This is a genomic window from Methylobacterium sp. E-065, from assembly GCF_022829605.1.
Taxonomy (GTDB): Bacteria; Pseudomonadota; Alphaproteobacteria; order Rhizobiales; family Beijerinckiaceae; genus Methylobacterium.
In genome coordinates this window covers 1-49,377 of the sequence record NZ_JAKSYD010000238.1, presented here as the reverse complement: position 1 = coordinate 49,377, position 49,377 = coordinate 1, and the positions used below count along the sequence as shown (strand labels likewise).

At 67.5% G+C, this 49,377-nt stretch carries 53 protein-coding genes, 1 tRNA gene and 1 pseudogene; 22 read left to right on the top strand and 33 right to left on the bottom strand.

What is annotated here, in order from left to right; genetic code table 11:
• Nucleotides 1-137: 137 nt before the first annotated feature.
• Nucleotides 138-1,121 carry a GlxA family transcriptional regulator gene (locus tag MKK84_RS28085; RefSeq protein ID WP_243925323.1) on the bottom strand — a complete coding sequence of 328 codons (984 nt, stop codon included), beginning with the start codon at nt 1,119-1,121 and terminating at the stop codon, nt 138-140.
• Nucleotides 1,122-1,174: 53 nt separating this feature from the next.
• On the opposite strand from MKK84_RS28085, the gene MKK84_RS28080 reads away from it, so the two are divergent.
• From MKK84_RS28080 to MKK84_RS28070, 3 genes are all read left to right on the top strand, one after another.
• Entirely contained in the window at nt 1,175-1,924 is a 750-nt protein-coding gene (locus tag MKK84_RS28080; protein WP_243925322.1) for a DJ-1/PfpI family protein, read from the top strand.
• Nucleotides 1,925-1,972: 48 nt separating this feature from the next.
• Nucleotides 1,973-2,311, top strand: a complete 339-nt coding sequence (gene hspQ, locus MKK84_RS28075; RefSeq protein WP_243925321.1) for a heat shock protein HspQ — start codon at nt 1,973-1,975, stop codon at nt 2,309-2,311.
• Nucleotides 2,312-2,395: 84 nt separating this feature from the next.
• Nucleotides 2,396-3,385 (top strand): DUF4424 domain-containing protein, encoded by a 990-nt coding sequence (locus MKK84_RS28070; RefSeq protein WP_243925320.1) that lies wholly within the window; start codon nt 2,396-2,398, stop codon nt 3,383-3,385.
• Nucleotides 3,386-3,560: 175 nt separating this feature from the next.
• Here the strand turns inward: MKK84_RS28070 and MKK84_RS28065 are convergent, their stop codons facing one another.
• Nucleotides 3,561-4,346, bottom strand: a complete 786-nt coding sequence (locus MKK84_RS28065; RefSeq protein WP_243925319.1) for an invasion associated locus B family protein — start codon at nt 4,344-4,346, stop codon at nt 3,561-3,563.
• A gap of 464 nt (nt 4,347-4,810) precedes the next feature.
• Between MKK84_RS28065 and MKK84_RS28060 the strand changes: the two genes are divergently transcribed.
• Both MKK84_RS28060 and MKK84_RS28055 read left to right on the top strand, forming a co-directional pair.
• Nucleotides 4,811-6,097 (top strand): AMP-binding protein, encoded by a 1,287-nt coding sequence (locus tag MKK84_RS28060; protein ID WP_243925318.1) that lies wholly within the window; start codon nt 4,811-4,813, stop codon nt 6,095-6,097.
• A gap of 171 nt (nt 6,098-6,268) precedes the next feature.
• Nucleotides 6,269-6,613 carry a hypothetical protein gene (locus MKK84_RS28055; protein ID WP_243925317.1) on the top strand — a complete coding sequence of 115 codons (345 nt, stop codon included), beginning with the start codon at nt 6,269-6,271 and terminating at the stop codon, nt 6,611-6,613.
• A gap of 66 nt (nt 6,614-6,679) precedes the next feature.
• Here MKK84_RS28055 and MKK84_RS28050 read toward each other — a convergent pair whose 3' ends face one another.
• From MKK84_RS28050 to MKK84_RS28035, 4 genes are all read right to left on the bottom strand, one after another.
• Nucleotides 6,680-7,039: a hypothetical protein gene (locus MKK84_RS28050; RefSeq protein WP_243925316.1), complete on the bottom strand. Its 360-nt coding sequence runs from the start codon at nt 7,037-7,039 to the stop codon at nt 6,680-6,682.
• Entirely contained in the window at nt 7,026-7,322 is a 297-nt protein-coding gene (locus MKK84_RS28045; protein WP_243925315.1) for a DUF6516 family protein, read from the bottom strand. Before MKK84_RS28045 ends, MKK84_RS28050 begins: the two co-directional genes overlap by 14 nt.
• 99 nt (nt 7,323-7,421) lie before the next feature.
• Nucleotides 7,422-8,636, bottom strand: a complete 1,215-nt coding sequence (locus tag MKK84_RS28040; RefSeq protein WP_243925314.1) for a UbiH/UbiF family hydroxylase — start codon at nt 8,634-8,636, stop codon at nt 7,422-7,424.
• A gap of 131 nt (nt 8,637-8,767) precedes the next feature.
• On the bottom strand, nt 8,768-9,706 hold the full coding sequence (locus MKK84_RS28035) for an alpha/beta fold hydrolase (protein ID WP_243925313.1): 939 nt from the start codon (nt 9,704-9,706) through the stop codon (nt 8,768-8,770).
• Between the two features lie 86 nt (nt 9,707-9,792).
• Between MKK84_RS28035 and recG the strand changes: the two genes are divergently transcribed.
• The 3 genes from recG (at nt 9,793) to MKK84_RS28020 (ending at nt 13,682) form a co-directional block, all read left to right on the top strand.
• A complete protein-coding gene (gene recG, locus MKK84_RS28030) occupies nt 9,793-12,009 on the top strand; it encodes an ATP-dependent DNA helicase RecG (RefSeq protein WP_243925312.1) in 2,217 nt (738 codons plus the stop codon).
• 274 nt (nt 12,010-12,283) lie between these two features.
• The gene (locus tag MKK84_RS28025; protein WP_243925311.1) at nt 12,284-12,607 is read left to right on the top strand and encodes a hypothetical protein; all 324 of its coding nucleotides are present in this window, start codon (nt 12,284-12,286) and stop codon (nt 12,605-12,607) included.
• Between the two features lie 160 nt (nt 12,608-12,767).
• Nucleotides 12,768-13,682: an NAD(P)-dependent oxidoreductase gene (locus tag MKK84_RS28020; protein ID WP_243925310.1), complete on the top strand. Its 915-nt coding sequence runs from the start codon at nt 12,768-12,770 to the stop codon at nt 13,680-13,682.
• A 148-nt stretch (nt 13,683-13,830) separates the two neighbouring features.
• Here the strand turns inward: MKK84_RS28020 and MKK84_RS28015 are convergent, their stop codons facing one another.
• The 5 genes from MKK84_RS28015 to cobU form a co-directional block, all read right to left on the bottom strand.
• Complete coding sequence (locus tag MKK84_RS28015) at nt 13,831-14,007, bottom strand: hypothetical protein (RefSeq protein ID WP_243925309.1); 177 nt, start codon at nt 14,005-14,007, stop codon at nt 13,831-13,833.
• Nucleotides 14,008-14,108: 101 nt separating this feature from the next.
• A complete protein-coding gene (locus MKK84_RS28010; RefSeq protein WP_243925308.1) occupies nt 14,109-15,455 on the bottom strand; it encodes an MFS transporter in 1,347 nt (448 codons plus the stop codon).
• 79 nt (nt 15,456-15,534) lie between these two features.
• Complete coding sequence (locus MKK84_RS28005; protein WP_243925307.1) at nt 15,535-16,977, bottom strand: cobyric acid synthase; 1,443 nt, start codon at nt 16,975-16,977, stop codon at nt 15,535-15,537.
• Between the two features lie 23 nt (nt 16,978-17,000).
• On the bottom strand, nt 17,001-17,603 hold the full coding sequence (cobO, locus tag MKK84_RS28000; RefSeq protein ID WP_243925306.1) for a cob(I)yrinic acid a,c-diamide adenosyltransferase: 603 nt from the start codon (nt 17,601-17,603) through the stop codon (nt 17,001-17,003).
• On the bottom strand, nt 17,600-18,127 hold the full coding sequence (gene cobU / locus MKK84_RS27995; RefSeq protein WP_243925305.1) for a bifunctional adenosylcobinamide kinase/adenosylcobinamide-phosphate guanylyltransferase: 528 nt from the start codon (nt 18,125-18,127) through the stop codon (nt 17,600-17,602). The genes cobO and cobU overlap by 4 nt, the downstream gene beginning before the upstream one ends.
• 106 nt (nt 18,128-18,233) lie before the next feature.
• On the opposite strand from cobU, the gene MKK84_RS27990 reads away from it, so the two are divergent.
• From MKK84_RS27990 to MKK84_RS27970, 5 genes are all read left to right on the top strand, one after another.
• Nucleotides 18,234-18,309: transfer RNA gene (locus MKK84_RS27990), tRNA-Glu, on the top strand.
• A gap of 229 nt (nt 18,310-18,538) precedes the next feature.
• Entirely contained in the window at nt 18,539-18,751 is a 213-nt protein-coding gene (locus tag MKK84_RS27985; RefSeq protein ID WP_243925304.1) for a hypothetical protein, read from the top strand.
• Nucleotides 18,752-19,158: 407 nt separating this feature from the next.
• Nucleotides 19,159-20,004: a hypothetical protein gene (locus MKK84_RS27980; protein ID WP_243925303.1), complete on the top strand. Its 846-nt coding sequence runs from the start codon at nt 19,159-19,161 to the stop codon at nt 20,002-20,004.
• A gap of 10 nt (nt 20,005-20,014) precedes the next feature.
• Nucleotides 20,015-20,500 carry a hypothetical protein gene (locus MKK84_RS27975; protein ID WP_243925302.1) on the top strand — a complete coding sequence of 162 codons (486 nt, stop codon included), beginning with the start codon at nt 20,015-20,017 and terminating at the stop codon, nt 20,498-20,500.
• Between the two features lie 257 nt (nt 20,501-20,757).
• Complete coding sequence (locus tag MKK84_RS27970) at nt 20,758-21,177, top strand: hypothetical protein (RefSeq protein WP_243925301.1); 420 nt, start codon at nt 20,758-20,760, stop codon at nt 21,175-21,177.
• Between the two features lie 204 nt (nt 21,178-21,381).
• On the opposite strand, the gene MKK84_RS27965 is transcribed toward MKK84_RS27970, so the two are convergent.
• From MKK84_RS27965 to MKK84_RS27950, 4 genes are all read right to left on the bottom strand, one after another.
• Nucleotides 21,382-21,639, bottom strand: a complete 258-nt coding sequence (locus tag MKK84_RS27965; protein ID WP_243925300.1) for a hypothetical protein — start codon at nt 21,637-21,639, stop codon at nt 21,382-21,384.
• 140 nt (nt 21,640-21,779) lie between these two features.
• A complete protein-coding gene (locus tag MKK84_RS27960) occupies nt 21,780-22,154 on the bottom strand; it encodes a hypothetical protein (RefSeq protein ID WP_243925299.1) in 375 nt (124 codons plus the stop codon).
• Nucleotides 22,155-22,201: 47 nt separating this feature from the next.
• A complete protein-coding gene (locus MKK84_RS27955; RefSeq protein ID WP_243925298.1) occupies nt 22,202-22,420 on the bottom strand; it encodes a hypothetical protein in 219 nt (72 codons plus the stop codon).
• A gap of 85 nt (nt 22,421-22,505) precedes the next feature.
• Nucleotides 22,506-22,802, bottom strand: coding sequence for a hypothetical protein (locus tag MKK84_RS27950; RefSeq protein WP_243925297.1), 297 nt, complete (start codon nt 22,800-22,802; stop codon nt 22,506-22,508).
• 102 nt (nt 22,803-22,904) lie between these two features.
• Here MKK84_RS27950 and MKK84_RS27945 point away from each other — a divergent pair, with 102 nt between their 5' ends.
• From MKK84_RS27945 to MKK84_RS27935, 3 genes are all read left to right on the top strand, one after another.
• The gene (locus tag MKK84_RS27945) at nt 22,905-23,144 is read left to right on the top strand and encodes a multiprotein-bridging factor 1 family protein (RefSeq protein WP_243925296.1); all 240 of its coding nucleotides are present in this window, start codon (nt 22,905-22,907) and stop codon (nt 23,142-23,144) included.
• A gap of 14 nt (nt 23,145-23,158) precedes the next feature.
• Entirely contained in the window at nt 23,159-23,398 is a 240-nt protein-coding gene (locus MKK84_RS27940; protein WP_243925295.1) for a hypothetical protein, read from the top strand.
• Between the two features lie 222 nt (nt 23,399-23,620).
• The gene (locus tag MKK84_RS27935) at nt 23,621-24,925 is read left to right on the top strand and encodes a hypothetical protein (protein ID WP_243925294.1); all 1,305 of its coding nucleotides are present in this window, start codon (nt 23,621-23,623) and stop codon (nt 24,923-24,925) included.
• A 90-nt stretch (nt 24,926-25,015) separates the two neighbouring features.
• On the opposite strand, the gene MKK84_RS27930 is transcribed toward MKK84_RS27935, so the two are convergent.
• The 12 genes from MKK84_RS27930 to MKK84_RS27875 form a co-directional block, all read right to left on the bottom strand.
• Complete coding sequence (locus MKK84_RS27930; protein WP_243925293.1) at nt 25,016-27,301, bottom strand: phage tail tip lysozyme; 2,286 nt, start codon at nt 27,299-27,301, stop codon at nt 25,016-25,018.
• A gap of 6 nt (nt 27,302-27,307) precedes the next feature.
• Entirely contained in the window at nt 27,308-27,769 is a 462-nt protein-coding gene (locus tag MKK84_RS27925) for a phage tail assembly chaperone (RefSeq protein WP_243925292.1), read from the bottom strand.
• Nucleotides 27,770-27,774: 5 nt separating this feature from the next.
• Nucleotides 27,775-28,074, bottom strand: a complete 300-nt coding sequence (locus MKK84_RS27920) for a hypothetical protein (RefSeq protein ID WP_243925291.1) — start codon at nt 28,072-28,074, stop codon at nt 27,775-27,777.
• Entirely contained in the window at nt 28,071-28,388 is a 318-nt protein-coding gene (locus tag MKK84_RS27915; protein WP_243925290.1) for a hypothetical protein, read from the bottom strand. Before MKK84_RS27915 ends, MKK84_RS27920 begins: the two co-directional genes overlap by 4 nt.
• 131 nt (nt 28,389-28,519) lie before the next feature.
• The gene (locus MKK84_RS27910) at nt 28,520-28,951 is read right to left on the bottom strand and encodes a hypothetical protein (protein ID WP_243925289.1); all 432 of its coding nucleotides are present in this window, start codon (nt 28,949-28,951) and stop codon (nt 28,520-28,522) included.
• A complete protein-coding gene (locus MKK84_RS27905; RefSeq protein ID WP_243925288.1) occupies nt 28,948-29,382 on the bottom strand; it encodes a DUF5681 domain-containing protein in 435 nt (144 codons plus the stop codon). Before MKK84_RS27905 ends, MKK84_RS27910 begins: the two co-directional genes overlap by 4 nt.
• Before the next feature lie 235 nt (nt 29,383-29,617).
• Nucleotides 29,618-29,920 (bottom strand): recombinase family protein, encoded by a 303-nt coding sequence (locus tag MKK84_RS27900; RefSeq protein WP_243925287.1) that lies wholly within the window; start codon nt 29,918-29,920, stop codon nt 29,618-29,620.
• Between the two features lie 338 nt (nt 29,921-30,258).
• Nucleotides 30,259-30,519: a hypothetical protein gene (locus MKK84_RS27895; protein WP_243925286.1), complete on the bottom strand. Its 261-nt coding sequence runs from the start codon at nt 30,517-30,519 to the stop codon at nt 30,259-30,261.
• Entirely contained in the window at nt 30,516-30,881 is a 366-nt protein-coding gene (locus tag MKK84_RS27890; RefSeq protein WP_243925285.1) for a hypothetical protein, read from the bottom strand. Before MKK84_RS27890 ends, MKK84_RS27895 begins: the two co-directional genes overlap by 4 nt.
• Nucleotides 30,882-30,907: 26 nt before the next feature.
• Nucleotides 30,908-31,297, bottom strand: a complete 390-nt coding sequence (locus MKK84_RS27885; RefSeq protein ID WP_243925284.1) for a phage replisome organizer N-terminal domain-containing protein — start codon at nt 31,295-31,297, stop codon at nt 30,908-30,910.
• A gap of 408 nt (nt 31,298-31,705) precedes the next feature.
• Nucleotides 31,706-31,903: a helix-turn-helix transcriptional regulator gene (locus MKK84_RS27880; protein ID WP_243925283.1), complete on the bottom strand. Its 198-nt coding sequence runs from the start codon at nt 31,901-31,903 to the stop codon at nt 31,706-31,708.
• Nucleotides 31,904-32,223: 320 nt separating this feature from the next.
• Nucleotides 32,224-33,489 (bottom strand): tyrosine-type recombinase/integrase, encoded by a 1,266-nt coding sequence (locus tag MKK84_RS27875; protein ID WP_243925282.1) that lies wholly within the window; start codon nt 33,487-33,489, stop codon nt 32,224-32,226.
• A gap of 551 nt (nt 33,490-34,040) precedes the next feature.
• Between MKK84_RS27875 and MKK84_RS35750 the strand changes: the two genes are divergently transcribed.
• Nucleotides 34,041-36,083, top strand: a complete 2,043-nt coding sequence (locus tag MKK84_RS35750) for a hydantoinase/carbamoylase family amidase (RefSeq protein WP_243925281.1) — start codon at nt 34,041-34,043, stop codon at nt 36,081-36,083.
• Between the two features lie 13 nt (nt 36,084-36,096).
• Here MKK84_RS35750 and MKK84_RS27865 read toward each other — a convergent pair whose 3' ends face one another.
• Together MKK84_RS27865 and MKK84_RS27860 are read right to left on the bottom strand one after the other, a co-directional pair.
• Nucleotides 36,097-37,416 carry a dihydroorotase gene (locus MKK84_RS27865; protein ID WP_243925280.1) on the bottom strand — a complete coding sequence of 440 codons (1,320 nt, stop codon included), beginning with the start codon at nt 37,414-37,416 and terminating at the stop codon, nt 36,097-36,099.
• Between the two features lie 13 nt (nt 37,417-37,429).
• Nucleotides 37,430-38,110, bottom strand: coding sequence for an aspartate/glutamate racemase family protein (locus MKK84_RS27860; RefSeq protein ID WP_243925279.1), 681 nt, complete (start codon nt 38,108-38,110; stop codon nt 37,430-37,432).
• 142 nt (nt 38,111-38,252) lie between these two features.
• Here MKK84_RS27860 and MKK84_RS27855 point away from each other — a divergent pair, with 142 nt between their 5' ends.
• Nucleotides 38,253-39,719 (top strand): amidohydrolase family protein, encoded by a 1,467-nt coding sequence (locus MKK84_RS27855; protein ID WP_243925278.1) that lies wholly within the window; start codon nt 38,253-38,255, stop codon nt 39,717-39,719.
• A 19-nt stretch (nt 39,720-39,738) separates the two neighbouring features.
• Here MKK84_RS27855 and MKK84_RS27850 read toward each other — a convergent pair whose 3' ends face one another.
• From MKK84_RS27850 to MKK84_RS27840, 3 genes and pseudogenes are all read right to left on the bottom strand, one after another.
• Nucleotides 39,739-41,331 carry an ABC transporter substrate-binding protein gene (locus MKK84_RS27850; RefSeq protein ID WP_243925277.1) on the bottom strand — a complete coding sequence of 531 codons (1,593 nt, stop codon included), beginning with the start codon at nt 41,329-41,331 and terminating at the stop codon, nt 39,739-39,741.
• A 54-nt stretch (nt 41,332-41,385) separates the two neighbouring features.
• Nucleotides 41,386-41,771 (bottom strand): annotated as a pseudogene (locus tag MKK84_RS27845) (transposase); the annotation flags it as partial.
• Nucleotides 41,772-42,113: 342 nt separating this feature from the next.
• Entirely contained in the window at nt 42,114-42,821 is a 708-nt protein-coding gene (locus MKK84_RS27840) for a metal-dependent phosphohydrolase (protein WP_243925276.1), read from the bottom strand.
• Nucleotides 42,822-42,976: 155 nt separating this feature from the next.
• Here MKK84_RS27840 and MKK84_RS27835 point away from each other — a divergent pair, with 155 nt between their 5' ends.
• Nucleotides 42,977-45,181: an ATP-dependent RecD-like DNA helicase gene (locus MKK84_RS27835; RefSeq protein WP_243925275.1), complete on the top strand. Its 2,205-nt coding sequence runs from the start codon at nt 42,977-42,979 to the stop codon at nt 45,179-45,181.
• A gap of 362 nt (nt 45,182-45,543) precedes the next feature.
• Nucleotides 45,544-45,993: a hypothetical protein gene (locus MKK84_RS27830; RefSeq protein WP_243925274.1), complete on the top strand. Its 450-nt coding sequence runs from the start codon at nt 45,544-45,546 to the stop codon at nt 45,991-45,993.
• A gap of 741 nt (nt 45,994-46,734) precedes the next feature.
• Here the strand turns inward: MKK84_RS27830 and MKK84_RS27825 are convergent.
• Nucleotides 46,735-47,439 carry an IclR family transcriptional regulator gene (locus tag MKK84_RS27825; RefSeq protein ID WP_243925273.1) on the bottom strand — a complete coding sequence of 235 codons (705 nt, stop codon included), beginning with the start codon at nt 47,437-47,439 and terminating at the stop codon, nt 46,735-46,737.
• Nucleotides 47,440-47,613: 174 nt separating this feature from the next.
• On the opposite strand from MKK84_RS27825, the gene MKK84_RS27820 reads away from it, so the two are divergent.
• Together MKK84_RS27820 and MKK84_RS27815 are read left to right on the top strand one after the other, a co-directional pair.
• On the top strand, nt 47,614-48,939 hold the full coding sequence (locus MKK84_RS27820; protein ID WP_243925272.1) for an MFS transporter: 1,326 nt from the start codon (nt 47,614-47,616) through the stop codon (nt 48,937-48,939).
• A gap of 5 nt (nt 48,940-48,944) precedes the next feature.
• A partial coding sequence (locus MKK84_RS27815; RefSeq protein ID WP_243925271.1) for an FAD-binding oxidoreductase occupies nt 48,945-49,377 on the top strand: 433 nt, incomplete at its 3' end.

Here is a 49,377-nt window from a genome sequence, read left to right as displayed (position 1 = left end):
GGCAGGTGCGGCTCGATCCGCGCCCAGGCTTCATCCGAGAGCCAGAACAACCGTGCCATCGCGATCCTCCTGCGCTGGAAACCTCAAACTCAGGAAGAAAACGCAAGCGAGCGCAAATGGTTGTATGAGTTCTCTACCTAGCCCCCAAACCGCGCCCGATAATCCTGCGGCGTCGCCGCGACGTGACGTAAAAAACTGCGCCGCATCGTCTCCTCGGAGCCGAAGCCGCAAGCCCAGGCGATGCGCTTGACCGGCTGCGCGGTCTCGGCCAGCGCCCGGCGGGCCGCCTCCACCCGCAGGCGCTCCACGGCTTTGGCCGGGGTGAGGCCGGTCGCCGCCTGGTAGTGCCGGCTGAGGCTGCGCGCGCTCATCCCCGCCGCCGCGGCGAGTGCCGGCAGCGCCAGATCCCCCGACAGGTTCTTCACGATGTAGGCGTGGAGCGCCCCGAACCGTTCCTCGCCCGCCTGGAGGGCCAGCGCCGCGCTGAACTGCGCTTGGCCCCCCGGGCGCTTGAGGAACATCACGAGTTGGCGCGCCACCGCCAGCGCGAGGGGGCGTCCGAGATCCGCCTCGACCAACGCGAGCGCCAGATCAATTCCCGCCGTGACCCCCGCCGAGGACCAGACCGGGCCGTCGCGCACGAAGATCGGGTCCGACTCGACCCGGATTCGGGGGTAGCGTTTGGCGAGCGCTCCGCAATGCTTCCAGTGGGTCACGGCCCGCCGCCCGTCGAGGAGCCCGGTCGCGCCGAGCAGGAACGCCCCGGTGCAGACCGAGGCGACCCGGCGCGCCCGTCCGGCCCGCGCCCGCACCCAGGCCACCAGCGCCGGGTCGTCGCAAGCCGCCAGGACACCGGGGCCGCCTGCGATCACCAGCGTGTCCACCGGCGTGTCGAGATCCGGCAGCGGCTCGGCCACCAGCCGCAGGCCGGCCGAAGCGGTCAGATGCGGCTCGCCCGCCGCGATCACCCGCGGCGCGTAAGGTTGGCCCACGCCGCCATGCTCGTTGGCGGTCGCGAAAACCTGGAGCGGGCCCGCCACGTCGAGGAGCTGCACCGCCGGGAAGGCCAGCACCTCCACGACCCGCGGAACATCTGGCGGAAAACGAGGGCTCTTTGTCATTCGCGCCAGAGCGTGACGCGGTAGGGTCGCCCTGTCCACCCCGGAGGTCTCCGATGATTCCCCCCGATACCCACCTGCAGATCGGCTCGCTCCTGTTCGAAGGGCTCGACCAGATCGACCTCACCGGCCCGTTCGAGATTTTGGCCCGGATCCCGAACAGCACCTACCGGATCTACGCGGCCACCCCGGATCCGGTGCGCGACGTCCGCGGCCTGCGGATCCTGCCGGACGCGACCCTGGACGCGGCGCCCCGGCTCGACGTGCTCCACGTGCCGGGCGGCCAGGGCCAGGAGGCGCTGATGCGCGATCCGGCCGTGCTCGGCTGGATCCGGCAGCAGGCCGGGGGCGCCTCACACGTCCTGTCGGTCTGCACCGGCGCGCTCCTCCTCGGAGCGGCCGGCCTTCTGGTGGGGCGCCGGGCCACGACCTACTGGAACGCGGTCCATCTCCTGCCCTTCTTCGGGGCCGAGCCGGTGGATGCGCGGGTGGTGATCGACCGCGACGGGGAGGACCGCACCTGGGTGTTCGCGGCCGGCGTCACCGCCGGGATCGATGGGGCCTTGCGCCTCGCCGCCGAATTGCGGGGCACCGAGGCCGCGAAAGGCATCCAGCTCGGAATGCAATACGCCCCCGAGCCGCCCTTCGACAGCGGCACCCCCGGGACCGCCCCGCCCGCCATCGTGGCGGCGGCCCGGGCACGCGCCGCCGACCTCACCGCCCGGCGCGAGGCCACCGCGCGAGCGATCGCGGCCGAGCTCGGCGTCCGCCTCCCCGAATCCGCGGCCGCGGCCCGGGACGGATGACAGGTCCCGTCATCATGCCTATCTGTCCCGGTCTGGACGGACTGAACCATGACGGACGTAACCCTGAGAACCGCGAAATTCGCCATCGGCGCCGTGGTGCGCCACCGGATCTACCCCTTTCGGGGCGTCGTGTTCGACGTCGACCCGGTCTTCGACAACACCGAGGAATGGTGGCTGTCGATCCCCGAGGAGGTGCGGCCGCGCAAGGACCAGCCGTTCTACCACCTGCTGGCCGAGAACGCCGAGACCGAGTACGTCGCCTACGTGTCGGAGCAGAACCTCCTGCCCGATACGTCGGGCGAGGCCCTGCGCCACGCCGGCATCGCCGAGATGTTCGTGCGCGACGATGCCGGCGCCTACCGGATGCGCGCTCGGGCCACGAACTGAGCGGCGCGGGGACCGTCAAGCTTTCGACAAGGGCCCCGCGGTAGCCTCGGGCGACGGCCGCTGCCGTCGGACGAGCCCGACGCCATGGTCGCCCGATCCCGATTCGCCGCTCTGGTCCTCGTCGCCGGCCTGCTCTGCGCCCCGGCGCGGGCCAACGACAGCGCCGCGGAACTCGATGCCGGCGGGCTGATCCTCGTGCCGGAGCCGGGCATCGCGCTGGCGAGCGAGGATCTCTCGATCAGCCGTGCGCGGATCGACGTGACCTACGTGTTCCGCAGCCAAGTGGACACGTCCCGCACGGTGCGGATCGCGTTCCCGCTGCCGCCGATCGACGGCCGCGTGCTCAGCTTCTCGGCCCTCACGCTGCCGCAGCCCGAGCGTGCGAACTTCGTCGGGTTCACCGTCACGGTGGACGGCCGTCCGGTCGAGCCGGAGCTGGAGGAGCGCGCCTTCGTGGGCGAGCGCGAGGTCACCGACCTGCTGCGCCGCCACGGCCTGCCGCTCAACCCGCTGCGCGTCTCCCAGCTGGAGGCGGCCCGAAAGCGGCTCGACACGGCCACCTGGGCGAAACTGGTCAAGGCCGGCCTGTTCCCGGACGCCGAGGGGATGACCGAGGGGCTCTGGCGCAGCGAGGCAAAGTTCCACTGGCTGCAGACCTTCCCCCCGGGGAAGGACGTCCGGATCGCGCACAGCTACGCCCCGGTGAGCGGGTTCCATGTCCTCGATCCGAAGGAAGCGTCCCGCGACGGCTACCGGGCGACCTACTGCCTGGACGATCCGGGGCTCGCGGCGATCCGACGTCTGCACGCCAGGGCGCCGAACGCGAGCGCTTACCTGCGGGCCTTCGTGGTGCCCTACATCGTGACCACGGCGCGCAACTGGGCTTCGCCGATCGGTCGCTTTACCCTGACGGTGGACAAGGGGATTCCGGAGGCGATCGTGAGCTTCTGCCGCACCGGTATCCGGAAAATCGGGCCGACCACGGTTCGCTGGGAGGCCCGGGACTATGTGCCGGATCAGGACCTGCGGATCCTGTTCGTCCTGCCGGGGCCGGGCCCGATCGGGATCCGTTAGGGTGTCCACCCTCCGCCGCAGAGGGGTGAGGGTGAGAAACGGGGCCGCGTGCACTTGATCAGCACCGGCGAGGTCGGAATTTCCAAGCGCACAGGGAGAAAGCCGCGGCTGGCCATACGCGAAGGGCCGGACCTCGCGGCCCGGCCCTCCGGAAAACCCCGACCCTGCGGTCGGCTTACTTCGCGGCCGGAGCGGCGCCGGCGGCCGGGGCAGCGCCAGCGGCGGCGCCGCCCTGCTGCTCGAGCTTCTTGCGCATGTCCTCGGAGCGCTTCTCCAGCTCCGCCTGGAGCTTCTTCTGCTGCTCCTCAAGCACCTTCGGGTCGATCGCCGGGCCGTCGAAGGCCTTGCCGAAGCCGGTCAGCGGCACCGCGAAGGTGACCTCGCGCTGGGTCTGATTCTGGACCGAGACGTTGAGGGTCGTGCCCTTCTTCATCGCGGCGATCACGCCGGCATCGACGCCCCCGGCCTCGGCGAAGCAGCCGTTCGGGAAGCAAACCGCGAAGCGGCCGGCGGTCGCCGCCTGGCCGTCGATGCTGAAGCGGATGCCCGGCTGCAGCAGCAGGCCGAGCGGCAGCAGGTAGCGCACCACGCGCACCTCCTGCTTCTGGGCGGGGTTCTTCATCTCATAGACCGCCACCGCCAGCACCGGCTGACCCTGGTCGGACACGAAATCGCGGGTCGTGTAGCAGATGTCGGTGCCCGAGGCCTGGTCCTTGCCGCAGACCTTGGTCCAGTCGGCCTGGCCCGGCTCGGACTTCACCGCGACGATCTGCGGGCCGGTCTGGGCCGCCGGCGTATTGGCCGCGGGGGTGCCCGGAGCGGTCGGCGCCGGCGCGGCCGGAGCAGGCGCGGCGGCCGCAGGCTTCTTGGGCTGTGCCAGGGCCGGGGCGACCGTGAGGCCGAGGCCCGCAAGACCGAGGAGGGCGGCGCGCGCGAGCGTCGCAGGGCGGGTGAAGGACATCGGCTCTGACCCCTTGGAAAGCGATACGGTGTAGCGGGTTGATGCGGAGCCGGCCTCGCGGCCGATCCGCCGGACCGTCCGGACGGGCGCCGCCGTGGCGCGCCGACCGGAGCTCCGGATGAAACGGTCCGGCCATCGGAGGGGACGGGCGCCTGACTGCGCGCATCTCCCGCCCCGGCGGCCGGGCGGCCTGCCTTTCCCCTGGAATAAGGCGAAGGCATGACACCGCGGCTTGACACCGCGGCCCGGCGGGCCGGTGATCACCCCCCGGGCCGTGGCCGGCCCCCGATAGGCCCCCGCCCGCCCGGCCGCAAGCGCGACGTCGCACGAGGACGTGATCGGCGTGCGGAGCCTGTCTCCGGTGGGGCAATCGGGGTTGGCCGTCACCCGGCGGTCTTAGCGGTCGGTTAACCGTAATCGGCCGACCATGCTGGCGGGTTTTCAGTATCAGTGGGGGCGGCGGGTTGAGCGCGTTCGCGGTGGCCGAGAGGGCGGTCGAGGCCGTACCGGACGCGTTCGCGCGATCCGGCAGCCTGTCCGGCTGCCTGTTCGCGGCAGCGCGCGCCGCGCCGCAGCGCACGGCCCTGCGTGATTCGGGCGACCGGACCGCGTGGTGCGGGCGCCCGGCGATCACGTGGACGTACGCGGCCGCCGCCGAGATCGTCGGCCGGCTCGCCCGGGGGATCGGCGCGTGGCGCCTCCCGGCCGGCAGCCGGATCGGATTGTGGTTCTCGGGCGGCGCGGAGGCGGCTCTGGCCCATCTCGCCGTCGAGGCGGCGGGGCACCTGCCCTGCGCGATGCCGGCCGCCTGGGATCCGGAGCAGCTCGCCGCCGGGATCGAGGCCGCCAACCTCGTCGGCGTGCTCACCGAGGGCCGCCGCGGCACACGCCGGCCCGCGGAGGAGCTGACCCACGTGGCGATGCGGCAGTTCGGCCTGCGCTATCTCGCCGCCTTCGGGCCCGGCGTGCCGGACGGCGTGATCAGCCTCGACGCGATGGCGCTGGAGCGCGGCGTGGCTGAGCCGGTCGCCAGCCGCGGCCTCGTGACCTTCGAAGGCAGCGATCCGGAACGGCCGGTCTATCGCGGCGCGGAAGCGCTCGCCGCCGCCATCGCGGCGCATTGCGACGCCCTGCCGCTCTCCGCGGACGAGCGGATCCTGACGCTGCTGCCCGCCCACGACCTGCGCGGGCTCGTGACCGGCCTCGGCGCCGCGCTCGCGGCCGGGGCCGGCCTGGAGACGGTGATTCCCTTCGAGGAGACCGGTTTCCGGACCGCCCTGCTGCGGCCCGTGCCGACCCGGCTGGTCGTCCCCGCCCTGATCGAGCCGGCGCTCGCCGCCCTGACCCTGCCCTGGACGGTGCGGAGCCTCAACGTGGTGCATCGGGCACCCGCGCCCCTGATCCGCCGCGCCGCGCCGGACGGCGGCAAACGACGCTCGGATTCACCACGCTCTGACTCGCCGCCGGCCGGTGCGCTGCGCCTCGACACGCTGGTCCTCGGGGAGACGGCTCTGGTCACGCGCCCCGATCTCGCCGCGGCCCTGGCCCACCCGGACCGTGTGTCCCTGCCGCCGGACCTCCTGGCCCTCGCGCCAGCCCGCGACGGCGGCCTCGCCTGCCGCGGCCCGGCCTGCGCGGCGGCACCCCTGCCCCGCGGCGCGACGCCGGAGACGGACGCCGGTGCATGGCGCGATTCGGGCTACCGGCTCATCCTGTCGGGCGGGGCCGTGATTGGCGTCGCGGCCGTCTGAGCGGCCCTGAACGGCGGCGTCGTGGCGGTTCATCTGGCGCTCAGGTACCGCGACTAATCTCGCATCTGCACACGGACCAACGGATCCGAACGGCCCCTTCGTGGGTTCTGCAAAGGATTGTGGTCACGGCTATCTTTTCAAGCTGTGCCGGATGGAGTACCGCCTAATCTCATGGGTGCGCTGCAACAAGTGCTCGTGGTCGATGACGGTGTCCGGGCCGTCGACCGGTCCCTTTCGGGCGAGCTCGCCAGTCTCGGCTACGCAAGCGTGACCGCCTCCATGGAGGCGGCCGACGACGTCTTGGCCGTGATCGCGCGGCCGGCCGCCGTGCTGCTCCAGGCTCCGACCCGCCGGGACCCCGCCTATGCCCGCTGCGCCGCCAAGCTGCGCAGCCAACTGCGTGACCGTGGCATCCCGGTGATCCTGATCGGCGATTCGGCCGAGCCACGGGCCGGCGGCCCGGTCGATCTCGCCACCCGCCTCGGCGCTTATGTGGCGGCGCAACCGGAATTCTGAAGGTTGCCTTTCCGACGCGATTTTGTCGTTTCAGGCCCTATGACGGACTGAATACGGAGCGCGGAGTCACGCCGCGATGCAGATCGTGGAGATGATCGCGTCGATCTCGCTCGACAGGCTCCCGTCTTCGCCCCGTGCTACAAGTCCCAGTTCAGACAGGGCGACCACGTCGTCATGGACCCGCTTGACGTCGCGGCCGAGAGCGCGGGCGAGAGGCCGAATGCCGGTCTCGGGCGCCCGCCGAAGATGGCGCAGGAGCTCGTAGCGCTTCGGCGTCAACACCGCGCACAGGGCACTCCAGTCCCGGAACAGGATGCGATCACTCCCGGCGACCGCATGTCCGGCTTCGGCGATCTTCCAGGCTTCAGCCACATCCGCCGCGGCCGCGCGCAGATCCCGGCCGACCTCGACCTCAATCTTCGCCATGCGACTTCCTCCAGATTTCGACAGCTTCGACGAAAGCAGACAGCAAACGGTCGATTCCGTCGAAGTGGTACGGTACTTCGCCGTTCTGATCGTGCCGGTGAGCGCCTTTGCCACGCTCATTGTCGAAGCCGATCACGCGCACGCCGTTCACGACATAGACGAGGCGGTACTTGAAACCGTGCTTGGTCGGCGGAATCGGTTCCGGAACCCGCCAGACGACCAGCTCAGCGAAATCTCGATTGCCGAAAGCCACGCGGCGACGGATGAGAAGTTCCGCCTTCATGAGCGCATGATACGCCGGTGCCTGTTGGCGTCAAGTGACAACAGGGCGGACCATATGCGGGCCATTCTGCTGTCCGCAAAGCGCTGATCGAAGCTGGCCTCACCGCGCCCCGCGCATCAATTCCGGCGCGCCGAGCCGGGGCAGCACGCCCTCCCGCATCACCAGCCGCCGCAGGGGCCCGAGCTGGCCCATCACCAGCAGGCCGAGGCCGCGCAGGGCATCCACCGGCAGCAGGTCGGTGAGCAGGCTGCGGTTGAGGAGGTCCACCGCAGCTGTGCGCGCCGCGGTGTCGACCCGCCGGGCGCTGGCGTAGCCGTCGAGCACCGGGCGTGAGCCGGGATCCCGCCCATCCCGGGCGGCGCGCAGCACCCCATCGCGCAGGGTGGCGGCGTCGCGCAGGCCAAGATTCAGCCCCTGCGCGCCGATCGGCGGGAAGACGTGGGCCGCTTCACCGATCAGTGCCAGCCGGCGCGCCACCGGCGTTGCAACCGCCAGACCGCGCATCGGCACGAGGCCGCGCGGGCCGTCGATCCGCATGGCGCCGAGCATCGCCTGGGCCTGCCGCTCGACCGCCTGCCCCAGGGCCGCGTCGTCCAGCGCGGCGAGCCGCCGGGCCGCGCCCTCCCCGGTCACCCAGACGAGGCTGGAGCGATGGCCGCCCGGTAACGGCACCAGGGTGAAGGGCCCCGAGCGGGTGTGAAATTCGGTCGACACGTCCCGGTGCGGGCGCTCATGCGCCAGGATCGTGGTGATGGCGCTCTGCGGATAGGTCCAGTCGCGCACGCGGATTCCGCTCGCAGCCCGCAGCGGCGAGCGCCCTCCGTCTGCTCCCACCACCAGCCGGGCCTCGACCGTCCCGCCCTCCGCCAGGGTGACACGAGAGGCCGTTTCACCCGCCGCCGCGCCGACGCAATCCGCCTCGACCAGGGTCAGGTTCGGCTGGGCCCGGGCGCAGGCGCGCAGGCTCTCGACGAGCCGCGCGCTCTCGACGTTCCACCCGAAGGCGTCGAGGCCGATCTCGGCGGCCTGGAAGCGCACGGGCGGCGGCCGGAACAGGCTGCCGGTGTCGTCGATGATCTGGAGGGTGCAGAGCGGGCTCGCCTGCGGCGCCACCGCCGCCCAGGCGCCGAGCGCCTCCAGGAAGCGCACCGACCCGTCGAGCAGCGCCACGGTCCGCCCGTCCGCCACGGGGGCGTGGCGGCCGACGAGGGCCGTGGGGATCCCTTCCCGGGCGATGGCGAGCGCCGCCGCGAGGCCCGCGGCTCCGGCGCCGACCACGGCGACGTCGAATCGGCCCTCTCGCGCTTCGGACATGATTCCCCGTACGGTTTGCTGGCTCGCCGATCCCCACGGCGCAGTGTGCGGCTTCTATCTGCGCCTTCCCGCAATCCTGCCAAGGGCGCCATGCCTCGGCCCGGGCGGGCCACGGCGCCGCAGCCGCCCGGTCACCCCAGAAACGCCGAGAGTTCGGAAAAAACCTCGTCCGGCCGCTCCTCCTGGAGGGTGTGACCGCAATCGAGCGCCCGCCCCGAAACATCGGTGGCCTTCTCGCGCCACGTCTCCAGCACGTCGTAGGTCTGGCCGACGACGCCCTTCGCCCCCCAGAGCGCCAGGAGCGGCGCCGTGACGCGCGCGTCGGCATCGGCAGCGTCGTGGTCCAGATCGATGCCGGCCGCCGCCCGGTAATCCTCGCAGATCGCGTGGCGGCAGGCGGGGTCCGCGTAGCAGCGCAAATACTCGGCGAAGAGGTCGGGCGGGGTCGAGCCGGGGGTCTTCGACTGGCCCTCGACGTGGTGGCGCAGGAAATATTCCGGATCGGCCCCGATCAGCGTCTCCGGCAGGGGATGGGGTTGGATGAAGAAGAACCACCAGAAGTACCGGGTGGCGAAGGCCTTGTCGGTGCGCGCGTACATGGTCGCGGTCGGCGCGATATCGAACAGGGCGACCCGCTCCACGGCTTCGGCATGATCCAGGGCGAGGCGATGGGCGACGCGCCCGCCCCGGTCGTGGCCGACCACCGCGAAGCGCTCATGGCCGAGCCGCCGCATCACCGCCACGGCGTCGGCCGCCATGGCGCGCTTGGAATAGGCGGCGTGGCGCTCGCCGCCCGGGGGCTTTGACGAATCGCCGTAGCCGCGCAGATCCATGGCGACGACGGTGCGGGTCTCGGCCAGGCGCGGGGCGACGTGGAGCCACGTCGACAGGGTCTGCGGGTGGCCGTGCAGCAGCAGCACCGGCGGCCCGGAGCCGGCCGAGCGGGCGTGGCCCGCCGAGCGGGTGCTGCCCGCCAAGCGGGTGCTGCCCGCCAAGCGGGCGTTGATCGTCACGCCAGGGGCGGTCTCGATCCGGTGCCGGTCGAAGCCCGGCAGGAAGTCGCTGGCCATGGGTGTCGGTCTCCATCCTGACGCACTGGCGCGCTGGGATGCACCGGATGATAAGGCGCCTCCGGCACCATGTCCGCCGAACCACCATGACAGATGCACGCGCGACTCAGGATCCGGCCGTGACAGACCACGACGCCACGGCGGCGCCGGAGGAGGCGGCCGCGCGCCCCGAAGCCCCCACGCTCCGTCCGAGCATCCTCGATCCGCTGTTCGCCCCGGCCCGCGCCCTGCCGGGGATCGGCCCCAAGATGGCGCCGCTCATCGAGAAGCTGCTCGGCACCCCGGAGCGCGAGGCCCGGGTGGTGGATCTCCTGTTCCACCTGCCTCAGGGCGGTGTGGCGCGGAAGCTCATGGGCTCCGTCGGCGAGGCGCCGACAGGTGAGCCGGTGACGATCGGCGTCACCGTGGTGGAGCATCGCCCGGCCCAGATCGGATCGGGCAAGCGCCCGCACCGGGTTGTGGTGGAGGATGCCTCCGGCCACGACATCACGCTGGTTTTCTTCGGCATGCCCCGCCCCCGGGTGGAGAAGATGCTGCCGCTCGGGGCGCATCGCTACATCACCGGCCGGATCGACCTCTGGGACGGCACCCGCCAGATGGTCCACCCGTCCCGGATCGTGGACGAGGCGGGCTTGGCCGAACTGCCCGCGGTCGAGCCGGTCTACGGCGCCACCGAGGGGCTGACCTCCCGGGCGATCAACAAGCTCGCCGTCTCGGCCCTCGACCGGTTGCCGGTCCTGCCGGAATGGCAGGATGCAGCCTGGCTGGAGAAGAACCGCCTGCCCGCCTTCGCGGATGCGCTGCGCCTGGAGCACCGCCCCGAGGAAGCGCCCCCGAAGGCCGAGGATCCGCTCCAGCCGCCGCCCGCGACGCCGTCCCGGAAGCGGCTCGCCTACGACGAACTCCTCGCCTCGCAATTGGCGCTGGCCCTGCTGCGCGCCCGCCAGCGGCGCAAGGCCGGCCGGGTCAATGCCGGGGATGGGGCCCTGAGCGCCCGGATCGAGGCCGCCCTCCCCTTCGCGCTCACCGGCGCCCAGACCCGGGCGGTGACCGAGATCCGCGCCGACCTCGCGGAGCCCCGGCGGATGCTGCGCCTGCTCCAGGGCGATGTCGGCTCGGGCAAGACCGCGGTGGCGCTGCTCGCCATGGCGTCGGCGGTCGAGGCCGGGCGTCAGGCGGCGCTGATGGCCCCCACCGAGATCCTGGCCCGGCAGCATTTCGAGCGGCTCAAGCCGCTGGCTGGCGGCTTGCGCCTGCGCCTGATGACCGGCCGGGACCGGGCCTCGGAGCGCAAGTCCACCCTGGCTGACCTTGCGGCCGGTGAGATCGACATCTTGGTCGGCACCCATGCCCTGTTCCAGGAGGCCGTGACGTTTCGCGATCTCGGCCTCGCGGTCGTCGACGAGCAGCACCGGTTCGGCGTGCATCAGCGGCTGGCGCTCGGCGCCAAGGGCGAGGCGGTCGACTTCCTGGTCATGACCGCGACGCCGATCCCCCGCACCCTGGCGCTGACCTTCTTCGGCGACATGGACGTCTCGATCCTCGACGAGAAGCCCGCGGGCCGGCAGCCGATCCGCACGATCACGCTGTCGACCGAGCGGATCGACGAGGTGGTGGCCGGCCTCGCCCGGGCGATCGCCGGGGGCGAGCGGGTCTACTGGATCTGCCCCCTGGTGGAGGAATCCGAGTTCATCGACCTCGCGGCAGCCGCCGAACGCTTCGACGACCTGAAACAGCATTTCGGCGACACGGTCGGGCTGATCCACGGCAAGATGCCGGGGCCCGAGAAGGATTCCGCCATGGCGCGGTTCGCCGCGGGCGACACCAGGCTCCTGGTCTCGACCACGGTGGTGGAGGTGGGCGTCGACGTGCCCGAGGCGACCATCATGGTGATCGAGCATGCCGAGCGGTTCGGGCTGGCGCAGCTGCACCAGCTCCGCGGCCGGGTCGGGCGCGGCTCCCGGGCCTCGTCCTGCCTGCTGCTCTACCGCGGGCCCCTCGGGCAGGTCTCGCGGGCCCGGCTGGAGATGATGCGCGCCAGCGAGGACGGCTTCCGCATCGCCGAGGCCGACCTGAGGCTGCGCGGCGAGGGCGAGGTGCTGGGCACCCGGCAATCCGGGCTCGCGGCATTCCGGCTCGCCCGGATGGAGAGCGACGGCGCCCTGTTGGAGGCGGCCCGCGACGATGCCCGGATGATCGTCGAGCGCGACCCCGGCCTGAAGAGCCCCCGGGGGCAGGCGCTGCGGGTGCTGCTCTACCTGTTCGAGCGGGAGGCGGCGATCCGGCTGATCGGCGCTGGCTGAACCAATCCGTTCAGGAATAGCCGGCGTTCAGGAACGGCCCGGTGCCGGAGGTGCGGATCCGCACTTTGAAGCGGCAATGTCACAGCTGTTCCGGAAAATCTATTCCATTCAGAAGTTTAGCTGCATGATCCGGAAGCGTGGCCGGACCCGCCATGGCGTCCGGCGGACCTTGGACAAGGGCCGTGACCTTGCATCAGCCACAATCGTCCCTTAACTGCAGATGAACGAATGGCCCGGTAAGCCGGGACATCACGGACGAATCTGGAGGATGAACATGTCGAACGGACTGTTCCAGAACCTGCCGGGCTCCAACGAGATGGCCGGTCTCTATGCCCTGCCGACCGAGCCTTGGTTGCTGCCGATCTCGGATCGTGCTGCCGAGTCGGCGAGCAAGACGGCCGAGGAGCTTCAGGCTGCCGTACGACGGGCTGCACGCCCGTTCTGGGTGGCGGCCAACGGTCTGTGCGTCGCCCTGGGCCTCGCTTTGGTGATGCAGTGCGCCACCGGCTGGATGCCGACGGCGCCCCGCAGCGCCGTGACGGTGGCGCAGGCGACCCCGCCGACCATCGCTCCGCAGACGGCGTCGCTGCAGCGCTGATCCGTTCCGCCGGAACGAAAACCAGGGCCGGTCCGCAGGGGCCGGCTTTTTTTGTCCTGAGTTGCCGTGCCCGCCGCCCGTGGAGGTCCGTGTTGCTTCCAGGGCCTGGCACGCTCCGCGCGTCCGACGCATCGTGACGGGGCAGGACAGGGAGAAGCCGATGCGCGCGGTGTTCGTGGATGCCAACGCGACGCTGGCGGCAGTGGCGCGGCGGCTGCTGCGGCCGGACGACCCGCCCTTCGCGATCCACGCGGAGCCCGCCATCACCCCGCAGGATCTGCCCGGCCTCCTGGCCGGGGCCGAGATCGCGGTGATCGATCACACCGCCCTCCCCCTCGATGTCGCCCGCGCCTGCGCCGGGCTGAAGCACGTGGTGTTCCTCGGCACCGGCGCGCGCAGCTACATGGACCCGGAGGCGCTCCAGGCGGAGCTCGGCGTCACGGTCCACACGATCAAGGGCTACGGCGACACGGCGGTCGCCGAGTGCGCCTTCGCGCTGATGTGGGCGGCGGCCCGCGGCCTCGCCCCGATGGACCGGGCGATGCGCGCCGGATCCTGGCTGCGTACAGAGGGCCAGCAGCTCACCGGCAAGCGTATCGGCCTCGTCGGCTTCGGCGGGATCGCGGCCGAGATGGCGCGGCTCTGCCGGGGCGTCGGCATGCATGTGCTCGCCTGGAACCGCACGCCCAAGGCGCATCCCGATGTCGCCTTCGTGCCCCTGGAGCAGTTGCTCGCCGAGAGCGACGTGGTCTCGCTCCACCTGCTCCTGACCGACGAGACCCGGGGCTTCCTCTCGGCCGACCGCATCGCTGCGATGAAGCCCGGCGCCATGCTGATCAACACCGCCCGGGGCGCGGTCATCGACGAACCCGCCCTGATCGAGGCGCTCCGGACCGGCCACATCGCGCAGGCCGGACTCGACGTGTTCACGGTTGAGCCGCTGCCCGCGGGTCATCCGCTGGCCGGACTGCCGAATGTCACGCTCTCGGCGCATTCCGCCTTCCGGACGCCCGAGGCCAGCGACAACCTGATCGGCGCCGCCCTCGACCATTGCCGCCGGATCGCCGCCGGCTGAGGACGGTCACGCGTCCTGGTTCCGAAAGATCGAGACCTTTCGCGGGTCCAGGGCAGAGCCCTGGTGCCGGACGTTGTCCGATCTGAGGGCCCTGCCCCGACACCCCGCCAAAAGGCTGAAGCCCTTTGGAAACCCGAAGTTCAGGCGCTCAGTGCTCGGTGCCCGGCATGTTCGGCCGCGGCTCGCCGCCATGGTGGTGAATCACGCTGGAGCGTTCCGGGCTGCCCTTGGCGTCGGCGACCTGCTTCCGGGCCGCGGCGGCTAGGAACCAGATCCCGCCGAGCGTCCCGAAGGCGAGGATCATGAGCGGAAATCCCTGACTCATTGCGGTGCCCTCCTCGACGATGGCCCGCAGCCGTGCGGGTTTGCATCATCGTGCCGGTCGGTCCGGCACGATGAACGATAACGCGCGAAACCGTACGGTGTTCAGGCGGCCCGCGTTGTCGTTGCCGCAACCCGTCGTTCCGCATCCCGGCGCAGGGCAGAGAGCACCACGAACATCAGGCCGGCCCCCACCGCGAGGCAGACCGACAGGAACAGCATCGGCACGAGGTTGCTCTGGGTCTGATCGCGGATGAACGGCACCACGTTCTGCGCGACGAGGCCGCCGAGGTTGCCCACCGAGTTGATCGCCGCGATCCCGGCCGCCGCCGTGGCGCCGCGCAGGAAGGTCCCGGGCATCGACCAGAAGACCGGCTGTGCCGAGAAGGTCCCGGCCGCCGCCACGCACAGGCAGGCGAACTTCACGGCGTTGCCCGGCAGGACGACGGAGAGCGCCAGCCCGGCCGCCCCGACCAGAGCCGGCCCGACCACGTGCCAGGTCAGCGCGTTGCCCTGCGCGTTGGTGCGGGCGGCATGGCGCGGCACCCACCACAGGGCCACCGCCGTAGCCGTCCAGGGGATGATGTTGAGGAGGCCGTTGGTTAGGTTCGAGACGCCGAATCCCTTGACCACGGTGGGCAGCCAGTAGCCGAGGCCGTAGGCCGCAAGCGGCAGGAAGACGTAGATGCCGGCCAGCATCAGCACGCGCCGGTCGAGGAGCGCCGCGAACGGATTGCCATGGTCGACATGGCCCCCCGCCTCGCTCTCGGCCTTGAGCGTCCGGCTGAGCCAGTCGCGCTGGGCCTGCGACAGCCAGGGGGCGGTCTCGGGGCCGTCCGGCAGGACGGCCAGCACCACGACGGCCATCAGGATCGCCGGCGCGCCGGTGGCCAGGAACACCCATTGCCAGCCCGCGAGGCCCCAGACCCCGCCGAGGCCGAGCAGCGCCCCGCCGACCGCCGCGCCGACCGCGTTGGCGATGGCGCTGGCGATCATGAACCAGCCGATCATCCGCGCCCGGTGGGCGTGCGGGAACCACAGCGTGAGGGCGAACAGCACGCCGGGGAAGAACCCGGCCTCCGCGGCGCCGAGCAGGAAGCGCAGCACGTAGAACATCGTGGCGCTCTGTGTGAAGCCCAGCAGCACGGTGACGAGGCCCCAGGTGATCATGATCCGCGCGAACCAGATCCGCGCGCCGACCCGCTCCAGGAAGACGTTGGCCGGCACCTCGAACAGGAAGTAGCCGAGGAAGAACAGGGAAGCGCCGAGCCCGTAGGCGGTCTCGCTGAGCCCGAGGCTGCCGACCATCTCCAGTTTGGCGTAGGAGACGTTCTGCCGGTCGATATAGGCGATCAGGTAGAGCAGCCCGAGGAGCGGCATCAACCGCAGGGTCACCGTGCGGACGGTGCTCGCGGCGAGATCCTCCCCGGGCGGGGCTTGCGTGGACGGCATCGGCGTTCCTCTGGGCGGTCGCGGCCCCTCGTGGCGAGGGCCTGCCATTACGCAGAGTAATCGCTGACGCGCCCCGCGGCTACCGGGCGAGTGTCAGGAGGCGGTCGCAATCGACATGGGCCGCGATGTGGCGCGCGAGCCCGTCGAGGGCCGCCTCGACCCCGGCCTCGTAGCCCGCGCCTGCCGAGGCGGTCCCGAGGCGCACGAGCCACGCGGCCCGCTGGGCGTCGTCGGCGAACAGGCCATGCACGTAGGTCCCGGCCACAAGGCCATCCGCCGAGACCGCCCCGTCCAGGCGCCCATCCGCGAGGCGCAGGAGCGGCCGTGCCGCGTCGGGGCCCTCGGTGGCGCCGATATGCATCTCGTAGCCGGAGAACGGCACGCCGTCGGGCAGGCTCGTGCCGGTGACGGCGGCGAGGCGCTTCTCCGGCGTCATGATGGTCTGGACGTCGAGGAGGCCGAGGCCCGGCACTGTCCGCGGCGCCCCCTCGATCCCGTGCGGGTCGGCGAGGCTGTGGCCGAGCATCTGGTAGCCGCCGCACAGCCCGAGCACCCGGCCGCCCCGGCGGACATGGGCGCGCAGGTCGATGTCCCAGCCCTCTTGGCGAAACGCCTCCAGGTCGTCGATCGTGGTCTTGGAGCCCGGCAGCAGCACGAGGGCAGCCTCGGCGGGGATCGGCGTGCCGGGCCGGACCAGCACCACCGACACGCCGGGCTCCGCCCGCAGGGGATCGAGGTCGTCGAAATTGGCGATCCGCGGCAGCACCGGCACCGCCACCGTGACGGCTCCGGGCCCGCGGGATTCCGAGCCCGCAAGGCCCAGCACGTCCTCGGCCGGCAGGCGGGCGGCGTCGGGGAAGTGCGGCACGAGTCCGAGGGACGCCCAGCCGGTGCGCTCGGCGATCAGCTGCATGCCATCGGCGAACAGGCTCGGATCGCCCCGGAACCGGTTGACGATGAAGCCCACGATCATCGCGGCATCCGCGGGGTCGATCACGGCCTTCGTGCCGACGAGGCTGGCGATCACCCCGCCCCGGTCGATGTCCCCGAGCAGCACGACCGGCGTATCGGTGGCCCGGGCGAAGCCCATATTGGCGATGTCGCCCGCGCGCAGGTTGACCTCGGAGGCCGAGCCCGCACCCTCCACGAGGACGAGATCGGCCTCGTGCGCCAATCGCGAGAAACTGTCGCGGACGGCCGACATCAGCCGGGGCTTCCAGGCCTGGTAGTCGCGGGCCTTCACGGTGGCGATCATCCGGCCCTGTACCACCACCTGGGAGCCGACCTCGCTCTGCGGTTTCAGCAGCACGGGGTTCATGTGCACGGAGGGCGCCACCCGGGCGGCCCGGGCCTGGAGCGCCTGCGCCCGGCCGATCTCGCCGCCATCGGCGGTCACGGCGGCGTTGTTCGACATGTTCTGCGGCTTGAACGGCCGGACCGCCAAGCCCCTGTTGGTGAAGACGCGCGCCAGCCCCGCCACGATCAGCGACTTGCCGACATCCGAGCCGGTGCCCTGGATCATCAGGGCCTTTGCGCGCGGCGGGCTCAGAACTCGATTCCTTCCTGCGCCTTCACGCCGGCGGCGAAATGGTGCTTCACGCTGCCCATCTCGGTGACGCAATCGGCGGCCTCGATCAGGGCGGGCTTGGCGTTGCGGCCGGTGACCACGACGTGCAGGTCCGGCCGGCGGTCCCGGAGCGCAGCCAGCACCGCGTCGAGGTCGAGGTAATCGTAGCGCAGCGCGATGTTGAGCTCGTCGAGGACGAGCAGGCGGATTGTCGGATCGGCCATCAGGCCCTCGGCGACCGCCCAGGCGTGGCGGCAGGCGGCGATGTCCCGGGCCTTGTCCTGGGTCTCCCAGGTGAACCCCTCCCCGAGGGTGTGCCACACGACCCGGTCGCCGAAGGCCGCCACCGCGTGGCGCTCGCCCGTGTCCCAGCCGCCCTTGATGAACTGCACCATGCCGACCCGCCAGGACCGGCCGAGCGCGCGCAGCATCAACCCGAGCGCCGCCGTGCTCTTGCCCTTGCCGGGGCCGGTATGGACCATGAGCAGGCCCTTCTCGAGGGTCTTCTCCGCCACCTCGGCGTCCTGCACGGCCTTGCGCTTCTCCATCTTGGCGCGGTGGCGGGCTTCGTCCTCGTTCATGCGGGGGCTCCAGGTTTGATGATGAGCGGTAGCCCCGCCACGGTGAGAACGACCCGGTCGGCCGCGGCGGCGAGCCGCTGGTGCAGGCGCCCGGCCGCGTCGCGGAAGCGGCGGGCGAGGGCATTGTCGGGCACGATCCCGAGCCCGACCTCGTTGCCGACCAGCACCAGCGGGCCCGGCGCACGCGCGCAGGCGGCGATGAGCCGCACGGTCGCCGCTTCCAGATCGGCCTCCGCCAGAATGAGGTTGGTGAGCCACAGGGTGAGGCAATCGACCAGAACAGGCCCCTCCGCCTCGGCCACCGCCTCCGGCAGGGCGAGCGGCACGTCGCGGGTGCGCCATGCTCCGGCGCGCCGGGCGCGATGCTGGGCGATGCGGTCGACCATCTCGTCATCGAAGGCCTGGGCGGTGGCGAGGTAGAGCCACGGCCCGGGACAGGCCTCGATCAACCCCTCCGCGTAGGCGCTCTTGCCGGACCGCGCCCCGCCGAGGACGAGGGTCATGCGGGGAGTGGGTTCAGGCATGCCCCTCCATCGCCCCAAGCCGTCCTCCGGTCAAACCGGAGCGATATGGCGCTTCGGCGGTTGCCGGGCGCCCCGGGTCCGACTATAGAACCCCGGCCTAGCCAATGCGCCCTTCGTCTAGCGGTCCAGGACGTCGCCCTTTCACGGCGAAAACACGGGTTCGATTCCCGTAGGGCGCGCCAACAAAATCAGGCACTTAGCTTGTGTTGGCCGCGGGCATGTCCAACATATGTCCCATATATACAACTAGACAAATGTGGACTCTGTTGCCGGCACCGGATGCGCGAGCGGCATTCGTTAAGCTTGTCTCGAAGCCTGACCGTTTCGTGATCACGGCTTCGAAACCGTCGATCGGAAACGCGGCTTCCTGAAGCACCACCGTTACGGGTGGTCGCACGAGAGGAACATCCCTTGCACACATCAGTGATCACCGCGGCACTGTTGGCCGCCTTCAGCGTCGCCGCTCTCGCGAAGCCGGCCTCGGCCGCCCCGCTCAGCCCAGTTCCAGCCGCGACTGTCGCTGGCGCCCAGGACGGCATCACCGAAGTGCGCTGGCATCCGATCCGCCGCATGCACAACGCGGAACGTCGCTTCATGCATCGGCACTTCCGCCATCGTCGGTAACAGGCTGGCGGTCGCTACCAGCGAGCGCGTTTGAGGCTCGGCCGCGGGTGACACCGCAGCCGGGCCTTTCTTTTGTGGGCTGACGCGCATCGTCACCGCATCGCTGCCAGCGACGGGAGATCCGCCCGAACTGCCAGAGCATCGAACAACCACATCCGCTACCGCGACTGGGCGAAGGCCTTATCGCCGGCGAAATCGGATGCTCGCCAGCCCCATGAGCAAATCGGGGCGGGCCCAGCGGGTGCTTAGCGCGGAAGCAACTGGCGACAGCTCGACCAGAAGTTAGGGCAGCAAGGACCGGGCGCATGCATGCCCGACGCGACTTGCGACGCGCTGTTAACCACACACCGGATAACCTAGTAGAAGCCGAAAAGACCAGTTCGAGCCGCGGGACAGCAGGTTGCACAATGCCTGAGCCGACGTTGGGGGGCTTCACCCCATTTAATGAAGCGCATGCGATCGTTTCCGTTCAGGCCACAATACAATTTGCTCATCCCGTATCTGAAGCACAATGGGCCGCAATGCGCTCAGTGATCTGGCAAACTGGCCGAGATCTTGGCGTCGGTCATCCGACGCCAGCCTTCGGATTATCTGTCAATTTTGATGGATCGAGGCTCGGTGTGGCTCTGAATTCCCCATCCGTTACTTCTCAGCAAGCGATGGGATTAAATTTCAGCACATTTGACACAAATGAAATGCTTGTTGAGAGACTTTCGGCCAACAAAGACGCCATCCAAGTGCAAACAAATCAGTATATAAGATGGAAGCCATTTTCTGGTCGGATAGAACAGTTCGCAAAAAACCTATATAAGTTTTATAACTACGAAGTTCCAATTGCATTGGTCCAGTTGGAATACTGGGATCGATTTGATCTTGTGGAAGCTCAAAACCAAGATTCTTCTGCGCTGATCGCTTCTGATTCGCCATTCGTGTCCAGAGCTGGCATCGAACATGCCGAGCCGTGGCATTCACATAGCGGGCGCTTTGAGAGACTATCTGATAGGGAGCGGAGACTTATCCAAACTAAGGTTGATTATGGTGATTACCCAGGCAAGACTGGGGCGCCGACCCGTTCAATCATCATATATACTATGATGCAGGATGCGCTAAACGCGCCCGGATATCGGCGAACCGTTGGTATGGGATGGGGCTTCAACGAGGCGATGGCCGTGCTCGATCGTCAGCATACCGCATTGAAGGGCGACCTGCGGCGCATTATTACACTCGAAGCAGCTGAGCGAATCGGCTTGTAGGACGCCTTGAATGTATGCGCTGGCGAAAGAGTCGTTCAACCCAGGCGGAAATTTTGGCGCGACCTTTCCGACTGTAGCGTCCTCGCCTCGGTCCGATATGTCTCAGCAGAGCCATGAGAGCAGTTCAACTTCCGACATTGGCCCGCCTCCGGCGTCTGCGGCTTCGAACGTTCATTCTACGCTTGTGTTGTTGAGGCGCCTGAAGAAGTACACGCACAACGCTAATATCGCTAGCTTCAAGTTGGCGGAAGAATTTCTTGGACTCGCATCGAATGTACGTCGTGGATTGAAGTATTCTGCGCAAGTTTTTGCAGATGGCAATGCGGTAATTGTGGTGCGCGGCGCTAGCGTCGATGCTCAATTTGAATTTATGCCCGACGGTGTGATTGCCGCCAACATCGACGTTGGCGACGAGGAGTGGGACGCAGACATTGCAAACTTCGATGGTCGGACCATGCCAAAGGCGATCGCGACCAAATTCGACGCTGGCGTTTGATCTCTGAGCCAATGGATTGTGTCAGGTTGTTCTCGGACGCTCCCGATGACCAAACTCGCGCCAAGGTGATTGATGCGGCGGCACCTGACTGCCGGTGCGAGCTGCAGCAAGTTTCGCCGCATCGGGCGGACCCAGTTCGATCTGACGAGGTCCTTGTTAGGCTAGTAATGGATCCCACTCACACGGAGACAGAAGATAATACGACGCGAGTCACAACGGCTCTGTTCTCTGACGCTTATTCATTTGGGTCATCCTGCTTGCGGGAGTCCTCTGCCTCATCAGATGAGTATCACCGCACTGTCGAGGCGATCATAAGGGATAGGCCTAAAGCCAATGATGGCACCCTCAAATCTCTCTTTGGGGTAGTTATGGTGCCGATGAATGAATTGAAGAAAATTCAACACGAAATCGAAATGCCAAGTAAATCCATTGAGAAGCACGTCGCTTTTGGTGCGTATGCGACCGCTTTGGAGGATAGGCCGAGCCACGCTGACGTAATGGTCAACCGTGTTGCAACGATACCAAAATCGAAGGCGAATCGAGTGACTATAAACCTCGCGAAGGCTCTGAAAGACAGATTTATCAGCCTAGAGAACTTTGCCAAGAACGTGGATCTTAATAGATGGTCAAGAGTAGAAGTAGAAAAAAGGTATAGGTTGGATACAGGGCAGACCTGAAGTTGATTTTTTTAATAGAAATAGATTGTCTTTATTTTTGTTGTGGATTGCCGACATCGCCACCTGTTTAAATCGAAATCGGTCGCACTTATTTATGTGCTAATGTACTTTATGTATCTTGATAAGCATGTCCGACCTCCCGCCCGCCGTCGCCTCCTGGCGCGCCAAGATCGGGCGCCCAACGGGTCGCACGGTGGGATGGTGCTACTCGACGGTCCGCCACTTCACGGGCGGCAGGTCCGGCCCCGGCGTCCGCGGGCTCGCCTGATGGAACCGCGCCCGGTTGCCGGTCACGACCTCGGCGAGCCCGTCGATTGCGTCGACGATCGCCGCGGTGGCGTTGTAGAGCGGGCCCTGCGGCTTAGCGCGGGACAACACGTCGATGCACTGCCGGCGCAGGCGTGCGGCCTCTTCTAGGAAAGCGACCTCCTCGGCCCGCACCAACACCCCCCGTCGCCCCATCGTGGTCCTCCGCCGTCGCTGGATCCGAGCTAGAACAAAAAGCGAACAGAGCCAGGGGTTCAACACTGAATGGGCCGCAAATAAAATCGCCCGCGGGGGACGCGGGCGGCGGGTCGTGATGGGTGCGGGCGGCGCGAGGGTCAGATCTCGAAGGGCGGCGGCTCGCCTTGCATGTCCACCCACAAGGAATGCGCCAGGATCTGGTCGGGGTCGGGCTGATCCGGGATCTCGGACGGCAGCGCGTCTGGGTTGTAGTGAGCGAGGGCCCGCAGCTTCACTCGGAAACCTTCGGCGGTTCGGGCCGGGAGACCGGCGATGCGAGCGGCGAGCGCAGCGGCGGCCTTGCCGGCCTCGTTGGCCGCACGGTCGAGCGTGGCCACGGTGTGCTCATCGCGGGCGGCTTGCTCGGCTTCCGAAACGTCGGCGCAGGCCGCGGTCTCGCGCTTGCGGGCTTCCTCGAACTGCCGACCTAGCCGGATCAGCACGGCATCGGCATGCGGGGCATTCTTGGTCATAGGGAGGGCTCCAGGGGTGAGGCGGGCGATCCCGGCCCGCGCTAGGATCAGGGCAGCGAGGCGAGACCAGTGAGGATCATACCGCCGCCGATGATGACGACGGCGGCCAGCAGCTCGCCCGCGACACCGAGGAAACGCGGCGACCGACCGTGGGTGGTGTCCAGCCGAACCGGCTCGACCGCCTGCCGGGACTCAACGCCTCCGGGTGTCACGATCATGCGCACCGGAACGGGCTGACTGAAATCTGGGATCCGGGCGTGCGTCATCGTTCGCGCTCCTCGTGGGGCTCGGGTGGGTTGGCTCGGTGGTGATGGGGCGCCCCGTGGTGGGGCGGGTCAGGCCGCTATGGGGTCAGTGCGCAGCGAGGTGGCGGGCGAGCTTGGCGGATCGCCACGCGGCGGTGAGGCAGACGGACATTGCCTCGACCCAGGTGCTGCCGAAGCGCTCCTGATGGGCGTGGGCGGCCTTGGTGGCGGCCGACATGATGGCGGCGCGGTCGAACTTGCCTGCGGCGTAGAGCGGGCGGCGAGTGACGCGCACGGTCATGTCGATACGGGCGGCGTCGGATAGGAGACCGGCGGGGATCTTCGGGCGGCTGTCACGGCCGGCGCGGTCGATCTGGGTCCAAGAGACGGTGCGGCGAGACATGGTAGCAACCGATTTCCGTGCGTGATAAACGGATACCGTTGATGAACTGCCCTGTCAACGCTTTCCGTTTATGACGCACGGATAGCGTGATAAGGAGATGCGATGTCTCTATCTGCTGCCCAGTCCCGTGCCGCCCGTGGGCTGCTCGATTGGTCACAAACCGAATTGGCTGCCCGCTCGAACCTCAGCGAGAGCACGATCCGCGATTTTGAGAAGGGCAGGCGCGTGCCGGCGCCGAACAACCTCGCGGCAATCCAGCGCGCGCTAGAGGCCGCCGGCCTGGAGTTCATCCCTGAGAATGGGGGCGGGGCTGGGATCCGGTTCCGCGAGCGGCACACCTGACCGGAGGCCCGTAGATGACGATCGAGAGCACGACCTACGGGGCGCATTGGGACGACCCGATGATCAAGGTGAACTATGCGGACGGGCGGTCGCTCGCGTGGGTTCGCCGCGACGATGGCGCTTGGCGAGACATTCACCCAGCCGAGTCGCACAACATGCGAGTGTACAGTGAAGCGCTGTTCAACGAGATGTGGCCCAAGATTGGCAGGCCGGTCGTGCCGTCGATCGACGAATTGCCTCCCATCAAACGCTGAGCCTTATGGTTTCCGCGCAGTCAGCTAGACCGTGCGAATGTCTGGGTTGGGTGGAAAGCCGAAACGAACCAAGCCGCTCTTAGCGGGCATCGCGATTGCGACTATTGGCCACCTCTCTGCTGGCTCTAAGCGCGATGCGAGCTTTCCTGATGACGGAGGTTCTCGAACATATAAACGTTGATTAAAGGAATTTTAGTTTAATCCTAACGCATGGGGTGCAGGATGATAGGCATAGGCCTCACGGATCTCGACGAATTAATTTTAACCTGCAAAACAGAGCGGGCTCGAGACTATATTCAGGAAGCGCTACTTTCCTATCGGTCGGGCGCTTATCGTGCGGCGATCGTCGTCACTTGGATTGCCGTGGTGTTTGATTTAGTAGACAAAATACGAGAACTCTCTTTATCGGGTGACCCCCAAGCCAAAGCCGTCATCGAGGATTTCGATAATACGCTCGAACAGCTTGCGGAAGGTAACCAATCTACTCTCCCCAAGGCGCTCCAATTCGAGCGAGAAATTCTGGATACAGCCCGCAATAAATTTCAGCTTTTAGATTATTACCAGTACGTTGACCTAAGACGACTGTTCGAAGACCGAAATCGTTGTGCCCACCCGACATTTGAAATTAGCGGCGGCATATTCAGGCCTTCGGCTGAAACCGCGCGGGTACATATTAGAAACGCTGTAGTCCACGTGTTGCAGCAGCCGCCAGTTCAAGGGAAGGCGGCCATTGAGGCGGTTCTTTCGAAGGTTCGATCGCGCTACTTCCCTACGACCGTCGAAGACGTGAAGGAAGCGCTGAAGCAGGAAATAGAGAGGGCCCGTCCAGCGTTGGTGAATGGCCTCGTTGATCGGCTGATTTGGGATGGGTTTAAACCACATAACTTAGTTGCAAGCCGTGCTGATGTAACTGCTCTGAGAGCCGTTCTCGACCTGCATCGTTCAGTAGCGGAGCCTCGCGTTCGGTCCCAGGTAAGCAAAGCTATGAGGATTGCAGACGAAAGCAATCTTTCAAATGCCTGTTCCTTAGTTGCGGCTTTGCCCGAAGCGTGGGACGGTCTTGATTCGCCGCAGCGCAAGCAATTCTTGAATTACATGGACGGGGGGAGGCCGATCGTTACTGCCTTGTTCATCAAAGATGCAGTCAATAACGCAGCTATTAGGGAGCCGGCACTTCAGCGCATCTCGAGGATGGATTTTAAAGCACTAGGACAGCTCATTAATGAGGGTGTTGGTGCCGAAGCTTTCGACCGGGTTATCGAGCTCATTGCGATTAGCAGCGACGAAGACGTAAATTCCGCCTTGTCTCTCCCGATATTGATACTGGTAAAACACCTCACGTCCGATAACATTAGTGCGGTCATCCGATCTGTTGCGGACCGAAGTGCACGACTCCGTTATGCCGCTGGTATTAATAACTTCGTCACAGCAGTAAGAAGTCAACATAAAATGCCAGATGAGGAACTCGATAAGCTGCTCATCGATAACGGATTCGATTCTCTTTTTCCTAGCGCTGCTGATAATTAGCTACAGTCCCGTGACGAAGTGGGCGCCCGCAATGTCTGCTCATAGCCAAAAGCAGTCTCTTACAACTTCGCGCTGACAACCGCGTGGTAATCAGACAATCGCCGACTGCGCGTTGGCCAGCGCCAGTCCGTGAACGGCTTCGAGCGAGCTTTGCATCACCCGGCCGTGCTCGCGCGGATTGTTCGAACCCTCGACCTTAACGTGGTTGGTGATGTCCTGCTTGATCGTCTTCGACGAGCTGGTCTGGTTGTTCGTCACGGGGCTCGCCGAGGCCGGCGCCGGCTGCAACGCCGCCTGCGGGTCGATCGAGCGCATGTCGAAGCCGCCGGGCGTCATGCCGTTGGGTAGCCCGCGCATCGCCGCAGCGGGGGGCGGGGCCGCTGGCATCGAGGCTTGCGGCGTCGCATTCGGCTCGGGGCTCGGGGCAGCCTGCCGGCGAAGCTGACGTAGGTAATGCACCCGGAAGTCGAACGCTTTTTTCTTGTATTTCGGCCGCTCGAAAAGGTTGATCCCGGCCGCCAGCTTGGCTTCACCCGTACTCGCGGCCTTGATCGCCGTCCATGCGCCCCGCTCTTTACCGAACAGCATCTCATTGCGCAGATGCTGCTGCTGCGCTCCGACGTCGGTCCAGGCCACGTTCATCCGCTTGGCCATGGCCTGGAGCGCCGAAAACCGCTCGTTGTGCCATTGCGCCGTCCCAAACGACGTTTTGACGCCGTTCACCTTGTCGCCCGCCGCGGCCGGGTTGAGGCCCGATCCGCTCTCCCCCTGCATCATGGCCACCATCGCGCGAGCGGTCTCGACGTCCGCGCCCATCCCGCCCTGGTCGACCGGAGCCTGGAAGAAGTTGAGCCAGGACCCCACGCGCTCGCGGCCGGCGGCCGTGTTGGCGCCGGGGCGCCACATGTGGCCGTGGGTGGTCACCGTCTCATCGCTCTCACCGGATCCCGTAGACGCCTCGGCCGAGCCGCCGCCGAACGCCCGCTTGATCCGGTTCCACACGCGACGGGCGCGGCCGGGCGAGCTGTCGGCGCCGCCAGAGCCGCCCGTGCTCGCGCCCACACCCGGCAGCTCGTCGCCGGGGTTGAGCGAGCCCTCGGGCGACTTGCCGCCGTGGACGATGCCCTTGTTCGGGTCGGCCGCCGCCAGCGCCCCGGCCAGCGTCCCCAGGCCGAGGATCGCCCACCCGATCGGTCCCATCCCGAGCAAGGTCGTCCGCACGAGCGCCAGTTGCGCGAACAGCGGCGCGAACAGGGCCGCCATCCGGCTCGCCACCCACAGGGCGAAGAACGCCTCCGCCGCGACCTTCCAGACCCCGATCGACTCGGCCGCGCCGTTGGCGCCCTTCACGAACCCGGCGATCCCGTCGTAGACGTCTTTCCAGTTGATCTTGCCCAGCGCGGTCGCGAGGCTTTCGATCGCCTGAGCGATCGAGCGCATGATGCGGTCGACCTCCCCCGGGTTGGCCTTCAGCCAGTCGAGGAAGCCGCGCACGATCCGGTCGACCGCCGGCGCCAGCGCGACCGTCAGTCGGTCTTTCAGCGCGGTGATCGTCGCCTGGAGCGTGGTGAACGTGCGCGCGAGCTTGGCCGACGATTCGGCCGCCGCGTCCCCGTCGACGCCCAGCGTCGTGGTCAGCTCGTCGTACTCGGCCCGGTATTGCTTGAGCGCGGCCGACTGCCGGGTGATGTGGTTGTAGTCGCGCTCGGAGATGCCCAGCAGATCCGCGTGCTGGCGGGCGGTGACGTAGGGCTCGCGCTTGTTGAGCGCGTCCACCGTCGCCATCAGCTTGTCGACGCCCTGAAGCTTGTCGTCGACGCCGAGATCGGAGACGAACTTGCGCAGGCCCGGGTTGTCCCGCAGCGCGGTCGTGAAGCTGTCGACCGCCGCGACCGCGGCCTCGGCCGAGCTGCCGGTCTGCGCAAACGCGTACTGGAGCGCGCGGAGCGACTGGACCGACGTGTTGCTGCGCTGAGCCTGGAAGTAGAGGTTGTCGAAAACGCGGCTGGCGGCCTCCATGGCCACACGGATCGCCGCGCCGGCAGCCTTGGCGGCCAGCGCCATCTTCTCCAGGTTGGCCAGGAACGCGGTGTTGCGCTCGGTGTTCTTGCGCGACTTCTGTTCCTCGACCTTGTCCTCGTCCTTGGCGCGCTGCAACGCCTCGCGCGCCAATCGAAGGTTGGTCTCCCGGGAGAGCTTGGCGATCTCCTCCTCGGACTTGGCGCCGGCCCAGCGCGCGTCTTCGATCGCCTTCTCGGCCTGCTCGACGGCGCGCTGATAGTCGGCGACCGAGCGCTTGGCCGTCGTCTTCGAGCCTTCGTCTACGCGGAACCCCAACGCGATCTGGAATGCCTTCAGGACGTCGTCCACGGCCATCAGCCTTTAGTGCAGTTTCGAGAGCACGCCGGGGAACTCGGCCGGGACGCTGTCGCCGTTGCCCGCCACCCAGCGCATCACCACTACCCCGATCACGCGGCCGACCAATATCTGCATCTTGGCGCCGTCGATGTCGGGGAACGCCGGCTCGGGCTCACCCCGAGGCCAGACGGAATGCCATTCGCCGCCCACGTCCCGCGACAGCGCGCCCAAGGTCGCGCGCTCGATAACGTCCAGATCGTCGTCGGACAGCCGGCCCCAAGCTGAAAACGCGGCCCGCGCGACCGACACAACATCGACATCGGGCCGGAGGGCCAGTTGCGAGCCCGGCGCCAGCACCAGCGCCACCGCTTCCGCGATAAGCGGGGCAAGCCGGCGGGTGATCCGCGTCTCGGCCTGGGCCGGCATGCCCTCGAACCGATACCGGTCGCCGGCGACCTCGAACTCGGGGGGAGCATCGAGCGACATGGGGCTCACCCGATCGAGGTTTTCACGGCTGCGGCCTCGCGAAAACGCTCCTCAATGAGCTGATGAAGCTCATGCAGGTTTCGAGGAGCCTCCGCTACCGTGCGGGGCACACCCGGCGCAGCAGTCTGCGCCGGCAAGACCGAGACCCGCGCGACAGCCGGAAAGTGAAGCGTTCGATCGACCGTCGGGGGCGACGGTACGGCCGGCCTCGGGGCGGCTGCGGCGGCGTAATCCCGCCGGTCCACCACCACGCCCGGACCAGCGCTGTTGTATTTCGGCGCGAAATCGGCGGGCTGATCAGTCATCGCGTAGTCCTCCGGTAAAACTGATCGGCCGCCGCCTGCGTCGCCTGGATCTGCCGACGCTCACGCTCACCCCGGTCGGACCATTCCTGGTCAAAGGCCGCACGGTCGCGCACGGCCTGAACCTCGGCGGTCGGGCGGGTCAGACTGTCGATCGCGCGGAGCTTGGTTCGGATGCGCGTATCGCGCTGAACGATCGACTTCAGCATCGAGCAGATTTTGCCTGTCGTCTCAGTAAGCTTGTCGCTTGCCCTCACGGTGCGAGACTTTCCCGCTGCATCGTGGCTCGGAACGCTAATTGTCAAAATCCTCGTCATCACTGTCTCCTAATCCTACCACTGAACAGAAAAGGCATTCCGGCCGGGAACTCATGGCGAGGAAACGAAACCATTGCTCACCGGCCGGGCACCAGACAACGAGCAATCACTCCCGTTGACTGATCTGAGATCTAAGCTGCAGCTTCCACGATACCGCACGCCAAAAGCATCTGATGCTGCTGGAAGTACTTTGGAAGGTCGAGGTACAGAGCCTCCACGGCCGCCGCGAATGCCGGCCCATCGCAGTCCGGCGATACGCCCTTCAGGGCGAGCAACCGCCTCGTCGCCGCGCTCCACCGGCAGTTCAGGTCAGCCCGCTCCGGCGACCCCGAGGGCGCCATCATGGCGGCCCTAAAGACCAGCCCCCCAGGGTATCCCAGCGCCGCCGCCATGCCGTCTGCGAGCGAGCGCCCCGGGCCGGCGTCGCCCAGGTGGTAGGCCGTCAGCACGGTCAGCAGCGTCACGAGCGGGCTTCGCGATGTCGGTTCGGGGGGCGACCCGACGGCGGCCTCCAGACGATCGATGCGCGACCGCATGGCGGCGTTGAAGGCGGGCGGCTTCATAAAGGTCTCCCAGTCGATTGTCCCGCCGCCTTCTCCAGCGCGGAGAGCCGAGCCGCGAAGTCGCTGGCCTCGACGGCGCGGCAGTGCGCATCGAGCAGCTTGCCCAACTCGGCGGCCTCGCCGGGTGTGATCTCGCCAGCGCTTACGCCCGCGAGCAGTGCGGCCGTGACCAGAGGCAGGTCGGCCGAGGACGCGATCGGCGGCAGCGCGAAGATGATGGTGCGATCACGCCGGGGCGGGGAGATCCGGTCGAGACAAAGCCGCAGCGCGGGCCCGTCGCCCGACTTCGCCATCGAGATCGCCTTGCGGGTCAGCGCCTTCGCCTCGCCGTCCAGCAGGCTCTCAACTGCCTTGCTCACGCGGTGGCGGCAGCCCCGGGGTTTGCCCGAGGGGTTGCCGCTCTGCCCTTTGACGAAGGGGCGGCCGACCATGTTCTAACCCTCCAATGGGGCGGACTGCTGTAAATGCAGCGCGAATTCAGCACCCGCCGATCAGCGGCTGAGCAGCATTATGGCACCGATTTCAACAGTTGTCTCTGTCGAAAACGGCTGGATGCCGCGCCGCGTATCCTGTCTTTCACTATGCCACGTATCCGTGACACTTTGTTTGTGCGTGTCGATACGGCGTCGATTGCTTTCGCAGCGCGATCATCCGGGCGCCGACGTCCTACACATCGAGCCGCGCAAGCACTCGCTGCACCTGGACGGCCTGCCACCGGCCGCCGCGGGGAGTCGGGATCGAGCGGTCGTTGAGCGCCCTGGCGAGGCCGCTCGCGGAGGAGATGCCGGCCGCGCGCAGCTCGGCGATGATCGGGGCATACCGTGCGGCTTCCTCGGCCCCCCTGGCGGCCAGGGCGGCCCGTGAGGCCTCGTTGTCGGCTTTGGTCGGCACGTAGCCCCGGAAGCCGCCTAGCACTGTCCCGCGGGCCTTGGCGGCGGCCAGGGCGGCCTTGGTGCGGGCCGAGATCATCCGGCGCTCCTCCTCGGCGACCTACTCACTCACGCTGCGGCCGGGCCGGGCCAATGATCGTCCGGTCCGATGCCGCCGTCGGCGTTGCCGCAACCGTCCAACGCTACGGCGATCGGCAGCATCGCCACCCTGTCCCGCCACCGTAGGCGGTTCGCGATGCGCTCCGCGTCGTCCCGCGAGGGCATCCGGCCCCGCCGCGTGACGGCGCCATCCCTTCAGCCGCTCGACGCACCACTGGCCGTCGACCAGGGCGGCGCGGACGCCCGACAGTCCGACCGGGCGGGATGCATGGGGCTTGTGCGGGAACGGGATGATGGTGGCCATGATAGGGGCTCCTGTCAGGCGGCAGTGCGGTTAAGGGCGGCATAGCTCGCGACGACGTGCCGGAGGTCGAGGCCGGCGAGCCGGTTCAGCGCATTGAGGGCGAGCAGCAGGGCGGCCGGATCGGTCTCGGCCTGCCGGAGGTGGCGGGCGAGCGCATCGCCGCGGGGGCCGGTCGTGAGCCGCACGATGGCGCGGAGGCAGCGCAGCCGAGCGCGGTACTCAGCCGGATCGAGGCCGGGCGCGAAGGGACCCCAGGTGTCGCGGGCGGGGATCACGGGCCCAGGTATCCGACTTTGGGCCGACCGCTCGGCGCCAACTCAGCGTGGGCCTGCGCCTCGGCATTAGCCTTACGGTCTAGATCTTCCTTGACGGCTTTTTTGCAAAGCATATCTAAATAATTACGCAGTACAACCAACGGATCATCCGGTCTTGTAACTATCCAGTGCGCACTAGCCCTAATAATACCGATAAGATTGGGGAGCGGGTAGAGTTTTTCCAGCCCGAACAGCATCTCACGCGTCACGTGAAGTGAGCCGTACTTGAGAATGCAGTCTTTGTCGTCGATCAACTGATCCGCGCGCGAAGCGGAGAAACCATTATTAACAACAGCAGCAACGGTTTTATTAGGAGTGGGCACCGCCGGCTCTATAGTGGTTCCTTCTTCTAGCTTCTGGTCTCTGGCATCTGGGCTTTAACCGGGGGGTTAACCCCCAGGATAAGATCCGGGTTGCCGCCCTTCTTGCCGTTTTCTTTATCCTTCAATAATTTAGCCTCGTCGCGCACCATCCTCCTGCTGTAGATCACTCCGGCATCAGAAACCGAGAAGACGCCGACTTCGCGTAGAGTTGCGAGCGACTTGCGGCACTCTTTGAGACTGATGCCAGCGAGCTGCGCCAGCTTTACGTCGGTCATGGGGACGCCGTTCACCACAAGGTGCCCGTAGGGCTCGGCCTCATGCATGAGGCAGATCATCGCCATCCAGAGACCACGGGCGGCCATGGGGCAGGTCCCGAGTTTGGCGTCCACCCGCCAATCAGCCGGGTAGAACTTCATCCAAGGTCTCCTCATGCTGCGCCTCCCTGGCGTGCCATGCGGGCCCTGCTCATGCGCGCAGCGTCAGCCCTCGCCCGGTCCTTGCGAGCGTTCAGATCGTTGAGGCCTCGGGCGGACTGGTCGCCACGCCCGTTGCCGGGAGGCTGGAACGAAACTCCGTTTGATACGACGCGCCCGCCTGGGAGGGAGGCCGCTACGTGGTGAACGTCGACGACTGCAAACGAGCCCGGGGGGTCGCTTTTAGATTGCCGGCGAGCCCGGCGGACTGTACGTTCCGACACGCGAAATACATCCTTGTGACCCCGTCCGAGCCCCGCTCGTGCGGGGTCTTTTTCGTTCCGGGTGGTGGAGCGCCGGCCGGCTCGGCGCGGGATCGCGGCCAGCGGGGCGGACCCCGCCGAGCGAGGGTCAGGCCGCTTTTTTTGTCCGCGCGGCAGATGGCGCCTCGCAGGCGCGCACCCACTCCAAATCGGCGTCCTCCGAAATACGAACCGCCCGGCCGATCCTCATGGTGCGAGGTGCCGTGCCGCGTTTGATCAAGTTGTAGAAAGTTGGGCGTGAGATCTTACGGAGGGCGCACCACTCCGCGATTGTCCAGACCTGCATATCGGCACCTCATAGTCTACCGAGATGCACCAAATTATCTGACAACGGAAAACATGTATACAGGAGTAAATGCTGTGGATAACGTGGTAAATATGTATCGATACATTGCTATACTAATGCCACGGATCCGTGACACTTCGTTGATAGAGGCGGATCTCGGTGCGACGATTAGGGACGACGAGGCGATAGGAACGGATTCCGACACAGGCGCGCCGGTAATAGCGAGTACCGTCGCTTTGCAGGCCTAGAGCGGTCGCGCCTCATTAGCGGGGATGGCCTCGCCCCGCTGGCGGCGTTTTGGGCGGCCGCTGTTCCCTTGGTCAAGCCAGCCTAACGTTGTCTTCGCCGCCGCCGAACCGCGGCGCGCCTGCCCGGATCGCGTCGGCAACGTAGCTCGGTGCGAGGTGGCCGTAGTGTTTTTCGACCATCCGGGTATCGGCGTGGCCGAGGTTGCGGCTCACAACCATCAGCGGCACGCCGGCCATGACCGACAGCGACGCCCAGGTGTGCCGAAGCCCGTGGAAGCTGATCGGCGGCGTGATCTGTCCGTTGACGCAGGCGTCCACCATCGGGCGGTTCTGGTGCGACGGCGCCCACGCCTCACCGCCAGCCTTCACGAACATGCGCGCGTGACCGGGACGGCCGGCGACGTGGCGAGCGAAGAAGGCGGCGCCGTCTTCTGTGAGCACGATGTGGCGGGGCTTGCCAGACTTCGAGGTGCGGATCGCGACGGTGCCGGAGTCCGGGTTGAAGTCCCGAACCTCCAACGCGCACAACTCGCCGTAGCGGGCACCAGTCTCCAGACCAGCTTGCACGAGGGCCCGGAAGCCGGGCTCGGCAGCGTTGATAAGGCGCCTCGCCTCCGCAATCGTCAGGTAGCGCACCCGAGCGGCGTCTACGTTCTCGAACGGCTCGACACGGCGCCAAGCGAGATCGGACGAGATCCCCCCTCCTCTCCACGCTCGGTTCAGCGCGGCTTTGAGGATCGTCAGGGTTCGATTGGCTGACGAGCGACGCTTCCGCTTCGTTTCCTCGTCACTACCGACCTCGCGGTAGCGCTGCTCGCCGCCAGCTTTGGTTCGAATGCGAGGCGGCGCCTTCGCGAGATCAGCCAGCCACTTTTCGATTTGCTTGGTGGTAAGCGCCTCGACCTCGATGTCGCCGAGGGTAGGCAGTATATGGGCCCCTGCCCTCTTCCGGGCGTCGACGCCGGACTTCCGGTTTGCATCGACGAAATCGAGGTAGGCGTTGATCGCGTCGCGGACGGTAAGCGGCCCGGTCTTCCCGGCAGCGCTGTGCGCCCGCTGAACCATTCGGACTCGGGCGAGATCCTGAGCCTGCCGGAAGCTGAGGACAGCCACGCCGTCCGGGTCGGAGAAGTCGTCTGCGACGGCGAGCGTCTCGACCTCGTAGTCGCGTTCGCCGACGTAGTGGCGGGCGACCCACTTGCCGGCGCCCTTCTGCGGTCGGCGATAGCCGAGGTGTAGGCCCGGCTCCAGGGTGCGATAGTACGGCTTGCCGCGTGGTTGCAGCCGCTGGCGTGCGGTACGGGTCTCTAGGCTGGCGTCACGAACACTGCGGGCCACGGCCGGGCTCCTCTGCAGTCGGTGTCCAACAGATGTCCAATATACGTGGCCAAACCGATATGGACAAGCCTAGACGCGGATAGGCTACAGAACTGCGATGATTGAGCTTTTCGCGACAGGGATAGACAACGATAGACGCAGAAGCGTCTCTTTCACGGCGAAAACACGGGTTCGATTCCCGTAGGGCGCGCCAACAAAATCAGGCACTTAGCTTCAGCTGCTATCGGTGGTGTCCAGTCTGTGTCCCGTCGAGAGGGCCGGACAACCTTGGACGTTGTCGGCTTTGGTCGGCTATCGGTAGGTCGCCAATTCATATCGACGAAGTGTCGCGCTGACCTGAAGCGCGGCTATCAGCTCGGATGGATCCAGGCCACGCTCAACGACACGGTTCTAGCGTTTCGCTTTAACCGACGTCGTCCCCCCTCCCTTCGACCCTACCGCCGCGCCGCCCTGCATCACCTCAAGCTTCAAACGGGCCGGCAGCCGCAAAGCCGGCAAGTGAGCCTGTCGAATCAGGACGAACCGGTGTTGGGGCTGGCAGCCGCGATGCGGTGGCCGCCGACGCCGGACGTTTCCTGCATCAGGTGCGCGGTGCTGAATCGCAACGGCACGACAGCGCGGGTTGGCTGCAACAGGCCGGCTTGAACATCCGCAAGGCGTCGGACGCGCAGCACCTCGAAGCCATCGCCCTGGCCTACGCTACCTATATCCGCATCAGCACGAGCCCGCTGCATGTCGCAATCATGGCCGAGCTTGAGACCCTGAGTGGGCGCAAGCGCTCACGCACGACCCACGACCTGCACTTCATCGTCGAGCGATTCGTCTCTTGCGGCGGTGAGACCCCGACCGAGCGGCTGGCGGCGCGTAAGTTGATCAGCCGAGACGTACGGGCGATCCAGCATCTCGAATCAGCCAAGGTGCTGCCGAGCCGAGTTCAGGTGTTGGCGGCGACACCGGGCCAAGGGCTGCAACGCGGCGACGTCCAGCATCGGCGCCTGATCGAACTGGCCGAGGGCGGCCGTCGAGAGTCCGATCTGCGTCACCCGCAAATGCGCGAAATGGGCGGTGATCCGGACTGCTCGGCCAGCAAGCGCGTCGTCATCGGTTCGGGACCGCAGTTCGAGGAGGGCGTCAGCATCCCAAGCTTGACCGTGTGCTGCGTGTTCACCATCGGGGCCCTCACCGCTGCGGCTCGGCGCGAGCCCGGCCCACCCCTATGGCGAGGATTATTCCTGTGCGGGCGGCACGGAAGTGGCAGGATGACACCGTCGCGGTCCGCCCCGGAGCCGCGCGCCGGGAGCATCGGGATGGACACGGTAGCGGCGGTCGGCATGGCGGTCCGCGCGCAGCGCGGCAGGGTGGAGGCGCTGTTCGAGGACCTCGCCCGGTGCGGCCGGACCGATCCCGGGTTCACGCGGGCCTCCTACAGCCCGGAGGAGACCGAGGCACACGCGGTGGTGACGCGCTGGGTCGCCGATCTTGGCCTCGCGATCGGGCGGGACGCGGCCGCCAACACCACCATGACGCTGCCGGGGTGGGACCGGAGCCTGCCGCCGATCCTGATCGGGTCCCACCTCGACACCGTCGCCCACGGCGGCAATTTCGACGGCGCCGCCGGGGTGGTGGCCGGGCTCGCCGCCGTCGCGGCGCTCCGCGCGCTGGGGCTGACCCCGGCGCGCGACATCACCGTCATGGGCATCCGCGCCGAGGAGAGCGTCTGGTTCCAGGTCTCCTACATCGGCAGCCGGGCGGCACTCGGCACCCTGCCGGAGGGGGCGCTCGACGCCGCCCGGATCGACAGCGGCCTCAGCCTCGCCATGCACATCGCCCGAGAGGGCGGCGACCCCGACGCCCTTCGGCGCGGTCCGCCCACCCTCGACGCCGCCGCGATCCACGCTTTCCTCGAGGTTCATATCGAGCAGGCGCCGAGCCTGGAGGAGGCGGGGATCCCGGTCGGTCTGTGCACCGGCATCCCCGGCAACGTCCGCTACCCCGACGTCCGGATCCTTGGGCGCTATGACCATGTCGGCACGCCCCGCCGCTTCCGCCGCGACGCCGCCCTGGCCGGCGCGGAGATCGCCCTGGCCCTGGACCGGGTCTGGGCGCGGCGCGAGGCCGCCAGCTGCCCGATGGCCGTCACCTTCGGCCGGTTCCACACCGACGCCGCGGCCCATGGCCTGACGACCGTCCCCGGCGAGTTTCGTTTCAGCCTCGACATGCGGGCCTACGCGGCCGAGGTGCTGGCGGAGCTGGACGCTGCATTCGTGGCGGCCGTGACCGACGTGTCGGAGCGCCGCAATGTCACGGTGGCGCTAGGGCCCCGTGCAGAGGCGGGTGTCGGCGCAGTCTCGCCCCGGATCCGCGACGGGCTCGCTGCGGCGGCGGAGGCGCTCGGCATCGCGACCCGGCCCCTGGGCAGCCCGGCCTCGCACGACGCCGCCGCTTTCGCCAAGGCCGGCGTGCCGATGGCCATGCTGTTCGTGCGCAACGCCAACGGCAGCCACAACCCCGACGAGGCCATGGCGATCGACGACCTCCTCGACGCCGTGGCGATCCTCACCGCCTGGCTGGCGGCGGAGACCTGCGGCGGCTGAGGGCAAGCGCCCGTCAGGCGGAAAAACGCGCTAGGCCGCCGGCGGGCGCACCCAGCACCGCGTCATCGCGCATCACGAGGTGGCCGCGCACGATGGTGGCGATCGGCCAGCCGGTGACGTCGGTGCCGGCAAACGGCGTCCAGCCGCAGGGTGAGACGATCCAGGATTCCTCGATCCGGCGGCGGGCCTGCAGGTCAACGAGGGTGAAGTCGGCATCATAGCCGGCGGCGATCCGGCCCTTGCGGGTGAGGCCGTAGACCCGGGCCGGGCCGGCCGCCATCAGGTCGACCAAGCGCGCCAGCGACAGGCGCCCGGCCGCCACGTGGTCGAGCATGATCGGCACCAGGGTCTGGACCCCGGTGAGGCCGGCCGGGCAATCCGGCCAGGGCTGCCCCTTGGCGGCCCGCGCGTGGGGCGCGTGATCGCTGCCGATCGTGTCGACGGTGCCATCGCGTATGGCCGCCCAGGCCGCTGCCCGGTGCCGCTCGCCGCGGATCGGCGGGTTCATCACGCCGAAGCCGCCCAGCGTGTCGTAGCAGTCCGGGGCCACCTGGGTGAGGTGATTGACCAGGACTTCCACGGTGGCGACGTCGCGGAAATCCCGGAGATAGGCGAGTTCCTCGGCCGTCGAGACGTGCAGGATGTGGGTCGACCGCCCGGCCCTGCGCGCGAGCGCCATGAGCCGCCGCGTGCCCAGGAAGGCGCATTCCTCGTCGCGCCATTCCATGTGGGTCCGGTAGGGCTGGCCCCGGCTGAACAGCGTCTTGCGGGCCTGGAGCCGGTCCTCGTCCTCGCTGTGGAAGGCCATGCGTCGATGACCCGAACGCATCGCCCGCTCGAGATGGGCGTCGTCCTCGATCATCAGCGCAGCCGTGGAACTGCCGGCGAAGACCTTGACGGCACAGACCCCGGGCTCGCGCTCCAGGGCCGCAAGGGCATTGATGTTGGTCTTTGTGCCGGCCACGTAGAGGCCGATGTCGCACCAGCTACGGCCCACGACGTAATCGCGCTTCCACGCGAGGCGCTCCGCGTCGGCAATGGGCGGGACGGTGTTGGGCATGTCGAACAGGGTCGCGATCCCGCCCAGCACCGCGGCCCGCGTGCCGGTCTCGATCGTCTCCACCGCCGGGTCGCCGGGATCGCGCAGGTGCACGTGGCTGTCGATCAGCCCGGGCAGGACGTGCAGGCCCGCGGCGTCGATCACCGACTCCGCGGTGGCATCGGCCGACGACGCGAGGTCCGCGATGCGCCCGTCGCGGATGCCGAGATCGATCGTCTCGGTCCCCCACGGAGTGACGCAGGTGCCGCCGCGGATCAGCAGGTCGTAGTGCATCGCCGGGTCCTTCCTAGAGGGCCGTCCTGAGCAGCACCGCTCCGAGGGCGGCCGCCACCGCTTGCTGGCAGGGCTCGACGACCGGCTGCCCGATGGCCCGCTCGACCGCGGCCCGGTGCAGCGCCATGCCGGCGCAGCCGAGCACGAGGACGTCGGCACCGTCGCGCTCGACCAGAATCCGCGCCGCGGCGATCAGCCGGTCGCGGATGGCCTCACCCGCGGTCTCATCCGCCCGCGCCTCCACCGGCCGGCTGCCGGCGTAGCGGGCGCCGAGGCCCATCTGGCGGACCATCCGGCGCTGGCGCCGCACGCTGCCCTCCGACAGGGCGATGATCCCGAAGCGCTCGCCCAGGGTGAGCGACCGGAGGAGGCCCCACTCGGCGATGCCCATCACGGGCCGGCCTTCGGCCACCTCGCGGGCGGTGTGCAGGCCCGGGTCGCTGAAGCAAGCGATCACGAAGGCGTCCGCCCCGTCGGCCGCGATACGCCGGGCGAGCGGCATCACGACGGAATCGGCGTCCTGCTGGGACCCGATGCTCGCCGGCCCCTCGGGCAGGTCCGTCACCGCGATGGCGGGGCCGCCGGCGAGGCGCAGCGGGTCCAGCGCAGCATCGATGGCGGCCGTCACCGCCCGGGAGGAATTGGGGTTGATGACCAGGATGCGCGCGGATCTGACGGCGCCGGGATGGTGCATGCCGCCTCCTGCGGAACCGGCGCGATGGCCTGCCGCTGACGAGAATGGCCGGCGCAATGCGAAACCCGGGCCGTATCGTCCTCGGTGCAACCCGGAAGGCACCGATCTTGCCCACCCCGGCGACCCAAAGGAGAGGTGATCGATGCACGACGACGCAGCCGACGAGTCGAGCGGTGTTACCTTGGTGCAGGGAGCCCGGTGGGTCGTTGCCTGGGATCCCGACAGCAGCGGCCACGTCTATCGCACCGGCGCGGACGTGGTCTTCGCGGACGGCGTCCTCACCCATGTCGGACCGGGCTACGCGGGGCCGCCGCCGGATCGGACCATCGACGCCGCCGGCTGCCTGGTCATGCCGGGGCTCGTGGACATCCACACGCACCTGTTCTCGGAGCCGATGAACAAGGGCATGTGGGACGAGGTCGGCAGCCAGCGCCTCTACAACACCTCGCTCTACGAGTACCTGCCGATCCTGCGGCCCGACGCAGAGGGCACCCGCGCCGCCTACGGGGTGGCGCTCGCCGAGCTTGCGCTCTCGGGCGTCACCACCGTCTGCGACCTCGCCTTGCCGAGCGAAGGCTGGCTTGATCTCCTCGGCGCTTCGGGCCTGCGGGTCTGCATCGCCCCGATGTTTCGGTCGGGGCGCTGGCTCACTCGCAACGGCCACAGTGTGGAATACGCGTGGGACGAGGCGGCCGGCTATCATGGCCTGGAGCAGGCGCTCACCGAGATCGAGGCGGCACAGGCGCATCCGAGCGGACGCCTCTCCGGCATGCTCTGCCCGGCGCAGGTCGATACCTGCACGGCGGAGTTGATGCGTGACGCCCATGCCGAGGCGGTGCGGCGCGACCTGCGCTTCCACACCCATGCGGCGCAGTCCCTGTCGGAATTCCACGAGCTGACCCGCCGCACCGGCAAGACGCCGATCGAGTGGCTGGATGATCTCGGGGTGCTGACCGAGCGCACCATCGTGGGCCACGGGATCTTCCTCGACGACCATCCCTGGACCCACTGGCACAGTCCCGGTGCGGACATGCGGCGCTTGGCCGAGCGTGGCGCCACGGTCGCCCATTGCCCGACGGTCTTCGCCCGCCGCGGCATCGCGCTCAACCATTTTGGCCGCTACGTCCAGGCGGGGGTCAACATGGGCATCGGCACCGATGTCTACCCGCACAACATGCTCGACGAGATGCGCCTCGTCTCGTATCTCGCCCGGGTCGTGGCCGAGAATCCCCGCGACACCCGGGCGGCGGACGTGTTCCACGCCGCCACGGTGGGCGGCGCGAAGGCCCTCGGGCGCACCGACATCGGCCGGCTGGAACCAGGCTGCAAGGCCGATTTCGTCCTCGTCGACTGTGCGCATCCTGCCATGCGGCCGTGCCGCGATCCCGTGCAATCGCTGATCTACTCGGCCGGCGACCGCGCGGTCCGGCAGGTCTTCGTCAGCGGCCGCGAGATCGTGCGCGACGGTCGCGCCCTGACGATCGACTACGCATCTGCTGCCGCAGCCCTTGAGGAGGCCCAGGGCCGCGCGCTGGCGCAGATCCGGCAGCTCGACTGGGCCGGGCGCGGCCCCGACGCCATCGCGCCGTCGACCTTCCCGGGGCTGTGAGGCCCCGGCGCCGTGATCCTCAGGCGGGCCGCACGTTCCAGAAGGTCGGAAACCCGTCGAGGATCCCGGTGAGGCCGGAGCGGAAGGCGGTCGGCTGCAGGTACTGGCCGAGCGGGTAGTAGGGCACGTCCTGCATCGCCTGGAGTTGAATGTCCCGGCAGAGCGCGGCGCGGGCCGCCTCGTCCGGGGCGGTGAACCACGCGTCGCGTAAGGACTCGATCCGCGGGGTGGTGGCCCAGCCGGCATAGCCGGTCTCGCCGGTGCCGCGCAGGGCGATGTAGCCCGCGGGGTTCAGCCAATCCATGCCGGACCAGTTGGTCACGAAGGCGCTCCAGCCGCCTTCTGAGACCGGCCCCTTGCGGTTGCGCCGCTGCAGCATCGCGTTGAACTCGACCGCGTAGACCTCGACATTCATGCCGACCCGCTGCAGCAGGTCGGCCGCGACCTGACCGAGCGCCAGTAGGGGTGCCGAGTTCGACGGCACCATCAACAGTACGGTCTCGCCGTTGTAGCCCGCGGCCTTGAGGTCTGCGCGCACCTTGGCCGGATCGCGCGGGCCATCGAGCGGCCCGAGCCCGTCCGTGGAGGCCATCGGGGTGTCGGGGCAGAAAAAGCCGAGGGGGACGTGGAACAGGGCGGGATCGTCCACGCCGACGACGCCCTGCATGCAGGCGGTCTGATCGATCCCGCCCCAGAGCGCCTGCCGGATCGCCGGGTTGTTGAAGGGTGGCTGCAGGTGATTGACCCGCAGCATCGTGACGAACCCCGTCGTGTCGAGCACGCGGGTGGTCACGCCCTTTGCGGCCTTCAGGAGGCCAAGCTGGTCGTGCGAGGCGTATTCTTGCCAGTCGGCCTCGCCGGCGATCAACGCGGAGGTCGCCGTCGAAGTGTCGCCGATCACGCGCCACTCGACCCGGTCGTAATGGACAACTTTCGGACCCGAGGTCCAGGTGAGCGCTCCGTCCTTGCGGGGCACGTAGCCCTCGAAGCGGGTGTAGACGGTGCGGTCGCCGGGCACGCGCTCGTCCGCCTTGAAGCGGAACGGCCCCGAGCCGATCAGCTCGGGGACCTGCTGGAACGGGTCGGTGACGGCGAGGCGCTCCGGCATCATGGCGCAGACCGGCACCGAAGCCTTGCCCAGCGCGATCGGCAGGAGCGGGAATGGCTGCTTGAGCTGAAACCGGATGGTCCGGTCATCCGGCGCGGAGAGTTCGTCGGTGGCCTCTATGAGCGAGCCGCCGAACGGGTCGCGCTTGGCCCAGCGCCGCAGGGAGGCGACGCAGTCGCGGGCGAGAACCGGCGCGCCGTCGTGGAAGCGCAGGCCATCGCGCAGGGTCAGGTCCCAGCGGCGCCCGTCCTGCTCAATCCGGTGGCCCTCGACCATCTGCGGCGTGGCGCGATAGGCGCCGTCCATGCCGTAGAGGGTGTCGAACACCATATAGCCGTGGTTGCGCGTGATGTACGCGAAGGTCATCACCGGATCGAGGGTGACAAGATCCTGCTGCGGAATGAAGCGCAGGGTCGTGGTGGCCGCCGCGCGGACCAGGGATGGTGCCGCGACTGCGCTCGCCACGATGGATCCGGCTCCCTGCAACAACGTACGCCGCTTCATCGGACAAGTCCCACTCTGCGCGGGCGGCGGTCGGACAACCGCTCGCGGTGGTCCAGTACCATTGCCGGACCTGGCAACCCGCAGACTTGCAGGAACGAGGCCGCGGTCCATCGGGCCCGGACCCCTCGAGGGGGCCACTTTGCCTATAGGCTGGCACTGTCGAGGACTGCGCGCGACCAATCGGGCACATCGCCATCCTGAAGCTGCGCCAGTTTCGCGCGGTGCGGGGCCGCCGAGCCGCCGCGGACTCGTCTTGCCGCTGCAGCCAACCCCGGAACGCGGTAGATGCTTCCACTGCATGCCGGTACGCAGGATCAGGATGATGCCTGCCAGCGCCGCCTGGTCCGAGACGCGCGGCCTCCCGCCATTCGGCTGCTCAATCTCGGATGGCAGAAGCGGTCCGACCACCGCCAGAGGTCGTCGGGTACGAGCGCGTCTATACCCGCCTAACTCGCTCACTACGGATTTGTCCGGCGTTCTCAGGCCTCCGTGCTTGTTAGATCGCGTCCGCTCATAAGGCATTGTCGACGCTAGCTTGATGACCGAATTGGGCACAAAGCCGACGATACCTAATGGCGTGAGCGTGGTGCTTGTCGAACGTTATTATCACTATCGCTTGTGCTGAGGACTACTTCTGCGGCTCAGCCTGGGTGCGGTCCCATGCGACGCCGGTCATGCTCAATCGCGAACACATGACTGTAGAGGTTGGCCACCCAGCTCCGCCCCTCAACAGTGAGATCGAGAAAGCGGACTGCATCCCCGATGACCGGCTCGATCTTACCCTAGAAGAACGCCGGATACCGCTCTGCAAGGTCAGCCGAGTTGGCATAGCCGAGTTGGTCGTCGAGGCAGACCTCGGCGAACTCGTGGAACAGTGCGTTCAGTTTGCGGGGGTATAGCGGATCGCCGAGTTGTCCGATCAGGTCGGCCGCAAGCAACAGGTCGGCTTCGGTCCCGGTCTCGCGGTGCTCGTCGTCCGCGGGCACGGGAAAGCGGGTCAGCTCAAGGGCGCGCATCACCCGCGGGGCATCGACGAGATCATGCGTGCCGAAGCGCTCCTGTACCGCCAGCTTCGAGCGTTCGATGTGGTAGGGCGCCAGCGCCGCGTCCGAGGCTCCCCGCGGCAAACCGACGGTTGTGCCCTGCGCATCGATGACGAAGGCATTCGCCCGGTCACCTGAACAAACACCACGCACGTAGCCGATGTCATGGTACAGGGCGGCCAGGATCATGTGCAGCCAATCCTCCGGCGTGATCCCCTTGTCGAGGAACCGGCCGCGCAGGATGTCCTGAGCCACGAGGGTGACGAGGGCGGTATGATCGCCATCGTGGTAGAGCGCATCGCTACCGACGATGCGCTCGATGGTCAGACGTGCAGACGCCTCGATCACCTCGGCAAAACGTGGCTCGCGGCTACCGAAAGTGCGCTGGTAAGTCAGCGCGAGGTGCTCGCCGAGCGCATTAGCCAGCATCTTCGTCACATCGAACATAGCTGGTGTCTCGCAGACTGAATGCACGCCGACACTGCCTGCTGTGTCGATCCGCACCATGACAGCATGTGAGCGGCGGCCCATACTGCAGAAACGGCTCGTACAGCATCGAGGCGTCGATCTCCGAGGCAGGCCCGTAGGATCTCATAGCCGCCGTGGCTGCGCGCGCATTCCCCGGCTCGGCCGGTCCAGAGATCGAGGCGCTGGCCGGCACCATCGAGCGCGTCACCTTCCACAGCCCCGAGACCGGCTTCTGCGTGCTCAAGGTCCAGGCGCGGGGTAAGCGCGATCTCGTGCCGGTGATCGGCCATGCCCCCGCCATCGCGGCTGGCGAGTGGATCACCGCCACCGGTATCTGGCACACGGATCGCCAGCACGGCGTGCAATTCAAGGCCGATACCCTCAAGGTCACGCCCCCCACCGGGGTCGAGGGCATCGAGAAGTACCTCGCGTCGGGCCACATGCGCGGCATCGGTCCGGCCATGGCCAAGCGCATCGTCGCGGCCTTCGGGGAAGGCACGTTCGAGATCATCGAGGCTGAGCCGCAGCGCCTGCCCGAGGTCGCCGGCATCGGTCCGAAGCGCGCCGCCCGTATCATCGCGGGCTGGGCCGAGCAGAAGGCCGTGCGCGAGATCATGCTGTTCCTGCATGCCCACGGTGTCGGAACGGCACGGGCGGTGCGGATCTTCAAGACCTACGGCCACGAGGCCATCGTGGTCATGACCGAGGATCCCTATCGGCTGGCCAAGGACATCCGAGGCATCGGCTTCAAGACCGCCGACGCTATTGCGATGAAGCTCGGGCTGACCCCGGAGGCGCCGCAGCGGCTGCGCGCGGGCATCTCGTTTGCCCTGCAGACGGCGACTGACGGGGGACACTGTGCGCTACCTGTGGCGGAGTTGATCAAGCTCGCGGGCGAATTGCTCGGCGTCGAGGCGACGCTGATCCGCTCGGCCTTGCTCGACGTGCTGGAGACCGGCGAAGTCGTGCAGGACATCCTCGGCGATAAGGCGTGCATCTTCCTGGCCGGGCTGCACGCCGCCGAGCGAATGATTGCCGAGCGGTTGCTTCGCCGAACGAAAGGCACGCCGCCCTGGCCCGAGATTGATCTCGCTCGGGCGCTGCCCTGGGTTCAAGAGAAGACTGGAAAGACGCTCTCGCCCTCGCAAGGGGAAGCCGTGCGGCTCGCGCTCGGCGCCAAGCTCGCGGTGATCACCGGCGGTCCGGGCGTGGGCAAGACTTCGACGCTCGACACGATCCTGCGCATCCTGCGGGCGAAAGGCGTGCAGGTGCTGCTCGCCGCCCCAACCGGCCGGGCGGCCAAGCGCATGACTGAGCAGACCGGGCTGGAGGCCAAGACGATCCACCGCCTGCTGGAGATCGATCCGAAGCACGGCGGCTTCTCGCGCAACGAGGACAACCCGCTCGCCTGCGACCTGCTAGTGATCGATGAGACCTCGATGGTCGATGTGCCGCTGATGAATGCCCTGACCAAGGCGATCCCGGAGCACGCTGCGCTGCTCCTCGTCGGCGACGTTGACCAGCTGCCCTCTGTTGGGCCTGGGCAGGTCTTGGCGGACGTCATCGCCTCGGGGGCTATCCCGGTGGCGCGCCTCACTGAGGTGTTTCGGCAGGCGGCCGAGAGTCGGATCGTCATGAACGCGCACCGGATCAACGCCGGCAAGATGCCCGAGCCAGCCGCCCGGGGCGCGGACAGCGACTTCCACCTGATCGAGATCGACGAGCCCGAGCCCGCGGTGGCGACGCTGATCGAGGTGGTTACCAAGCGCATCCCGGCCCGCTTCGGCCTCGACCCTGTCCGCGAAGTGCAGGTGCTGACGCCGATGCAGCGCGGCGTGCTCGGCGCGCGCAACCTCAACCATGAGCTGCAGGCGGTACTGAACCCGAACCCCTCTGTCTCGGTAGAGCGGTTCGGCTGGCGCTTCTCGCCAGGGGACCGGGTGATGGAGAGCCAGAACGACTACGACCGCGAGGTGTTCAACGGCGATCTCGGCACGGTGGCACGCATCGATGAAGACGAGGGGGCGGTGATCGTCGATTTCGACGGGCGGGAGGTGGTCTACCCCTATGGCGAGCTCGACACGCTGGTACCGGCCTACGCCACGACCATCCACAAATCACAGGGCTCGGAGTACTCGGCGGTGGTGATCCCGCTCGCCATGCAGCATTGGACCATGCTGGCGAGGAACCTCCTGTACACGGGGGTGACCCGCGGCAAGCGACTCGTCGTCCTGCTCGTGCAGCGCAAGGCGCTCGGGATCGCGGTTCGCGGCGGCAACATGCGGCCGCGCTGGACCAAGCTTCGGGAATGGCTCAGGGCAACAGCACAGCCGCTGTAGCGGCTGTCACGAATGACCAAGGGCATCGCCGCCGAGTTGGGCAAAAAGCGTTAGGGGCAGCTCGCCTCAGTTGCACAGCTGGTCAGGGGACGTCGTCGATGGTGAGGCCGCCGCACCCTGATCGTGTTCGGACAAGAGCCCTGGACTTCTGGTTAGCGCGGAGCGCCATAGCTTGCGTAGCTGGCCTTCAATGGCTCGTTGTGAATGACTTCTCGCTCGGACCCCGCTGGCTCGCCCCAACGCTCGAACTCGTGCTGCTGGTGCCACTGTCGGCCGCCACGGCTCGGAACCAGGGTCGGGCGCGGCGCGCCACGACAGACGCACACTGGGCCGAGGTTCACCACCATCATCGCCTGATCCGCATGATGGCATTCTTCATGACAGCGCTTGTCACCATGGCGAACACCGCCGCCCTCGCAGCCCTGGTCCACGCTCTCCTGAACGGCAAGGCAGCTGGCGGCTCAACCTTGCTCGTGGATGCCCTCAATATCTGGGGCACCAATGTCGTGATCTTCGCCCTGTGGTTCTGGACGACAGATCGCGGTGGTGCGGCTCTGCGAGGCCACCCGAGCGCGCGAGATCCCGACTTTCTGTTCCCGCAGATGACCTTCGGATCGGCTGAAGCGCGGGCGCAATTCGTTCCGGGCTTTATAGATTACTTGTTCTTAGCGTTCACCAACGCGACCGCTTTCTCACCCACTGACACGCTGCCACTGACGGCGCGCGCCAAGTTACTGATGATGGCCGAGGCGCTGGTCTCGCTGCTGACCGTGGCGCTCGTCGCCGCCCGCGCCGTCAACATTCTCGCCTGAACCCAGCTTCGGCGCGAAACCTATTCATACTGACCCGGCGCCGCACCCAAACCAAGGAGCGGCCATCAGCTCGGACTTAGCTAGACCCTGCTCAAAGGTACGGTTCCAGCGTTTCGGTTTGCCTGACCTCGTCCTCCCCTCCCCTGCAAACTTGCTGCGTTGCCGTCCCGAGCCGGTGAAAGCGGCCGATAGGCCGACTGCTGCCAAGCCTGGAAGTGGGCCTGCCAAAGATAAACAAGCCAGCGCTGCAGCTGAAAGCCGCGAAGCAGTAGCTGCCGACGCCGAACTCTTCCTGCATCAGGTCGACGGTGCCGGATCGCGGTCGCTCGACCGCGCAAGCTGGCTGCAGAGGGGCCGGCTTGAACATCCGTAAGGCGTCGGACTCACAGCACGTTGAGGCCATCGCCCTGGCCTAGGCGGCCAACATCCGTATCAGCGGCAGCCTACGGTGTGCAACGATCATGGCCGAGGTTGAAACGCTGAGCGGGCGAAAGCGTTCGCGTACGACTCGCGACCTGTACCTGATCGTCGAGCGAGCCGCACATAATCCAAGTGTCCGAGTTGCGCGCAAAACCGAACGACCGGTTTTGCGCGCATTAGCGATCCGGCATGGCGTAATCTGGCCGAAAGCGGAATGTCTGCTCGCCGGTTGTTTGGACCCATAATCGGACATCAATGTTGAGGCTCACCAAAGAAACGCAGCGCTCCTCGTCAAGCTTGCCTGCTGGGCCGCGAACTTTATTAAAGCTGTGCTCCGAGTTCAGATGAGAGGCGCTGACCGGCTTCCCGTAGCCGAGGCTTGAGCGCCTCGGCTTGCTCCAACGTCAGCCGGGACGCTGGACCGGATAGGGCGATGGCACCGATCAACCGTTGCTCGGTCCCAAATACCGGCATCGCGACCGAAGCGACATGCGGGTCGGTGATACCGGAAGTGTATAGGGGCACGTCGATCGCCAACTGTTCCGAAGCCCTTCGATCGCTGAAAAACCTTAAGACCTGAGCAATCGCGGACTCGTCCATCGGCCGCATGTCGCCGGGGCGGACGTTCATCCGCAACGGCGACGGCGAGTCGGCCCTGAACAGACACAGCCGCTGGTTGCCCCGGCGGATATAGAACGAAGCCGTCTCCAGCGACTCCGTCGCGAGCCGTTCCAGTACGGGGACGATCCGCTCCTCCAGGGCGAAGGATTGCTGGTAAACCGAGCCGATCCGCGCCGCCTCGACGCCGAGGCGGTAGCGACCGTCGTCCAGACGCTCGATCAAGTCGAACTTCTCCAGCGAGATACACAGCCGCATGATCGTGCTCTTCACGAGCGACGTGCGGCGGGCGAGATCGGAAAGTTCCAGGGCGTCGTCGCCCCGCCGGAACGCGGTGAGCACCGTCAGCACCCGATCGGCCGAAGCTACCCCTTCAAGATTGGGACGCGCGCGCACCTCCTTGGCCATCTCTTTGTGCTCGTTCCGGTGTCACGAAGTTCGGGATCAGCAGTCCATAGCCATCGGCCCCCTGGTCACCAAGGCGTGAGGCCGCTTTGCCCACGGCATCGTTGACAACCCCCGTCGTATACGCGATTAAAAACGAAACGCCGTTTCAAAAATGGCGATTCGGGAGTGGACGTCATGGCGAGAGGGCAACAGGCCCAAGCTCCGGCCCATGCGGTCGATGAGCGAAACCTTCACCGAAAGATGATGCGGCGGATCCTGCCGTTTCTCTTCCTGTGCTACGTGGTCAGCTATCTTGACCGCGTGAATGTCGGCTTCGCTGCGCTCACGATGAACGAGCATATCGGGCTCACCGCGACGTCCTTCGGTATCGGCGCGGGGCTGTTCTTCCTCGGCTACTTCATCGCCGAGATCCCCAGCAATCTGATCATGATGCGCGTCGGAGCCCGGATTTGGATCGCGCGGATCATGATCACCTGGGGCCTCGTTTCGGCGGCGACTGCCTTCGTGACGGGGCCGGTTCAATTCGGCATTGCCCGGTTTCTTCTCGGCCTCGGCGAGGCCGGCTTCGTGCCCGGCGTCTTCCTCTATCTCAGCCTATGGTTTCCCTCGGCGGTGCGGGCACGGGCGACCGCGCTGTTCCTGCTCGGGATCCCCGTCGCCAACATCGTCGGCTCGCCGATTTCCGGCGCGCTGGTGCAGGTCGAGGGTTTCGGCCTCGCGGGATGGCAGTGGCTCCTCATCGTCGAGGCCCTGCCGGCGGTGGTTCTCGGTATTGTCTGCCTCTTCGTTCTCACCGACCGGCCGGAAAAGGCGCAATGGCTCACGCCCGCCGAGCGTGAGGTCCTCGTCGCCACGCTCGCCGAAGAGAAGGCGGCGATCGAGAAGAAGCATCCCATGACGCTAGCCCAGGCGCTGCGGAACTGGCGAGTGCTGACGCTGGCGGCGATCAACTTCTGCGCGATTGTCGGCTCTCTTGGCGTCGGCCTGTGGCTGCCGCAGATCATCAAGCAACTTGGCCTCGCGAGCTCCGTGGTCGGGTTCGTCGCAGCAATTCCTTATGTCTGCGGCGCGGTGGCCATGGTGGTGTGGGGTCGCCTGTCCGACCGGGGCAGCGACCGCACGATCTATCCGGCGCTTTCCCTGGCTCTTGGTGCGGCCGCCTTGACCGCGAGCGCCCTGACCTCGACGCCAATTCTGACCATCGTAGCGCTCTGTGTCGCGGTGATGGGCATCAACTCCTACACGGCGACCTTTTGGGCTGTTCCCTCCGGCTTCCTCACCGGACGTGCCGCGGCGGGCGGGATCGCGATGATCGTCTCCATCGGCAATCTGGGGGGCTTCGCCGGCCCGTACCTGATCGGCGTGACCCGCGAGCTTTCCGGGGGCTTTACCGCCCCGCTGCTGGCGGTGGGGGGCATGCTCCTCCTCGGCGCCCTGATGATGCTGGCCCTGGGGCGGCAGATCCGGCGGGAAGCGATCCCCGTCGCTCTCCCGGCGTGACCGCGATGATCCCACGCCTCCCACCCAGCTCCCGGGTGCCGTCGCTGACCGCGACCTTCTGCGCCGAGCTGCGCGTGCGCGGCTTCGCAGGTGACCTCACCCTGACCGAGGCCGACCGCACCGTGCTGGCCACGGACAACTCGATCTACCAGATCACGCCGCAGGCCATCGCCTTCCCGCGGAACCGCGACGACCTCGTGCGCATCGCGACCCTGCTCGCCGAGGAGCGGTTCGCCACAGTGCGGATCGCCCCCCGCGGCGGCGGGACCGGGACCAATGGCCAGTCCCTTACGGACGGGATCGTGGTCGATCTCTCACGGCACATGAACCGCATCCTCGCGATCAACCCAGTGCGCGGCACGGCGCGCGTCGAGGCGGGGGTAGTGAAGGACCAGCTCAACGCGGCTCTGGCGGAGTATGGCCTGTTCTTCGCGCCCG

Excerpts from the sequence above, each read along its gene's own strand:
- MKK84_RS28085 (WP_243925323.1), bottom strand. The coding sequence starts at position 1,121 with ATGACAAAGAGCCCTCGTTTTCCGCCAGATGTTCCGCGGGTCGTGGAG.
- MKK84_RS28080 (WP_243925322.1), top strand. The coding sequence starts at position 1,175 with ATGATTCCCCCCGATACCCACCTGCAGATCGGCTCGCTCCTGTTCGAA.
- hspQ (WP_243925321.1), top strand. The coding sequence starts at position 1,973 with ATGACGGACGTAACCCTGAGAACCGCGAAATTCGCCATCGGCGCCGTG.
- MKK84_RS28070 (WP_243925320.1), top strand. The coding sequence starts at position 2,396 with ATGGTCGCCCGATCCCGATTCGCCGCTCTGGTCCTCGTCGCCGGCCTG.
- MKK84_RS28065 (WP_243925319.1), bottom strand. The coding sequence starts at position 4,346 with ATGTCCTTCACCCGCCCTGCGACGCTCGCGCGCGCCGCCCTCCTCGGT.
- MKK84_RS28055 (WP_243925317.1), top strand. The coding sequence starts at position 6,269 with ATGGGTGCGCTGCAACAAGTGCTCGTGGTCGATGACGGTGTCCGGGCC.
- MKK84_RS28050 (WP_243925316.1), bottom strand. The coding sequence starts at position 7,039 with ATGGCGAAGATTGAGGTCGAGGTCGGCCGGGATCTGCGCGCGGCCGCG.
- MKK84_RS28045 (WP_243925315.1), bottom strand. The coding sequence starts at position 7,322 with ATGAAGGCGGAACTTCTCATCCGTCGCCGCGTGGCTTTCGGCAATCGA.
- MKK84_RS28040 (WP_243925314.1), bottom strand. The coding sequence starts at position 8,636 with ATGTCCGAAGCGCGAGAGGGCCGATTCGACGTCGCCGTGGTCGGCGCC.
- MKK84_RS28035 (WP_243925313.1), bottom strand. The coding sequence starts at position 9,706 with ATGGCCAGCGACTTCCTGCCGGGCTTCGACCGGCACCGGATCGAGACC.
- recG (WP_243925312.1), top strand. The coding sequence starts at position 9,793 with ATGACAGATGCACGCGCGACTCAGGATCCGGCCGTGACAGACCACGAC.
- MKK84_RS28025 (WP_243925311.1), top strand. The coding sequence starts at position 12,284 with ATGTCGAACGGACTGTTCCAGAACCTGCCGGGCTCCAACGAGATGGCC.
- MKK84_RS28020 (WP_243925310.1), top strand. The coding sequence starts at position 12,768 with ATGCGCGCGGTGTTCGTGGATGCCAACGCGACGCTGGCGGCAGTGGCG.
- MKK84_RS28015 (WP_243925309.1), bottom strand. The coding sequence starts at position 14,007 with ATGAGTCAGGGATTTCCGCTCATGATCCTCGCCTTCGGGACGCTCGGC.
- MKK84_RS28010 (WP_243925308.1), bottom strand. The coding sequence starts at position 15,455 with ATGCCGTCCACGCAAGCCCCGCCCGGGGAGGATCTCGCCGCGAGCACC.
- MKK84_RS28005 (WP_243925307.1), bottom strand. The coding sequence starts at position 16,977 with ATGATCCAGGGCACCGGCTCGGATGTCGGCAAGTCGCTGATCGTGGCG.
- cobO (WP_243925306.1), bottom strand. The coding sequence starts at position 17,603 with ATGAACGAGGACGAAGCCCGCCACCGCGCCAAGATGGAGAAGCGCAAG.
- cobU (WP_243925305.1), bottom strand. The coding sequence starts at position 18,127 with ATGCCTGAACCCACTCCCCGCATGACCCTCGTCCTCGGCGGGGCGCGG.
- MKK84_RS27980 (WP_243925303.1), top strand. The coding sequence starts at position 19,159 with ATGCCTGAGCCGACGTTGGGGGGCTTCACCCCATTTAATGAAGCGCAT.
- MKK84_RS27975 (WP_243925302.1), top strand. The coding sequence starts at position 20,015 with ATGTATGCGCTGGCGAAAGAGTCGTTCAACCCAGGCGGAAATTTTGGC.
- MKK84_RS27965 (WP_243925300.1), bottom strand. The coding sequence starts at position 21,639 with ATGGGGCGACGGGGGGTGTTGGTGCGGGCCGAGGAGGTCGCTTTCCTA.
- MKK84_RS27960 (WP_243925299.1), bottom strand. The coding sequence starts at position 22,154 with ATGACCAAGAATGCCCCGCATGCCGATGCCGTGCTGATCCGGCTAGGT.
- MKK84_RS27955 (WP_243925298.1), bottom strand. The coding sequence starts at position 22,420 with ATGACGCACGCCCGGATCCCAGATTTCAGTCAGCCCGTTCCGGTGCGC.
- MKK84_RS27950 (WP_243925297.1), bottom strand. The coding sequence starts at position 22,802 with ATGTCTCGCCGCACCGTCTCTTGGACCCAGATCGACCGCGCCGGCCGT.
- MKK84_RS27945 (WP_243925296.1), top strand. The coding sequence starts at position 22,905 with ATGTCTCTATCTGCTGCCCAGTCCCGTGCCGCCCGTGGGCTGCTCGAT.
- MKK84_RS27940 (WP_243925295.1), top strand. The coding sequence starts at position 23,159 with ATGACGATCGAGAGCACGACCTACGGGGCGCATTGGGACGACCCGATG.
- MKK84_RS27935 (WP_243925294.1), top strand. The coding sequence starts at position 23,621 with ATGATAGGCATAGGCCTCACGGATCTCGACGAATTAATTTTAACCTGC.
- MKK84_RS27930 (WP_243925293.1), bottom strand. The coding sequence starts at position 27,301 with ATGGCCGTGGACGACGTCCTGAAGGCATTCCAGATCGCGTTGGGGTTC.
- MKK84_RS27925 (WP_243925292.1), bottom strand. The coding sequence starts at position 27,769 with ATGTCGCTCGATGCTCCCCCCGAGTTCGAGGTCGCCGGCGACCGGTAT.
- MKK84_RS27920 (WP_243925291.1), bottom strand. The coding sequence starts at position 28,074 with ATGACTGATCAGCCCGCCGATTTCGCGCCGAAATACAACAGCGCTGGT.
- MKK84_RS27915 (WP_243925290.1), bottom strand. The coding sequence starts at position 28,388 with ATGACGAGGATTTTGACAATTAGCGTTCCGAGCCACGATGCAGCGGGA.
- MKK84_RS27910 (WP_243925289.1), bottom strand. The coding sequence starts at position 28,951 with ATGAAGCCGCCCGCCTTCAACGCCGCCATGCGGTCGCGCATCGATCGT.
- MKK84_RS27905 (WP_243925288.1), bottom strand. The coding sequence starts at position 29,382 with ATGGTCGGCCGCCCCTTCGTCAAAGGGCAGAGCGGCAACCCCTCGGGC.
- MKK84_RS27900 (WP_243925287.1), bottom strand. The coding sequence starts at position 29,920 with ATGATCTCGGCCCGCACCAAGGCCGCCCTGGCCGCCGCCAAGGCCCGC.
- MKK84_RS27885 (WP_243925284.1), bottom strand. The coding sequence starts at position 31,297 with ATGAAGTTCTACCCGGCTGATTGGCGGGTGGACGCCAAACTCGGGACC.
- MKK84_RS27880 (WP_243925283.1), bottom strand. The coding sequence starts at position 31,903 with ATGCAGGTCTGGACAATCGCGGAGTGGTGCGCCCTCCGTAAGATCTCA.
- MKK84_RS27865 (WP_243925280.1), bottom strand. The coding sequence starts at position 37,416 with ATGCACTACGACCTGCTGATCCGCGGCGGCACCTGCGTCACTCCGTGG.
- MKK84_RS27860 (WP_243925279.1), bottom strand. The coding sequence starts at position 38,110 with ATGCACCATCCCGGCGCCGTCAGATCCGCGCGCATCCTGGTCATCAAC.
- MKK84_RS27855 (WP_243925278.1), top strand. The coding sequence starts at position 38,253 with ATGCACGACGACGCAGCCGACGAGTCGAGCGGTGTTACCTTGGTGCAG.
- MKK84_RS27850 (WP_243925277.1), bottom strand. The coding sequence starts at position 41,331 with ATGAAGCGGCGTACGTTGTTGCAGGGAGCCGGATCCATCGTGGCGAGC.
- MKK84_RS27840 (WP_243925276.1), bottom strand. The coding sequence starts at position 42,821 with ATGTTCGATGTGACGAAGATGCTGGCTAATGCGCTCGGCGAGCACCTC.
- MKK84_RS27830 (WP_243925274.1), top strand. The coding sequence starts at position 45,544 with ATGATGGCATTCTTCATGACAGCGCTTGTCACCATGGCGAACACCGCC.
- MKK84_RS27825 (WP_243925273.1), bottom strand. The coding sequence starts at position 47,439 with ATGGCCAAGGAGGTGCGCGCGCGTCCCAATCTTGAAGGGGTAGCTTCG.
- MKK84_RS27820 (WP_243925272.1), top strand. The coding sequence starts at position 47,614 with ATGGCGAGAGGGCAACAGGCCCAAGCTCCGGCCCATGCGGTCGATGAG.